The organism is Embleya sp. NPDC001921, assembly GCF_053594475.1.
Genome location: NZ_JBSFEO010000020.1, coordinates 115,344 through 171,705 on the forward strand (window position 1 = coordinate 115,344; position 56,362 = coordinate 171,705).

Here is a 56,362-nt window from a genome sequence, read left to right on the forward strand (position 1 = left end):
AAGCGGTCCACGTGCGCCAGTGCCTCGAATCGCGCGCCCGGTGCGAACCCCTGGTCGCGGGACAGCTCGACCAGGAGCCGCAGCGCCGTGCGGGTGTCCAGGTCGTCGTCGAGCGCGGCGTGGATCGACCCGATCGCCTCGGCCGGCATCGCCTGGGACGGGGATTCGGCGAACTCCGCCGTCCGGGCCCGCAACTCGGCGAGCGTGCGCTCGGCCTCGACCACGCCGTGGTAGCCCTTCGCGTCCGCGCGCAGGGGCTGGTCCGCGGCCAGCGTGAGCAGGAGCAGGCGCAGCGCGAGCGGGTCCCGGGGGTGCGGGACGGGGTGCCGATTCGCCGCCTCGACCACCGCCGACGGATGCAGCACGTGCACCCGGGCCCGCGGGCCCTGATCGCCGTTCTCCCCGATGTACAGGTCGATCGCGCCGTCCGGTTGCCCGGTGGTGGGCACCGGCATGTTGTACCGCCCGTAGCCCGCCGCGTCCGCGACCAGGGTCCGGTACGGCAGTTGATGGATCGTCACGGTCAACCGGTGTCGGCCCGCGACCCGGCGGAAGGTGTCGGCGAGGATCGCCGCGCGCAGTGAGCGGCTCGGATACGCCACGCGCACCCGTCGGCCGATCGAGGTGGTCACGGTCTCGGACTTGCCGGTCTGGGAATCGGTCAGTCGCACCATGGCGCCCACCGTAGGCGCCCATGACATCTGTCATGGCGCGATCAGGAGGTTTCCCACTTCGTCGTGTCCACGCCTTCGGCCAGGCTGAAGCCATGAAGATCACGGCTGGGGAACAGACGACCGCGCCGGCCGTCGCGCTGAGCGGCGTGCGCAAGCGCTTCGGTGACGTGCACGCGGTGGCCGGGCTCGACCTGGAGCTGCGCCAGGGCGAGACGGTCGCGCTGCTGGGGCCCAACGGGGCGGGCAAGTCGACCACGCTCGACCTGCTGCTGGGCCTGAGTCGGCCCACCGAGGGCACGGTCGCGCTGTTCGGCGCCGACCCGCGCGAGGCGATCCGCCGCGGCCGGGTCGGCGCGATGCTCCAGACCGGCGGCCTGATGCCGGACGTGACCGTCGGCGAGATGGTCGACCTGGCCCGCGACCTGCACCCGCGCCCGTTGCCGCGGGCGGAGGTGCTGCGCCGCGCGGGCATCGAGGACCTGGTCGGCAAGGACGTCGGCAAGCTCTCCGGCGGGCAGGCCCAGCGGGTGCGGTTCGCGGTCGCCATCGCGGGCGAGGTGGATCTGATCGTGCTGGACGAGCCGACCACCGGGATGGACGTGGACAGCCGGCAGCGGTTCTGGGTGAGCATGCGCGAGCAGGCCGAGCTGGGCCGCACCGTGCTGTTCGCGACGCACTATCTGGAAGAGGCGGACAACGTCGCCGACCGGGTGCTCGTGCTGCACCGGGGCAGGTTGCTCGCCGACGCGAGCGCCGCGCAGATCAAGGCCCGCGCGGGACTGCGCCGGATCGCCTTCGACCTGGACGCACCGGTCGAGCGGTACGAGCCCACGCTGCGCGCGCTGCCCGGCGTCGAGCACCTCGAACTGGGCGGCGGCACGGTGCGCATCCGCAGCGCCGACGCGGACGAGACGGTCGCCGCGATCTACGCCGCGGGCCTTCGGCCGCGCGGACTCGAAGTGGCCGGACTCGGCCTGGAGCAGGCGTTCCTGGCGATCACCCAACAGGCGGACGAGGCGGAAGGCATGGAGATCGCGTCATGAAGACCCTGATGAGGCTGGAGATCCTGCGGATGGTGCGCAACCGCCGGTACCTGATCTTCACGCTCGCCTACCCGGTCGCGATGTACCTGATCTTCGGCAGCCAATCCGGCGACGTCGACGGCACCGACGTCTCCGCCTACATCATGGTGTCGATGGCCTCCTTCGGCGCGGTCGGCGCGACGCTCAGCGCGGGCGTGCAGCGGATCGCGGCGGAACGGCAGAGCGGGTGGACCCGGCAACTGCGGCTGACCACGCTGACCGGGCGCCAGTACGTGATCTCCAAGCTCGTGTCCGCCTCGGTGGTCGGCCTGCCCGCGATCGTGCTGGTGCTGTTCACCGGTTTCCTGCGCGGTGTGCGGCTGGACCCGTGGCAGTGGGGCGTGATCGTGCTCGCGCTGTGGTTCGGCTCGTTCGTGTTCGCGGTGCTGGGGATCGGGCTGGGCTATCTGGTCGCGCCCGACTCGGCGCAGCCGATGTTCATGCTGGTCTACCTGGGCATGGCGGTGCTCGGCGGGATGTGGGTGCCGCTGACCGGGTTCCCGCGGTTCCTGCAGGACATCGGACACGTGATGCCCACCTACCGATTGGGCCAACTCGGCTGGGAGGTGCTGGGCGGACACCACCCCCGGGTGTCGGACGTCCTGGTGCTGGCCGGCTATCTGGTCGCGTTCACCGCGCTGGCGGCCTGGCGCTACCGTCGCGACGAGCAGAAGGTCGCGGCCTGATCCGGGACCGCTCGCAAAGTGAGGTCTCGTGCACGACGGGACCGTTCGTACGGAGGGCGCACGACATGGACTGGTCGGACCCGACGCGGCAGGACAGCGCGCGAGGGCGGGCGATCCGGATGTCGTGGTCGCTGCTGTGGTTGTTCTTCCTCACCCCGGTCGTGCACGACCTGGCGACCGGGGACTACGGGCCGGTACGACTCGCGGTGGGCGCGTTCGGCCTGCTGGTGGTGGTGGTCTGCTACGTGTCGCTGGTGTTCGGCGGGGTCGGCTGGTTCGGGCTGTTCGGGCGGGTGGAGGGCGCGCTGCGCAAGGCGCTGGACAGCGATCGCAGCCAACAACTGACCTGCCTGGTGTTGTGGGCGACCGCGGTCGCGCTGATCCTGACCTTCGACGACGCGTGGCTGGGCCTGATGGTCTACGTGTCGGTGTCGGTCGGCGCCGGGCTGCGCTTCCCGCGGTCGATGTGGGCGATCCTGGGCTGTGTGCTGAGCGGGCTCGTGCTCGGCCTGGTGCTGGACGCGCCCGGGAACGACATGCTCGCGCTCGCGTTCGTCACGGTGCTCACCGGCGGCCTGATGATCGGGGTGCGCCGACTGCTGGAGACGCTGGCCGAGCTGCGCGAGGCCCGGGAGATCGTGGCCCAGCTCTCGGCCAACGAGGAACGCCTGCGGATGGCCCGCGACCTGCACGACGTGCTGGGCCACTCGTTGTCCCTGATCACGCTCAAGAGCGAGCTGGCCGGCCGGTTCCTGCCGGGGCACGTCGAGCGCGCGGCCGAACAGGTCGCGGACATCGAGCGGGTCAGCCGGCAGGCGCTGGTGGACGTACGTGAGGCGGTCGGCGGGTATCGGCGGCCGACCTTCGCGGTCGAGCTGGCGGGTGCCCGGATCGCCGCCCGGGCGGTGGGCATCGAGCTGATCCAGCTCCCGGAGCAGTGGCCGGTGTGCCCGGACCCGGAGGCCGAGGCCGTGCTCTCGTGGGCGCTGCGCGAGGCGGTGACCAACACGGTGCGGCACAGCGGTGCGCGACGCTGCACGGTGGCGCTGGGCACGGGCCCGGTGTGGAGCCTGGACGTCACCGACGACGGGCGGGGTGCGGCGGGCCGCGAGGGCAACGGGCTGACCGGGCTGCGCGAGCGGTTCGCGGCGGCCGACGGCACCATCGACGTGGGCGTTCCCGAGGGCGGCAAGGGCTTTGTATTGACCGCTTCGGTCCCGGTGCTTCCCGGTAAGGACGAGGAGGGGCGGATCGATCCCGGGGCGAACCGCTAACGTTCGGCCGGTGATCAACGTTCTGCTCGCCGAGGACCAGGCCATGGTGCGCGAGGCACTCGCCGCGCTGCTGGGCCTGGAGGGGGACATCCGCGTCGTCGCCCAGGTCGCGCGCGGTGACGAGGTGGTCGAGGCGGTCCGGACGAGTGCGGCGGACGTGGCCCTGCTGGACATCGAGATGCCCGGTCAGGACGGCCTGGCCGCCGCCGCCGACCTGCGTCGGGCGCTGCCCGGGTGCCGGATCGTCATGCTGACCACGTTCGGCCGGCCCGGCTACCTGCGCCGCGCGATGGAGCTGGGCGCGGACGCGTTCCTGGTCAAGGACGCGCCCGCGGCCCAACTGGCCGACGCCATCCGGCGGGTGCTGCGCGGCGAGCGGGTGATCGACCCCACGCTCGCGGCCACCGCGCTCTCGGTCGGCGCCGATCCGCTGACCGAGCGCGAACGCGACGTGTTGCGCGCGGCGGCGGACGGTTCGACCGTGTCCGAGATCGCGTCGCGGTTGCACCTGTCCGAGGGCACCGTGCGCAATCACCTGTCCTCGTGCATCGGCAAGACGCACGCCCGCAACCGCGCGGACGCGGTCCGCATCGCGCACGAGAACGGCTGGTTGTGAGCGGCCGACCGTGAGCCTCCGGTGCCGGCGGGTCAGGCCCTGACCGCGACGAAGCGCAGTCGCACGTAGTCCGCGTACCACGTGCCCTCGCGCGACTGCCGCTCGCGCACCAGCTCGTTCACGCGGGCCAACAGCGGCTCGTGGGAGGCTTCGGGGAAGTGGGCGAGGGTGCCCGGCCCGAACATTCGCCACCAGTCGGCCGCGGTGTCGCCGGGGGCCAGTGGCGTGGGACGGTCGAAGTACCGCAGCAGGCGCACCTCGAAGCCGGCCCGCTCCAGCCGCCCGGCCTGCTCGGCCGGGCTCGGGAAGTACCACGGCAACACCGGTTCGCCCAGGCCCTGTTCGGCGGCGGCCGTGCGCAGGCCCCGGATCAGCGTGGCCACGTTGCGGCCGCCGCCCTGCTCGGCGACGAAGACGCCGCCCGGGCGCAGCGCGGCGTGCACGCGGGCGAGCACCTCGTCGGGACGGGTCATCCAGTGCAGCGCCGCGTTGGAGAAGACCTTGTCCACCGGCTCGGTCCGGGTGAAGGTGTGGCCGTCGGCGACGTCGAAGCCCACCCCGGTCCCGGCGTGCTTGGCCCGCGCGGCCCGGATCATCCGCGCGTCGGCGTCGATTCCGTGCACCCGCGCGCCCGTTCCGGCGATCTCGACGGCGAGGTCGCCGGTGCCGCAGCCCAGATCCAGGATCGACTCGTCCGGCCGGGGCGCGAGCAGATCGATCATGGAGCGTCCATGTGCCGAGACGAAGCCGAAGTTGCTGTCGTACGTTGTGGCATCCCAGTCCATGCCTTGCAATCTATGACTTGTATCCAGAGTTCGATACTCATATCTCATACTCTGAGACAAAAGATCTTTCTTGTGGATCACGCGCACGAGATCGATGGGACGCGGGCCCGAAGGCCGGTAGAGTCCTCGTGCCCGGCGGCCCGAGTGCCGCCGGAGAGGATGTCGGAGGAATGGGCATGGGGTCGCACCGGGCAAGCGGGCCCGAGCCGGGCTCCCGTCGTCCCCGTCGGGAGCGGATCCGCTGGCTCGCCGCGAGTGCCGCGCTCGCCGCACTGCCCGCCGCGTTGATCGTCGCCCTGTCCGGGGATTCCTCGACCCCCGACCACGCGCTCAGCGCCGACTACGTCCGCACCGGCTCGTGGCCCACCGGGTACAGCGGGCAGTACGTCCTGCGCAACTCCGGCTCCGACACGGTCAAGGGCTGGACGTTGCGCTTCGGCCTGCCGGCGGGCACCCGGATCGCCAACGTGTGGAACGGCCGGCTGGAGCCGGCCACCGGCAAGTACACGGTGCGCAACGAGAATTGGAACAAGGCACTGCGTCCGGGCGAGAGCATCGTGGTCGGCTTCGAGGTCCGCCGGGACGGCGCCGGAGTGCCGACCGCGAGCGAACCGGCCCGCTCCGACGGGCCGATCGCCTGCACCATCAACGACAAGCCGTGCACCGGGGCCGGTCCGACCGCCTCGGGCGAACGGTCGACGCCGGCCGGACCGATCCCGCCGGTCGGCCCCCTCGACACCGACCGGCGCACCGCCTCGACCGGTCCCACCGCCACCGGCACCGCACGCGCCGGCGGCCCGCCCACCGGCTCGAAACCGCCGCCCGCGAGCGGATCCGCCGGCGGCGCGACCCCGCGCTCGGGCACGGTCGAACACCTCGCCCCCTACCTGGACATGACGCTCCCGGGCCCGCTCGACCCCACCCACGCGGGAGCGGCCGGCGCGGTGCGCGACCGCACGCTGGCCTACGTCGTGGACGGCGGCGGTTGCCGGCCGATGTGGGGCGGGGTGACCCGGCTCGACGATCCCGCGACGACCGGTCGGATCGCCGCGCTGCGCGACGCCGGCGGGTCGATCCGGGTCGCGTTCGGCGGCGCCGGCGGCACCGACCTCGCGGCGTCCTGCGGCACGCCCGAGGAACTGGTCACCGCCTACCGGCAGGTGCTGGCCGCGACCGGGGCGACCGGCATGGACCTGGACATCGAGGGCCGCTCGCTGGTCCGCCCCGACGTGGTGCAGCGGCGCAACGCGGCGCTGCGCCTGCTCCAGGAGGGCGCCCGCGCGAACGAACAGAGCGTGGACATCGGGTACTCGCTGCCGGTGGACCCGCTCCAGGGCCTGGGCGAGGAGGCCAAGGCGCTGCTGCGGGACGCCGCCGCGCAGCGGGTCGAGGTCTCCTACGTCAACGCCAAGGCGCTCAACTACGGCGCGGCGGTGGCACCTCGGCCGGAGGGCCGGATGGGCCGGTTCGCGAGCGACGCCGCGCACGCCGTGCAGGGGCAGATCCGCGAGGTGTGGCCGAACCTGTCCGAGGAGCAGGCCTGGCGGCGGGTGTCCGTGACGGTGATGATCGGCCGCAACGACGTCGCGGGCGAGGTGTTCACGCTGGAGGACGCCCGCACCTTCGCCGAGTTCGCCCGGTCCGTGCACCTGGGACGGGTCGCGTGGTGGTCCGCCGCACGCGACCGGCCGTGCCCCGAGGGCGCGGCGGACGCGACCGGCGCCGACCCCACGTGCAGCGGGATCGCCCAGGACGCCGACGCGTTCCTGCGCGTGTTCGGCGGTGGCTGAGCCGCGCCACGCCGCCGGTTCCGAGGCCTCAGTTCAGTCGGGCTCGGGCGGCCTTGGCCTCGGCCAGCACGCCCTCGGCGACCTTCGGATCGATCCGCTCGACCAGTTCCGCGTACTCCTCCAACTGTCGGGCGCCCGCCGCGAACTGGCCGGTCCGCGCGAGCAGCGAGCCGCGCTCGTGCCGCAGCGCCGCCGGATGACGCGGCAGCAGCAGGGACAGCTCGACCGCCCACAGCCGGGTCCAGGCACCCTCGATGCCGCGCTCGGGTTGGGCGGCCCAGGCCCGGATGTTGTTCAGGACGCGGAGCAGGATCGCGGTCGGCCTGGCCGGTTGCAGCAGCGTCGGATCGCCCGCCTGGCCGCCCGCCTCCGCGGCCAGACGCCGGGCCCGGGACACCGACAGCGGCACCCCGCCGTGGAACGGGTCGGCCAACTCGAACCCGCCGTCCGGGTCCCCGATCCCGACCACGAAATGTCCCGGCAACGCGACGCCGTACACCGGCAGCCCGGCCCGTCGGCCCACCTCGATCCACACCACCGACAGCAGGATCGGCAGCCCGCGCCGGCGGCGCAGCACTTCGTGCAGCAGCGACGAGCGCAGATCGGCGTAGTCGGACTGCTGCCCGAAGAAGCGGGCCCGCCCGCCGAGCACCGAGGCCAGCGCCGCGGCGGCCCGCGCCGGGTCGTACGCGGATCCCGCCTCGGTTCGCACCGCCGCCGCGAGCCGATCCAACTCGGCGATCCCCACCGCCGGGTCGAAGGTCGGGTCGACCTCGACGCCCATCAGCAGCGCGGCCTCGGCCAGATCCACCTCGTCCGCCCGGACCACCGAGGCGAACCGGTCGCGGGGGTTGCCGGGCACGCTCACGGGCGCTCGACCGGCGACCGGCGGTAGTGGTAGCCGTGGTGGTCCGTGAAGCCCAGCGCGTCGTAGAGCTCGCGCGCGGGCCGGTTGTCCGATTCCACCTGGAGCCAGCCGGTGACCGCGCCGCTCGCCAGCGCCCGGTCGGTCAGCGCCCGCACGATCGCCCGGGCGTGGCCCCGACGGCGGTGGGCCGGGTCCACCTCCAGGGCGGCGAAGCCCGCGTACCGACCGAGCACGCAGACGCGTCCGATCGCGATCGGCTCGCCGGAGGCCGGATCCGAGACGGTCGCGAACAGGGTGCCCGGCGGCCCCTGCAGCACGTGCCGCTCGGCGCCGCCGCCCGGGCCCGCGACGTGGTGGTAGAGCGAGAGCCACGCGTCGGTGAGGGTGCTCTCCACCCGGACCGCGCTCGCGTCCACGTCGCGCAGTACGTCCGCCGCGCGCACCAGTCGCCCCGTGCGCATCAGCGCGTCGCCCTCCGCGGGCCAGCCGGCCGCGTCCAGGAAGCGGTCGAACGGGTCGTCGTGCGCGACCTGGAACAGCGTCGGCAGCCCGCGCTCGGCGTACCAGGCATTCACTCGATCGAGTGCCTCCGCGAACGGCACGCCCGGCTCGCCCAGGACCAGCACCGAATTCGCCCGCCGGGTGAATCCCTCGGCCGCGCGCAACAGCCACTCGCCGTAGGTGGCGATCTCCGGCGCGGGCCAGGACCGGCTGGCCACGTCCTGCAACCGGGCCGGGGTCAGGCGTCGGACCGGTGGCGGGACCACCTTGGCGGCCACGATGCTCGCTTCGGCCACCCGGGCGATACTGCCGTCCCTGCGGGTGATTGTCAGCACACCGTCACGCCAGTCCACGAGGTCGCCCACGACGTCTGTGTAGGTCGCTCCGGAGTCCTCCGGCGGCAGCTCGCGGCGCACCGACACGCGTCTGCCCACATCCCGTGGTGTGATCCTCTTCACCTGTCCGGCTTCCCCGATCCGGGCTGACCTCGTCCGCCCACGTCTGCTGACATGTTCCCGGCCCACAGGTAAGGGCCACCTGCTAGGAGTAGGCCCCGGCCCACCGCGATACTAGTTGCGGGCACCGACGTTGCCGCGCTCCCGCGCACCCTGTACCGCCCGCATGAGGAGGAACCCGACGTGACCTACGTCATCGCGCAGCCCTGCGTCGACCTGAAGGACAAGGCATGCATCGAGGAGTGCCCCGTCGACTGCATCTACGAGGGTGAGCGTGCGCTGTACATCCACCCCGACGAATGCGTCGACTGTGGAGCCTGCGAGCCCGTCTGCCCGGTCGAGGCAATCTTCTACGAGGACGACACCCCGGAGCAGTGGAAGGACTACTACAAGGCGAACGTGGAGTTCTTCGACGACCTCGGTTCCCCGGGTGGCGCGTCGAAGATGGGTCTGATCGCCAAGGACCACCCGCTGATCGCCGCGCTGCCGCCGCAGGCGACCGGCGAGTAGCGCCGACGTGACCGCTTCGCACAACGGTGCCGAAGCACCCGCCGACCCCGCCGCCGCGCGGGGTCGGCAGGCGCGTCGTGTCACCGACCTGCTCCCCGTCTTCCCCTGGGACCGCCTCGAACCGTTCGGCCGGCGGGCGCGGGCCCACCCGGACGGCGTGGTCGACCTCTCGGTGGGCACGCCCGTGGACCCCACCCCGGAGCTGATCCGCGACGCGCTGCGCGCGGCCGCCGACTCGCCCGGGTACCCGACCGTGTTCGGGAAGCCCGAACTGCGCGAGTCGATCGCGGCGTGGCTGCGCCGCCGGCTCGGCGTCACCGGCGCGAACCCGGACGCGGTGTTGCCGGTGATCGGCACCAAGGAACTCGTCGCGGCGCTGCCGGCCCAGCTCGGGCTCGGCCCGGGCGACACGGTCGCGCACCCGGCGCTGGCCTACCCCACCTACGACGTGGGCGCGCGCCTGGCCGGCGCCACGCCGCTCGCGGTCGTGGACGGCACGCTGCCGGACCCGGCGGGCGTGCGGATGATCTGGCTCAATTCGCCGGGCAACCCGCACGGCGCGGTGCGCTCGGTCGACGAGCTGCGCCGCATCGTCGAGTGGGCCCGCGCGCACGAGATCCTGGTGGTCTCCGACGAGTGCTACATCGAGCTGTGCTGGGACGCCCAGGCGGTGTCGGTGCTGCACCCGGACGTGTGCGGAGACTCGCACGAGGGGCTGCTCGCCGTGCACTCGCTGTCCAAGCGCAGCAACCTGGCCGGCTACCGCGCGGGCTTCGTCACCGGCGACCTCGCGGTGATCCGCGAGCTGCTCGCGGTGCGCAAGCACTCCGGACTCATCGTGCCCGGCCCGGTGCAGGCGGCGATGACCGTCGCGTTCGCCGATGACGAGCACGTCGCGGCGCAACGGGCCCGCTACGCGGCCCGGCGCACGGCACTGCGCGGCGCGCTGGAGTCGGCCGGCTTCCGGATCGAGCACTCCCAGGCGAGCCTGTACCTGTGGGCCACGCGCGACGAGGACTGCTGGGACACCGTGGCGTGGTTCGCCGAGCGCGGCGTCCTGGTCGCCCCCGGCGACTTCTACGGTCCGCTGGGCCGGCGGCACGTGCGGACCGCGTTCACCGCGACGGACGAACGGGTGGCGGCGGGCGTGGACCGGCTCAAGAACGGTTGAGCGACGAACCCCGATTCACTTGACACATCGTCAGTTGTCGTGTCCCGGGGCAGGGATAGGCTGCCGGTATGACCGTGAGGCTTGATCTGTCCCAGGACGCGGCGTCGCTTACCGCGCAACTCGTCGACATCCCCTCCGTCAGCGGCGACGAGCGTGTGCTCGCCGACGCGGTGGAGGAGGCGCTGCGCGCCTGTCCGCATCTGACCGTGTACCGCGACGGCGACTCGGTGGTCGCGCGCACCGACCTCGGTCGGGCCGAGCGGATCCTGATCGCGGGCCACCTGGACACGGTCCCGATCGCGGACAACCTGCCGTCGCGGATCGAGGGTCCGCTGATGTACGGCTGCGGCACCTCGGACATGAAGAGCGGCGTCGCGGTGCAACTGCGGCTCGCCGCGCATCTGCCCGAGCCCAATCGCGACGTCACCTACGTGTTCTACGACTGCGAGGAGGTCGACGCCGCCCGCAACGGTCTGCTGCGGCTGGCGAACACCCACCCGAAGTGGCTGGAGGCGGACTTCGCGGTGCTGATGGAGCCGACCGGCGGCGCGGTCGAGGGCGGCTGCCAGGGCACGTTGCGGGTGCGGATCACCACGCTGGGCACCCGGGCGCACTCGGCCCGCTCGTGGCTGGGCGACAACGCGATCCACGCCGCGGCGCCGATCCTGACCCGGTTGCGGGGCTACGAGGCGGCCAGGGTCGTGATCGACGGGCTCGAATACCGCGAGGGGCTCAGCGCGGTCGCGATCGAGGGCGGCGTCGCGGGGAACGTCATCCCCGACGCGTGCACGGTGACGGTCAACTTCCGATTCGCGCCCAATCGCAGCGTCGAGGAGGCGTTGGAGCACGTGCGCGAGGTGTTCGCGGGCTTCGACGTGGTGCTCACCGACTCGGCGGCGGGAGCGCTTCCGGGACTGGATCGGCCGGCCGCGGCGGCGTTCGTGGCGGCGATCGGCACCGCGCCGCGGGCCAAGTTCGGCTGGACCGACGTGGCGCGCTTCTCCGCGCTCGGCATCCCGGCGGTCAACTACGGGCCCGGCGACCCCAATCTCGCGCACAAGCGGGACGAGCACGTGGAGATCGCGCTGATCGGCGACAGCGAGAGCCGGTTGTTGCGCTGGCTCGGGTAGCGGTCGGCACGCGGCGCCCCGCCCGCCCGCGCGGGGCGGTTACCGGGTAAATCCGATCAACCGCCGCTCCGGCGTGACAGGGTGGCCGGATGGATGCGCGATTCGCTCCGTCGGAGGAGCCACCCGAGTTCGCCTCGCCCAGCGAGGTGGAGGAACAGCATCCCGGCATGGGTCACCTCGGTACCGAGGCGTGGCGCGTGCTGCGGATCCAGACCGAGTTCGTCGACGGCTTCGGCATGCTCGCCGATCTCGGCCGGGCGGTCAGCGTATTCGGCTCGGCCCGGACCAAACCGGGCTCGGCCGAGTACCGGATCGGCGAGCGGGTCGGCCGGGCCCTGGCCGAGGCCGGCTACGCGGTGATCACCGGCGGTGGTCCCGGCGCGATGGAGGCCGCGAACAAGGGCGCCCGCGACGCCGGCGGCCAATCCGTGGGCGTGGGCATCAAGCTCCCGTTCGAGTCCGGGCTCAACCCGTACGTGGACCGGGGCATCACGTTCCGGTACTTCTTCGCGCGCAAGACGATGTTCGTCAAGTACGCGCAGGGCTTCATCGTGCTGCCCGGCGGAATCGGCACGCTGGACGAGTTGTTCGAGGCGCTCACGCTGGTCCAGACCGGCAAGGTCACGCACTTCCCGGTGGTGCTGATCGGGCGCGACTACTGGACCGGGCTGATCGACTGGGTGCGCGACGTGGTGATCGCGCAGGGCAAGGCGTCGCCGGCCGACCTGGACCTGATCCGGATCACCGACGACGTGGACGAGGCGGTGCGGATCATCCGGGACGCGGATCTGGAGTGCTCGAAGATCGAGGCCGAGTCGCGCGCGGACAAGGCCGCCGCCGAACGCCGCGCCGGTGGCGGAGCAATTGCCACCTGACGGGCATTCGGGCGCCCCGTCGCGTTCACCCGGGGGACACCGACGGGCGAAAGCGTGGGGGCGTCCCGATTTTTCCCGCCTGTCACTGGAGAAACCAGATGTCGCTGTCCCGTAGGGGTTTCCTCGGTCGCACCGCCACCACCGGTGCCGGTGTCGCCCTCATCGGCAGCACCGGCATGTTGCTCGCCCCCAACGCCTCGGCCTCGTCCCGCGGCGGTCACGGCCGGCCGCCGGCCAAGCCCGGCTACGGCGAGCTGATCGACGACCCCGCCGGGCGCCTGGCGCTTCCGAAGGGCTTCTCGTACCAGATCGTCACCGAGGCGGGTGTCACCAAGCTGGAGTCGGGCGAGGCCACCCCGAGCAACCACGACGGCACGGGCGCCTTCAAGCTGCGCGGCGGCGGCACGGTCCTGGTCAACAACCACGAGCTCGGCGGTTCGTTCAAGGACACCCCGCTGCCGGTTCCGCACCTGTCCGGCCTGACCTACGACGAGGGGCTCGCGGGCGGCTGCACCGTGGTCGAGGTGAACCGTTACGGCAGGCGCATACGCGAGTACGTCGGCGTGGCCGGCACCGCGACCAACTGCGCGGGCGGGGTGACCCCCTGGGACACCTGGCTGACCTGCGAGGAGACCGAGCAGCTCGCCGGTCAGGGCAGCGCGACCAAGGACCACGGCTACGTGTTCGAGGTCGACCCCTACGACCGCCGCGCCAACCGCGACCCGAAGCCGATCAAGGCGCTCGGCCGGTTCGCGCACGAGGCCGTCGCGGTCGACCCGCGCCGCGGTCACATGTACCTGACCGAGGACGCGGGCAACCCGAACGGGCTGTTCTACCGCTGGGAGCCCCCGCGCCACTGGGACGGCGGCCGCGGCCGGCTGCGCAAGCTGGCCGACGACGCGGGCACCCTCGCGGCGATGCGCTGCGTGGACGCGAGCGGCAAGCACGTGGACGACCTCTCCCGCGCGACCGAGATCGGCACCACGTACGCGGTCGACTGGGTGACTGTGCCCGAGCGCGACGCGCGCACCGTGTCCATCCGCAAGCAGTTCCAGAACACCGACATCACCCGCGGTCGCAAGATCGAGGGTATCTGGTGGGGCGACGGCGGCGCGTACGTCGTCACCAGCTTCGCCCGCACGGAGAGCCCGGGCACGCCGCACGACGGCCAGATCTGGTTCTACGACCCGCGTCGGGGCCGGCTGGTCCTGAAGCTGCGCTTCGGCGTCAACACCACGCCGGACGTGGACGGTCCCTACGACGGTCCGGACAACATCAGCGTCTCGCCGCACGGCGGCGTGATCATCGCCGAGGACGGCGAGGGCGTCCAGCACCTGCTGGGTGCGACCGAGGACGGCAAGACCTACCCGATCGCGCGCAACGACGTCCCCGGCGGCAGCGAGCTGACCGGCCCGACCTTCTCCGAGGACGGCCGCACGCTGTTCGCGAACATGCAGACCCCGGGCACGATGTACGCGATCACGGGTCCCTGGAAGCGCTGCTGATTCGAGCGCGACGCCGCCCCGGCGGTCCGTCCGCCGCGATCGGCCCACCCACGTCGGCGCCCGCCCCCACCGTCTCGGTGGGGGCGGGCGCCGTACGCGTTCCCCGGGGCCGCGCGAGCGGCCCCGGGGGCGGTCAGGCCAGTCCGCGCCGGGCCACCGCGGGCTGCCGGGTGCCGTGGATCGAGGACACCATGTCCAGCACCTGGCGGGTCTCGGCCACCTGGTGCGCGCGGTACACCCGGGCGCCCAGCCACGCGCTCACCGCGGTGGTGGCCAGCGTGCCGAGCAGGCGCTCGTTCACCGCCTTGTCCAGCGTCTCGCCGACGAAGTCCTTGTTGGACAGCGAGACCAGCACCGGCCAGCCGGTGTCGACCATCTCGCCGAGTCGGCGGGTCGCCTCCAGCGAGTGCCGGGTGTTCTTGCCGAAGTCGTGCCCGGGGTCGATCAGGATCGCGTCCCGGCGCACCCCGAGCCGCGCGGCGCGCTCGGCCAAGCCGACCGTGACGTCCAGGATGTCCTCCATCACGTCCACGTAGCCGATCCGGTGCGGCCGGGTGCGGGGCTCCGCGCGACCGGCGTGCGTGCACACGATGCCCACGTCGTACTTGGCGGCCACCTCGGCCAGCTTGGGGTCCACCCCGCCCCACGCGTCGTTCATCAGATCCGCGCCCGCGTCGCAGACCGCCTCGGCCACCTCGTGTCGCCACGTGTCGACGCTGATCACCACGTCGGGGTGGCGGCGGCGGACCTCGGCCACGAAGGACGCCGTCCGGCGGATCTCCTCGGCGACGTCCACCTCCGCCCCCGGACCGGCCTTGACACCCCCGATGTCCACGATCCCCGCGCCCTCGGCGACCGCGCGTTCGACCGCGTCCAGGGCGGGTCGATCGTCGAACGTCGCGCCCTTGTCGAAAAACGAGTCCGGCGTCCGATTGATGATCGCCATGATCACCAACTCGTCACCGCCGAACTCCCGTCGTCCCAGCCTCAGCGTCGTCACCCCGTCGACCTCCGCTACCCACACCCTGCACGTGCCACCTGACCCCCTGATCGTGGCACGATCGTCCCGTGCGACGACCCGGGGGCTTCCCGAAGCGGCCCGGAGCGGACACCCGTCCCAGCACCTGCACCACCGTCGAAGGGGAGCCGTCCGTGTTCTGGATCCAGCTTGTCGTGGTGACCGGGGTGATCCTCGTGATCGCCGCGGTCGTGCTCGGGGCGGGTGGCTCCCTCCCCGACGCCTACCGCGAACAGCCCGAGCTGCGGATGCCCGGCGACCGCCCGCTCACGAGCGCGGACGTCGACCACATCCGGTTCCCGGTGGTCTTCCGCGGCTACCGGATGAGCGAGGTCGACGTGGTCCTGGACCGCCTCACCGGCGAACTCGCGGCGCGCGACGCGCGCATCCTGGAACTCGAGTACAAGATCACCGGCACCACCCCGGCCGGGCTCGCCGTCTCGGTCCCGGGCGCGACCGCCGCGGGCGCGAGCGCGGTCGGCGCCGGCCGGCTCGCCCCGCCCTCGCGCGGGTCGGGCACCACGCTGTCCCTGGAGAAGCCGGACCGGGCCGACGAGGTCGTCGCCGACGCGGCGCCGACCCGGCCCGCGCCGGTGGCCGTCGACGACGCGGACGGGACACGGGAGGAGAGCGCGGACGAGCAGCGGGACCACACTCCCGACGAGACGCCGGACGCGGGCAGGGCCCCGGAGGCGAGTGCCGCGGCGGCGACCGAGCCGGGCGCCGAGCCGGACGCCGAGGCGGACGCTGCGGCCGACCGGGGCGGCGACGCCGAGTCTGCCGCCGAGCCGAAGGGCGACCCGAAGCCGTGACCGTCGTCGGCGGTCCGATCGCGGGGCCGGACGGGCTGCCCCGCTGCCCGTGGGGCGCGACCGGCCCCGAGGACTACCGTGCCTACCACGACACCGAGTGGGGCGTCGCGGTGCACGGCGAGGACCGGCTGTACGAGCGGTTGTGCCTGGAGGCGTTCCAGTCCGGGTTGTCCTGGCTGACCATCCTGCGTCGGCGGGCGGGCTTTCGGGCCGCCTTCGCGGACTTCTCGATCGCCCGGGTGGCGCGGTTCGACGACGCGGATCGGGCCCGGCTGCTCGCCGACGAGGGGATCATCCGCAATCGGGCCAAGATCGACGCCGCGATCGCCAACGCGCACGCCGCGCAGGCCCTCCAGGGCGGTCTGGACGCTCTCGTATGGTCGTTCGCACCTTCCGGACGCCGGAAGGCTCCCGCGGCCCTGTCGGACGTACCGGCGGTCACCGACGAGTCCACCGCGCTGGCCAAGGAACTCAAGCGCAAGGGTTTCCGGTTCGTCGGCCCTACCACCGCCTACGCGCTGATGCAGGCCTGCGGCCTGGTCAACGATCACCTCGAGGGCTGCGTGTCCCGCTGACGGCGGCCCGCCGCGGCGTCGGGACCGTCCGCGCGTCGACACCGCGGACCGTCGTGCGCGACCCGGAGGCCCGCGCGGCGGTCCGCGGTGCCGGCACCGCGGTCAGCGGCCGACGAAGGTCGGCTTCTCCTTGGCCACGAAGGCCGCGACCGCGATCCGGTGGTCCTCGGAGCCGCCCGCGCGCAGTTGCAGCTCGTCCTCCTTGGCGAGCGTGTCCACCAGCGAGTGGGACGCGCCGAAGGCCACCGACTCCTTGAGCGCGGCCAGTGCCACGGTCGGGCCGTCGGCCAGTCGGCGGGCCAGCTCGCGGGCCACGCCGGCGACCTCGTCGGCCGGGACCACCTGGTTGGCCAGGCCCAGTTCGAGCGCCTCGGCGGCCTTGACGGTGCGCGGCAACATCAGCAGCTCGACCGCCCTGGCCTGGCCGACCAGGCGCGGCAGCGTCCAGGACGCGCCGGAGTCTGCGGTCAGCGCGACTCCGGCGAACGCGGTGTTGAACCCGGCCGTGTCCGCCATGATCCGGAAGTCGCACGCCCACGCGATCGCCGCGCCGGCCCCCGCGGCGACGCCGTTGACCGCCGCGACCACCGGCTTGGCCATCGTCGCCAGCGCGGTCACCAACGGGTTGTAGTGCTCGCGCACGGTGGCGAAGGTGGCCTCGGGGCCGGTCTCCAACTGCCGGATGTGCGCCTTGAGGTCCTGACCGGCGCAAAACGCCCGACCGCTGCCGGTCAGCAGCACGGCCCGGACGGCGGGGTCCTCGGCCGCGCGGAGCACCGCGTCGCGCAAAGCGATCTTGGTCGGCTCGTCGAGCGAGTTCATCGCGTCCGGGCGGTTCAGCGTGACGGTCGCGACCCCGTCGGCGAGTTCGTAGAGCACATTGTCGGTCTTGTCGGCCATGGCCTGCCTCCGCATCGAATCCATCTCCGCAGGTGGGATGTGCACAGCATGCCGGACCGTCGCACCGTGCCCACGCCCGGCCCTGACGGGCCGTCAGCTCATCCCCGGGGCAGGATCGAGCCGGCGCGGAGCCGGGACGGACCATCTCATTTCAGCGTTGTACGGACGTGGTTCGAGAGGCCGACGGGACCCGATGTTGCTCACCCCACCGTTCGATGCGGGATAATGGTCCCTGATCAATGCTCTCGAAGACCGGTGGCCGGTTTGAGCACCGGTGCGTCGATATGCAGGAAGGGGAACGAGCATGGCGGCCATGAAGCCGCGGACGGGCGACGGCCCGCTCGAGGTGACCAAGGAAGGGCGGGGCATCGTCATGCGCGTTCCGCTTGAGGGCGGTGGACGGCTCGTAGTCGAGCTGTCGGCCGATGAGGCCGGTGCCCTGAGCGAGGCGCTGAAGAACGCCGTGGGCTGACCCCCAGGGGCGACGCCCTCGACGAAAGTCGTGATGCGACGGCCCCGGTCCGGACATGGAGACTCATGTCCGGACCGGGGCCGTCGGCATGCGCCGGCGGCGATGATCAACTCCGGCGGGCCGCGCACAGCAGGCCGTCGCCGACCGGGAGCAGGGCGGGCACGAGCGACTCGTGCTCACGGATCACCCGCAGTACGTCGCGCACCGCGGCGGTTTCCGCGTCCCGGTGCGCCGGATCGGCCACCCGGTCGCGCAGGAGCGCGTTGTCGAAGCACACCACGCCGCCGGGCCGCAGCAGCCGCAGCGCCTCGGCCAGGTAGTCCAGGTACTCCATCTTGTCGCCGTCGCAGAACACCAGGTCGTAGCCGCCGTCGGCGAGCCGGGGCAGCACCTCCAGGGCGCGGCCGGGGATGAAGCGGGCGCGTCCGCTGGGGAAGCCCGCCTCGGTGAAGGTCTCCTTGGCGAGGCGCTGGTTCTCCGGGTCGGCGTCGACCGTGGTGAGCACGCCGTCGGAGCGCATGCCGCGCAGCAGGTAGAGCCCGGAGACCCCGGTCCCGGTCCCGATCTCGGCGACCGCCTTGGCCTCGACCGCGGCCGCGAGGAAACGCAGCGCGGCGCCGCCGCCGGGACCTATCGGGAGCACGCCGACTTCCCGGGCGCGGGCGCGGGCGCCCGCGAGGACGGCGTCCTCGCCGACGTACTCTTCCGCGAACGCCCAGCTCGCCTGGCGATTGCCGGAAATGGCTTCCTCCTCTGTCCCGGCCCCCCGTACGCGTCCCGACGAGGCGGCCACCTGAGCGCAAGCGTATTACCGAGGGCTCGGCCGCCCGGTCGGGGAGCGCCGCACGACTGCGCGCGGGGGCGGCGGCGAGATCCGTCGGGCGACCGGTGCGGGATCGGGGAACCGCGCCCGGGCGCGGTTCGTTGGCCCCCTCGGAAGACAGGTGAACACGAGGCTCGTGGTCTCGCGGCACCGAAGGTGGGTCGGATGTGGGCTCGGCGCCCTTATCCGGGCTTAACAGGCAGGGCGCTTATGGTGGTTGCGCTACTCGGAAGAGGAGGTGTGGCAGTGGTCGACCACCGCGGGGAACAATCCTGTACCCGCGACGCGTCGCCGATGCCGGATCACGTGGCCGAAGCCGCAAACGCAATCAGCAGCCCAGCCCAGGCCGAATGGGTCCCGCCGTCGTGGGAGGACATCGTCCGAACCCACTCCGCTCGGGTCTATCGGCTCGCCTACCGCCTCAGCGGCAACCCGCACGACGCGGACGACATCACCCAAGAGGTGTTCGTCCGAGTGTTCCGATCGTTGTCGAGCTACACGCCCGGCACGTTCGAGGGTTGGCTGCACCGCATCACCACGAACCTTTTCCTCGACATGGTTCGGCGCCGTCAGCGCATCCGCTTCGAGGGTCTGGGCGACGACGCGGGCGAACGCCTCGCCGGTCGTGAACTCTCACCCGCGCAGGCATACGACGACGCCCACCTGGACGCGGACGTCCAGCAGGCGCTGGACGCCCTCGCCCCGGAGTTCCGCGCCGCGGTCGTGCTGTGTGACATCGAGGGCCTGTCGTACGAGGAGATCGCCACCACGCTCGGAGTGAAACTCGGGACCGTGCGCAGCCGCATTCACCGCGGCCGGTCCCAGCTCCGTGCGGCGCTGCGGCATCGTGCTCCCCGGAACAAGGCAGGCCAGGAGACGGCTGCGGAGGTCCGGACCACGGTGCGGAGATGAGGGACCGTGACCAGTGAGCCCGGCGACCGCTTGGGCAGGGGGGTAGTGAGTGCGACACGGATGGGACGCGCCGCGACCCGACGTGGGGCATGCGAGGTGGGGACATGAGCCACCTCGAGGACAAACTCGCCGCCTATGTGGACGGTGAGCTGGGCCATGAGGCCCGGGAGAAGGTGCTGGCGCACCTCGCCGAATGCGCGGACTGTCGCGTGGAGGCCGAGGAGCAGCGCCAGGTGAAACAACTGCTCGGCAGGGTGCGACAGCCCGGTCCGTCGGACGATCTGATGGCACGGCTGTTGGCCATGGGCGAGCCCGACCGACAATCGCCTCCGCCGCCCGCGTCGGGGGATCGCTTCACCTTCCCGACCGCCGGGCGACCGGCGGTGTCGGCACGTGCGCGCTCGCGCTCGACCGGTCCACGTGCCGGTCGGCCCGGCAACATGCCCGAGCGGGTGCGCCCGCCGGTGAGCCGACGTCGGTTGACGTTCGCCGCCGCGGGCGCGTTCTCGATGATGGCCGTCGCGCTCAGCAGCGCGTTCGTGCCGGGCGGGACCAGCGGCGGCACCGAGGGGCGCCCCGCGGCCCCGGCCGTGGAGCGTTATCTCGTGGAGCAGGCCGCCACCACGACCGCGCTGCCCGCGGGCTCGTCGTCGCGGCGTCCCGCGCCGGTGCTGGCCGGGACGCGGTTGACGGTCCCGATCCAGCCGGTCGACGCCGAGCGCTGAATTCGCTCGCGCCGGGCCGGCTCGTCGGCCCGGCGGGGCGTCACGCGTGTCCGGGAGCCGGACACGCGTTCGCCACGCGTGCGTGCGCCGCGCCGGGCGGGAACGACGCGGCGTCGGCCCGGTTCGGCGCCGCGGACCGGGTGGGCCGGTACTTTCGGCGGGGCGCGCGTGCGACGCGGCGGGGCGGGTATCCACTGCCGCCGGGACGACACCGACCGGCACGCGCAAGACTGTGGCCGTGCCGTGGATGCAGCAGGTGTTCGGCACACCGGGAGCGGTAGGAAGGCACACGATGAGTGACGCATACGGCCGCGGGGGAGCGGAGCCGCCGCGAGGTGACGACGCGCCGGCCGGACCGGGACCCGATCACGACGCCGAGCCGGCGGCCTTCCCGACCGGGACACCGCCCTCGCGGCGGGAGGACGAGCCCGCGCCGGATCGATCCGCCGAGGCCGACCGGACTCCCGGGGTCCCGGCCGAGACCCCGCCCGGGCCTTCGGTCGAGCGTGGCCTCGACGCAGAGCCCGCCGCGTTCGTGACCCGCCCGTCGTTGGCCAAGGGCCGGCCGCCCGCGACCGGCGACGCCCCGGCCGGGTCTTCCGCGCCGGCGGATCCGGCCGAGCCGGTCGCCGAGCCGGTCGCCGATCCCAACACCGAGCCGGCCGCGTTCGGGCCGCCCGTCCCGGATGTCCGGGAGGCGGTCACCGCCGAGGTGCCGGTCGTGCACGGCACCGCCGAGATCCCGAGCGCGGACGACCCGGCCTACGACCCCTTCGCGCCGCCCCCGCAGCCGCCGCCCGCCGGGGCGCCGACTCGACCGTGGCCGGGGCAGACCGGCGGCTACGGCACCCACCCGGCTGCGGCACATCCGGGCTACGGGCCCTACGGGCCGTACCCCTCGTACGCCCCGCAGGCGGCCTACCCGCCCTATCAGGCCGTCCCGTACGGCTATTCGGTGCCCGGGGACATGACCGGCGCCGGCGGCCCCACGGAGGACCTCGGCAAGCGCTACGGCCGCCGGCTGATCGTGTGGGCCGCGGTCCTCGCGCTGGTGGCCGGGCTGATCGGCGGCGGCATCGGCGCCTGGATCGCGGATCGCCACGACACCAAGGTCCGCCTCGGCGACCCGCCCCCGACCGGCCCGGCCCGAGGCAAGGACACCATCGCCGGACTCGCGGGCAGCACGCTGCCGGGAGTGGTGTACATCCACACCAAGACCGGCCGCGGCGAGGCCACCGGCACCGGCTTCGTGCTGGACACGGCCGGCGACATCCTGACCAACAACCACGTGGTCGAGGCGGGCGCGTCCGGCGGCACGATCACCGTGACGTTCAACGACGGCCAGCAGACCTCGGCGACCCTGGTCGGCCGGGACACCGGCTACGACCTCGCGGTGATCCGGGTGTCCGGTGTCCAGGGGCTGCACCCGCTGCCGCTGGGCAACTCCGACGGCGTCCAGGTCGGCGACCCGGTGATCGCCATCGGCGCGCCGTTCAACCTGGAGGGCACCGTCACCTCCGGGATCATCAGCGCCAAGGACCGCGCGGTCAGCGCGGGCAGCTCGGGCAGCGACGTGTCCTACATCAGCGCGTTGCAGACCGACGCGCCGATCAACCCCGGCAACTCGGGTGGTCCGCTGATCGACGCGACGGGCGCGGTGATCGGGGTCAACTCGGCGATCCGCTCGGCCGGCGGCGGGCAGGGCAATCCGTTCGGGGCCCAGCAGGAGGCGGGCAGCATCGGTCTCGGCTTCGCCATCCCGATCAACCAGGCGCGTCGGGTCGCGCAGCAGTTGATCGACACCGGCAAGGCCACGCACCCGGTGATCGGTGTCACGTTGGACGTCGCGTACCAGGGTGACGGCGCGCGGATCGCGCCGCAGGACGTCAAGGGCGCGCCGCCGATCCGGGCGGGCGGGCCGGCCGAGCGGGCGGGGCTCAAGCCGGGCGACGTGATCAAGGCGATCGACGGCCGCAAGGTGCACGACGCCAACGAGTTGATCGTGGCGATCCGGTCCAAGGCACCCGGTGCCGTGGTCAAGCTCACCATCGAGCGGGACGGGACCGAGCGCACGGTCGACATGACGCTCGAAGCCGGATGACCCGGACATGACGTACGGATGTCCGGACGAACACATCTTCGGTGGATAGGCCGCAAACACCGGGTTCGATGCCGGCCGCCACCTTCCGCTTCGGGGGCCGACGACTACTCTGAGGGGGTTCGGTCGCCCGACCGAACCCCCTCGCGCAATCTCGTGGAGTCCAGGTGTTCGACGTCGGTGCACCCGAGATGGTCGCGCTCGTCATCCTCGCGATCGTGATCTTCGGCCCCGAGAAGTTGCCGAAGATGATCGGCGATGTGGCCCGCACCATTCGCAAGTTCCGCGAGTTCTCCTCCGGAGCCCGTGCGGACCTCAAGAAGGAACTCGGTCCGGAGTTCCAGAACATGCACCTCGAAGACCTCAACCCCAAGACCTTCGTCCGCAAGAACCTGATGGGCGACGGCGACGACCTGGGCATCAAGGAACTGCGCGACTCGCTCGGCAAGGACTTCGAGGACATCAAGGGCCTGGCGAGCGGCAGCCCGTACGACCCGGACGCGCCGGACACCTCGTACAGCCCACCCTCGCTCCGCAAGAACACCGCCGCCCCTCGGGTCGAGCCCGGCGAGCGCCCGCCGTACGACGCCGACGCGACCTGATCGTCGGCGGCGCCCGGGACACACCCCGGTCGCGGTCCCCCGACGCGGGTTCGAACGGCGCCGCGCGCCGTCGCCGATTCCCGCGCCTCCCGGCCCGACACGGTGCGGGGCCGCGCCCGCATTCGGGCAGTATGGATTCCGGAGTACACGGGCGGTGTGTGGTCGGTGACTCGGCGGATACATGTATCGGACGGAAGGTCCACCCGGAAGTCGCCGGGAGAGGTGGGCCCCGGACATGGCACACCGAGGCGGCCGGCGGCGCCGTCGCGCCGCGCGAGAGGACCTGAGGCGGAGTATGGACACAATCAGCCACGCGGGTGAGGCGTTGCCCGCCGACGAGGCCGGCAAGCCCGACCTGCTGGCGGAATACCTGGGCGCGGACTTCCCCTGGTACGGCCTGGACGAGGGCTGGAACGGGCGGCGTTGGTTGTCGTCGGTGTGCAGCGGCCGGGGCGCGATCGAGTACGGCACGCTGGGCCACGGCGATCTGCCCAGCCGGCGGCCCGGTGATCCGACACCCCGACGGTTCGTGTCCGTGGTGACCGTCCCGCGGCGGCCCAAGCGGCCGGCCGGGGACGGTACGGGGCAGATGGAGGCCACCTCGAAGTCGAGCGCGGCATCACTCGCAGGGGTGGCGTTGCTCGCGGAGAGTTGGCCGTGGCAGTTGGACCGCACGACCCGCGCGGAGTGGCTGGATCAGCAGACCAACATCGCCTGGGACCTGTCCGACAACCTGACCGGACCCGGGTGGACGGACCTGGCCATCCCGGTGGACGGGGTGCCCTCGCGGTTCCGCTACCGGGAGTCGGCCTACGGCTGGGTGCTCGCGGGCGAGAGCGCGGGTGTCTACATCGGGGTGTACGGCCGCGGCGCGAGCGCGTACGGCCTGGGCCTGTCCCGCTCGGTGGACCTGCGCACGTACGCGAGGCCGGATTCGTGAACCGCGGCGATGATCCCGGGGGCACGCGCGGGACCGGTCGGACCGGCCGCGCGTGACCCCGGGATCATCGCGGCGGAGCGCGATGCCCGGCCGGGCCGAACCCGTGCCGGGCGGCGTACGGCCGGCCCCGGGACGCGCCCTCTAGAAGTTGCGCAGCGGGGTGAGCCCGAGCTGGAGGCCGGAGAGGCCGCGCTCGCGTCCGCCGAGCTTGGCCGCGATCGCGGCGAGCGCGACGGCGGCGGGCGACTGCGGCGCGTCGATCACGACCGGCTTGCCGGTGTCGCCGCCCTCGCGCAGTCGGGTGTCGATCGGGATCGAACCCAGCAGCGGGACCTTGGTGCCGGTGGCCGCGGACAGGCCGTCGGCGACCCGCTGACCGCCGCCGGAGCCGAACACGTCGACCATCTCGCCGCAGTGCGGGCAGGGCAGGCCGGCCATGTTCTCGATCACGCCGGCGATGGTCTGGCGCGTCTCCACCGCGATGGTGCCCGCGCGCTCGGCGACCTCGGCGGCGGCCTGCTGCGGCGTGGTCACCACCAGGATCTCCGCGTTCGGCACCAACTGGGCGACCGAGATGGCGATGTCGCCGGTGCCCGGCGGCAGGTCGAGCAGCAGCACGTCCAGGTCGCCCCAGTAGACGTCGGCGAGGAACTGCTGGAGCGCGCGGTGCAACATCGGACCGCGCCACACCACCGGCGCGTTGCCCGGGGTGAACATGCCGATCGAGATGACCTTCACGCCCGAGGCGGACGGCGGCATGATCATGTTCTCGACCTGGGTGGGCTTGCCCTCCGTGCCGAGCATGCGCGGCACCGAGTGGCCGTAGATGTCCGCGTCCACGACGCCGACCTTGAGCCCCTGCGCGACCATCGAGGCGGCCAGGTTCACGGTCACCGACGACTTGCCGACGCCGCCCTTGCCGGAGGCCACCGCGTACACGCGGGTGAGCGAACCGGGTTGGGCGAACGGCACCTCGCGCTCGGCCTGACCGCCGCGCAGGTTGCTCGCGAGCTCCTTGCGCTGCGCGTCGCTCATCACGTCGAGCTCGACCCCGACCGAGGTGACGCCGGGCAGCGCGCCGACCGCCGTCTCGACCCGGCTGATGATCGTCTCGCGCATCGGGCAGCCGCTGACGGTCAGGTACACCGCGACCGCGACCCGCCCGTCGGCGTGGATCTCGACGGATTTGACCATGCCCAGTTCGGTGATGGGCCGGTGGATCTCGGGGTCCTGGACGGTCGCCAGCGCATCCTGGACGTCGTCCGCCGAGGGCAGGGTTGCAGAAGCCATACCGTGAGCTTACGACGCCCTCGGAAAAACTCTTTGAGAGCATCGACCTCCGAGCCGAATGGGAGGTGGTCGTGTGACGACGGTGGCCGAGGAGACGCGCGTGGCCGGGTTCCGCCGGGACCTGGGCCTGACGTCGCTGATCGACGTGCACACGCACTTCATGCCCGAGCGCGTGCTGAACAAGGTGTGGGCGTACTTCGACGCGGCCGGTCCGCTGCTCGGCCGGCCGTGGCCGATCACCTACCGGCTGGACGAGGACGAACGGGTCGCCACGCTGCGCCGGTTCGGCGTCTCGGCGTTCACGTCGATGCTCTATCCGCACAAGCCCGAGATGGCCGCGTGGCTGAACGGGTGGGCGCGCGAGTTCGCCGACCGTACGCCGGACTGCCTGCACACCGCGACCTTCTTCGCGGAGGCGGGTGCGGCGAAGTACGTGCGCGAGGCGATCGACGCGGGCGCGGTGGTGTTCAAGGCGCACGTCCAGGTCGGCGGGTGGGATCCGACCGATCCGCTGCTGGCGGACGTGTGGGGCACGCTCGCGGACGCCGGGGTGCCGGTGGTCGCGCACTGCGGGTCCGGGCCGGTGCCGGGCGCGCACACCGGGCCCGAGCCGATCGCCCGGGTGCTGGCCCGGCACCCCCGGCTGCGGCTGATCGTCGCGCACATGGGGATGCCGGAGTACGGCGCGTTCCTCGACCTCGCGGACCGCTACCCGGGGGTGCACCTGGACACCACGATGGCCTTCACCGACTTCGTCGAGGAGTTCACGCCCTTCCCGCCCGCCGATCGCTTCCGGCTGCGGGACGCGGGGGACCGGATCCTGTGGGGCAGCGACTTCCCGAACATCCCGTACGGCTACGCGCACGGGCTCGACGCGCTGGCCCGGCTCGACCTGGGCGACGACTGGCTGCGGGCGGTCTGCCACGACAACGCGGCCCGGCTGTTCGCCGCGCGGCTCGCCGGTCGAGCCGGACGCCGGTCGTAGGAAAACGAGTGCCGGCGCGTCGGCGCGGACGGCTACGTTGCCGCGCATGGCGACCGTCACGTATGTCCGAGGAGACGCCACCACGCCCCTGGGCAAGGGCGTCAAGGTGATCGCGCACGTGTGCAACGACCAGGGCGGCTGGGGCAAGGGCTTCGTGCTCGCACTGTCCCGGCGTTGGCCCGAGCCGGAGGCCGACTATCGGCGTTGGCATCGCGGGCGGGCCGGGAACGACTTCGGGCTGGGCGCGGTGCGTCTGGTCCGGGTCGACACCTACCTGTGGGTGGCCAACATGATCGGGCAACACGGGATCCGTACCGGCAGCAAGGGACCGCCCGTGCGCTACGACGCGATCGACCGGGCGCTGACCGAAGTCGGGCGCCGGGCCCTGGAACCGGGTGCCTCGGTCCACATGCCGCGAATTGGCTGTGGTCTGGCCGGGGGCGACTGGGGCAGGGTGGAGCCGCTCGTCCTGGAACGGTTGAGCGCGTGCGGTGTTCCGGTCACCGTCTACGACCACGACTGAACCACGAGGCGAGGCGCCCGGTGAGTACGCGAACCACGACGGACACGAGGCCGGCGCCTGTGGCGGGCAGGCCGAGCCTGTGGCGGGACGCGTCCTTCTCGGCCGTGCTCGCCGGCCTGATCGCGGTGCTGGTGTCCTACTCGGGGCCGCTGGTGATCGTGTTGTCCGCGGCCTCGGCGGGCGGGCTGACCCGGGAGCAGACCGGTTCGTGGGTCTGGGCGCTGTCCATCGGCAGCGGGCTGACCTGCCTGGGGCTGAGCCTGTACACCAGGATGCCGATCGTCACCGCGTGGTCCACGCCGGGCGCCGCGCTGCTGGTGACCAGCCTGGGGTCGTACTCCTACCCCGAGGCGATCGGCGCGTTCGTGGTCACCGGTGTGCTGATCACCGTGATCGGGGTGACCGGCGTGTTCGGCAAGCTGATGCGGCGGGTGCCGGCCGCCGTGGTGTCCGCGATGCTGGCCGGGATCCTGTTCTCGTTCGGCACCGGGGTGTTCACCTCGGTCAGGTCCGCGCCCTGGATAGCCGGCGGCGTGCTGCTCGGCTACCTGGTGGCCAAGCGCTTCCTCCCGCGCTACGCGGTGCTCGTCGCGCTCGTGGTCGGGGTGGCCTGCTCGGCGGCGACGTCGCGGCTGCACGTGCGGATCGAGGCGTTCGAGATCGCCCGCCCGGAGTGGGCCACGCCGCACCTGTCGGTGCCGGCCCTGATCGGCATCGCGGTGCCGCTCCTGGTGGCCACCCTCGCGTCCCAGAACGCGCCCGGGATGGGGGTGCTGGCCGCGTCCGGCTACACGCCGAACGACCGGCTGCTGATCGGCTCGACCGGGGCGGTGTCCACGCTGCTCGCGCCGTTCGGGTCGCACGCGATCAACCTGGCCGCGATCACCGCGGCGATCTGTACCGGCCCCGAGGCGCACCACGACCCCCGCAGACGTTACGTCGCGGGGGTCTCGTGCGGGGTCTTCTACCTGATCGTGGGCATGTTCGGGTCGACCCTGGTCGCGCTGTTCGCGGGCCTGCCCAAGGAACTGGTGGCCGCGGTCGCGGGCGTCGCGCTGTTCGGCGCGCTGGCGAGCGGCCTCACCGGCGCGATGGCCGACGACGAGCACCGCGAGGCGGCGCTGATCACCTTCCTGGCCACCGCGTCGGGGGTCACCATCGGCGGGATCGGATCCGCGTTCTGGGGGCTGATCGCGGGTGTCCTGGCCCACGTGGTGCTGTCCTCGGGCCGGTTCAGCCCGCGGCGCGGTGCCCGCCCATGAGCACGCGCATGCCCTCGGCGAGATCACGGCCGGTCGGCGCGCTCTCCGGCGCGAACATCCACTGGCTGACCACACCCACCAGCAGCGCCTGACACAGCGCCCCGACCGTGCCGGTCAGCTGCTCGTCGCCCTCCTCGGGCACGCCCAGGAACACCGAGGCCAACCCGGACCGGCCCTCGTCCTGCGCCGCGGCGAGCACCTTGTGGATCTCCGGCAGGTCGTCGAGGTGGGCCAGGATCTCGAAGTTGGCCGCCCACATCATCCGGTGCGACTCCATCAGGTCGATCACCCGCGTCCAGATCGCCTCGAAGCGCTCCAGCGGCGCGGACTCGGCGCCGACCGCGTCGACCAGCGCGGCGCTCAACTCGTTGCCCCACTCCTCCATCGACTCCAGCAGCGCCTGCTGCATCAGCGCGTCCTTGGAGCCGTAGTGGTAGCCGATCGATCCGAGGTTGGTGCCCGACGCGGCGACGATGTCGCGCGCGGTCGTGCGCATGTAGCCCTTCTCGTACAGACAACGTTTGGCTCCGGCCAGCAGGTCTTCGCGATGTCCCATGGGGCGATGGTAACCCGGGATTAGACAAATGTCTTACACGAATGACTCACACGGATGTATAAAAATCTCCCGGCCCCGCCGCCGACCCGGATCCGGCGTCCGTTCAGGGGTGCTCCGGGTCCGGCGGGTGCTGCTGCCGGGTCAGGTGCGCGTCGGTGACGTCGCGCCCCATCAGCCACCCGTCGGTCTCCCGTCGCTCGTCCAACTCCTTGAGCATGGACTGCAGTTCCGAGCGCAGGAAGTCCCGGGTGGCGACCTCGCCGAGGGCGATCCGCAGCGCCGCGACCTCGCGGGTCAGATATTCGGTGTCCGCGATGTTGCGCTCGTTGCGAGCCCGGTCCTGCTCCAGGTTGACCCGGTCCCGGTCGTCCTGCCTGTTCTGCGCGAGCAGGATCAGCGGCGCCGCGTAGGAGGCCTGGAGGGACAGCGCCAGGGTCAGGAAGATGAACGGGTACTCGTCGAAGCGCAGCGCCGGCGGCACGAAGATGTTCCAGCCGATCCACACGATCACCGTGGCGGTCATGTAGACCAAAAACCGACCGGTGCCCAGGAAGCGGGCGATCCGCTCGGAGAACCGGCCGAACGCCTCCGGGTCGTACGCGGGCAGCAGCGGACGCCGCCCCGGAGCGCGCGGTTGGTCCAGGCGCGGGCGGCGGCGCTTGTCGGCGCTCGTGCTCTCACGAGCCACGGCGGACACCCCCGTCTCCGTGTATGGCGCCCTCGCGCCAGTCCTCGGGCAGCAGATGGTCGAGCACGTCGTCGACGGTGACCGCGCCGACCAGGTGGTCGTCCTCGTCCACCACGGGCGCCGCGACCATGTTGTACGCGGCCAGGAAGCTGGTCACCTCGGCGAGCGGGGTGTCCGGGCGCAGCGGCATCAGGTCGGTGTCCAGCACCGCGCCGACCAGGGTGAACGGCGGATCGCGCAACAAGCGCTGGAAGTGCACCGTGCCCAGGTACTTCCCGGTCGGCGTCTCGGTCGGCGGCCGGCACACGTAGACCTGACTGGCCAGGGCCGGCGACAGGTCGGCGTTGCGCACGTGGGCGAGCGCCTCGGCGATCGTGGCGCCCGGTTCGAGCACGATCGGCTCGGTGGTCATCAAGCCGCCGGCGGTGTCCTCGACGTAGGTCAGCAGCCGGCGCACGTCCTCGGCCTCCTCCGGCTCCATCAGGCCGAGCAGGCGTTCCGCGGTGTCCTCGGGCAGCTCGGAGATCAGGTCCGCCGCGTCGTCCGGGTCCATCGCCTCCAGCACGTCGGCCGCGCGCTCCTCCTGGAGCTGGCCCAGGATCTCCACCTGGTCGTCCTCGGGCAGCTCCTCCAGCACGTCCGCGAGCCGGTCGTCGTCCAGCGCCGCGGCCACCTCGGCGCGGCGCTTGGCGGAGAGGTTGTGCAGCACGTTCGCCAGGTCGGCGGGCCGCAACTGCTCGAAGGTGGCGAGCAGGTTGGCCGCGCCCTGCTGGTCCTCGGGGCGCTCGAAGCCGACCACCGCGTTCCAGTCCACGGTGATCGTCTCGCCGCGCCGCCGGCGCAGGCCGGAGGTGCCGCCCTTTTGCACGAAGAGTTTGGAGATCAGCCAGTCGCGACCGCGCCCGAGCGCCATCGCGACGTCCAGCACGGTCACCGGCTCGTCGGTCTCGGCCAGGCTCACCCGGCGGTCGAGCATCTCGGCGAGCACCAGCGTCTCGCTCGGCCGTTGCTCGAAGCGGCGCATGTTGACCAGCCCGGTGGTGATCACCTCGCCGGTCTCCACGCTGGTCACCCGGGTCATCGGGACGAAGATCCGGCGGCGGGTGGCCATCTCGACGACCAGGCCGAGTACGCGCGGGGGGAGCTGGGCGGTGCGCAGCATCACCACCACGTCGCGCAGCCGGCCGACGTGGTCGCCGTTGGGGTCGAACACGGCCACGCCCGCCAGGTGCGAGATGAACACCCGCCCGGATGACGCACCCATGCCGTGGTCCCTCCGTCGCCGATGTGTACGCCCGCTCGGGCCGATCCGCGCGGTCGTTCCGCGTATGCCCCCGGACCGTCAGGCTACCGGTCGGGGTGGGCATGATCACGACACCTCGCGCCCGGCTCAGTACAGTGCCGCCCGTGCGCTTGCCTCAGACGAAGACCACGATCGCCCTCCTGGCCGCCTGCGTCCTCACCGGCACGGCGTGTTCGAAGGCGGAGACCGGGCTCGGCTCGGAATCCGCGGATTCCATCGCCGGCAAGTCCAAGGCGGCGGCCGCGACGGCCGTCGCGGTCCACGTGCAGGGCGTGTGGCGGATCCAGACCCAGGAGTTCCGGATCGATCTGCGGCTCAAGCGCGAGGGGGGAGTGGGCACCGTGGTCACCGCGGACAGCACCATCGAACTGCTGCGGATCGGCGAGGACCTGTTCGTGCGCGGCGACGCCCGGCTGTACCAGGGCCGGGACGGGCGCGGTGGGAGCGACGTCGAGGAGTCGGCCCAGACGCTGCGGGACAAGTTCGTCAAGGTGCCGCCCACCGATCCCAGCTACGCGCGGCTGTCCGGGTTCACCCGGATGCAGGACATGATCACCGATCTGATCCGGCTCAACGGCAAGCTCAAGAAGGACGGCCGGGAGAAGATACGCGGCGCCGAGTCGCTCAAGCTGGTGGCCGACCGGGGTCGCGGCGGCGAACTTCGGGTGGCGCTGAAGGGGACCCCGTTCCCCCTCAAGTACATTCCGTCGCCGAGCGGCGGATCGCTCGAACTGTTCGAGTACAACCAGGACTTCCCGCTGGTGTTGCCCAAGGCCGACGACGTGCTCGACTACGGGTCGATGACCGACGGCAAGGAACCGTCGGACAAGTCGCCGGGCAAACCCTCGGGTCAGCCGTCCGGGAAACCGTCGGGTCAGCCCTCGGGCAAGCCGTCGGGCAAGCCCACCGGGCCGGTGCCGGGCACCGACTGAGGCGGGGGATTCCGGCTCCGGGATACCGTTTCCGGCAGGACGTCGACGCGGGCGTGCGTCGATCAGGTCAGCGAACCAACGAGACATCGAACGACGAGGAACCCAACGGTGGATCACGTGCGGCGCGGCTTCGTGGTGGCGACGGCTGTATCGGTCACGGTGCTGGCCGCCGGGTGCAGTGCGGGACGGCCCGCACACCGCTCGTGGCAGGCACCGGTGGAAGAGCCGACGGCGGGTGCGCCGCTCGGCAACCAGGTGGACGGGCTGGACCCGGCGGCGATCCTGCAGCGCGCCCAGGCCGCGACGGCCGCCGCGAAGTCCGTGCACGTCAAGGGCGAACTGGCGGTCCCGGGCGCGTCCGGCAGGCCGGCCAAGCCGTTCAGCGTGGACATGCGCTTCACCAGCACCGGCAGCGAGGGCCAGATCGTCGAGGACAACACGACCGCGTACATCACCCGGGTGCAGAACCAGGTCTGGTTCCGGGGGGACGCGAAGTTCTGGTCCAAGGTCGAGGGCAACGGCAGCGAGACGGCCAACCACGACAAGTACGTACAGGTCCCCTCCGGGGACAAGAAGTACGGCGGCATCGTGGAGAACACCTACGTCGAGCGGCTGACCAACAAGCTGATGGGCAAGCCGGGCAAGCTGGAGAAGGGCGCGGTCAAGCAGGTCAACGGCCACAAGGCGATCGCCCTGGAGAACCGGACACCGGGCGCGGGCGGCACCATCTGGGTGGCCACCGAGGGCGCCCCGTACCTGCTGCGGATGGAGTCGGCCCAGGACGCGAAGCAGACCGGCGCGTTCGACTTCCTCGGCTACGGCGAACGGGTCGACGTGCACGCGCCGGAGCCCAAGGACGTGGTGGACAAGGACCTGACCACCCAGAGCCGCCCGACCGGCGGCGGCAACGGCACCTCGACCGGCGGCTCGAGCACGCGGCCCCCGACGACCGGCGCGCCCACGAACTCGACCACGCGTCGCCCCGACATCGGCCGGACCGGCAAGCCGCCGGTCCCCGCCGGCCTCAAGCACGACCCGGTGTTGTTCTTCTGATCGGGCACGGGCCCACCCGGGGCGGTCTCATCCGGTGCGGGCCCACCCGGGGCGGCTTCGTCGCCGCTCGGCGTCGCGCGTAAGGGGCGCCCGGGTCCGGCCCGGGCGCCGACCGTCAGCCGCGCCGGCGCAGGCGGCCGATCGACAGGTTGAACGGGGACGCCCCGCGCGTCACGGCCGGCGACCCGACCGGAACGGTGCGTCCGGCGTCTTGGGGCAGGTCCCGGGCCGGGCCGGTCGGGGTCAACCGGATCAGGTCGCACTCGCGCTTCCAGCGGGCCGGCTGCTCCTCGCCGTCGGGCGCGTTCAACCGGGCCGCGTGCAGGGCCAGCACGGCCGGCTCCCAGTCCGGGTCGTCCGGTGCCACCACGGCGACCCGGGCGGTCCAGCCGGGCAGCCGGCCGCCCTTGTCCTTGCTGCGCAGGTCCACGAGCGCCTCGGCGGCCTCGGCCAGGCCGGGCACGAACTGCTCGACCTCGCCGTCCGCGCGGGCGGCCACCAGCCACGACGCGCCGTCCAGCCACACGTGCCAGACCGGGCGGGCGGGTGCGGTGCCGACCGTGAGCCAGAGCAGGCCGGACTTCTTCGCGCCTTCCTCGCGCAGCGCGTCCGCTTCCGGGAGTGCGTCGGTGTCCGTCATGCGCCACAGCGTCCCACAACGCGCGGGCGCGGAAGGTACGCCGGCCTCGGCGACGCGCGAGGCCGAACGTGCGCCACCTCATAGTCCGCCGCGGGTGACCCGTCGGTAACCTGACCGCACGATCCGCAGCACTGGGAGGACCAGAGACATGGCCGCCACATCGCGTAGCTTGCGTTCCCGCCGTTCCTGTATGGCTGTGCCCGGCAGCAACCCGCGCTTCATCGAGAAGGCGCAGGGGCTTCCGGTCGACCAGGTGTTCCTCGACCTCGAGGACGCCTGCGCCCCGCTCGCGAAGGAGGGCGCGCGGCACACCATCGTCGACGCGCTCAACAACGGCGACTGGGGGAACCGGATCCGCGTCGTGCGGGTCAACGACTGGACCACCCACTGGACCTACCGCGACGTGGTCACCGTCGTGGAGGGCGCGGGGGCCAACCTCGACGCCATCATGCTGCCGAAGGTCCAGGACGCCGGCCAGGTCAAGGCCCTGGACCTGCTGCTGACCCAGATCGAGAAGACGGTCGGCCTGGAGGTCGGCCGGATCGGCATCGAGGCGCAGATCGAGAACGCCCGAGGCCTGGTCAACGTCGACGAGATCGCCGCCGCGTCGCCGCGCGTGGAGACCATCATCTTCGGCCCGGCCGACTTCATGGCGTCGATCAACATGAAGTCGCTCGTGGTCGGCGAGCAGCCCCCGGGCTACGACACCGGCGACGCCTACCACTACATCCTGATGCGGATCCTGATGGCCGCGCGGGCCAACGACCTCCAGGCGATCGACGGCCCCTACCTCCAGATCAAGGAGGTCGACGGCTTCCGCCGGGTGGCCGGCCGCTCGGCCGCGCTGGGCTTCGACGGCAAGTGGGTGCTGCACCCCGGCCAGATCGACGCGGCGAACGAGCTGTACTCGCCGACCCAGGCCGACTACGACCACGCCGAGATGATCCTCGACGCCTACGACTGGTGCACCTCGGCCGCGGGCGGAATGAAGGGCGCCGCGATGCTCGGCGACGAGATGATCGACGAGGCGTCGCGCAAGATGGCCCTGGTGATCTCGGCCAAGGGGCGCGCGGCGGGCATGCGGCGTACGCAGAAGTTCGAGGCCCCCGAGGGCTGAGCCCGGCCCCGATGAGCCGGGCCGGTGGTCCGGCGCCCGGGCGACGACGCGACGAGGGGCGGGACCCGATCGGTGATCGGGTCCCGCCCCTTCGTGTCGCGTCGGCGCGGCGGCTCCCGGGGGCGCGCCGCGGCTCGGCTCAGCTCTCGGCGAGCAGGCCCGCGCGCAGTGTGCCGAGCGTGCGTGACAGCAGCCGGGAGACATGCATCTGGGAGATGCCCAGTTGCTCGCCGATCTCGGACTGGGTCTTGCCGCCGAAGAACCGCAACATCAGGATGTGCTTCTCGCGCGGCGGGAGCGCGGCGATCAGCGGCTTGAGCGACTCCCGGTTCTCCACCAGTTCGAGCGCGTCGTCGTGCGCGCCGAGCCGGTCCATCGGAACCGCCGCGTCGTCGCCGCCGGCGCCCGCGGGGGTGTCCAGCGACGAGGCGCTGTAGCCGTTCGAGGCGATCATGCCCTCGACGACCTCCTCGCGGGAGACGTCCAGGAAGTTCGCCAACTCGGCGACGGTGGGCGCCCGTTCCAGCCGCCGGCCGAGCTCGTCGCTCGCCTTGGCCAGCCGCAGCCGCAACTCCTGGAGCCGGCGCGGCACCCGGACGGACCACGAGGTGTCCCGGAAGAAGCGCTTGATCTCGCCGAGGATGGTCGGCATCGCGAAGGTCGGGAACTCCACCTCGCGCTCGGTGTCGAATCGGTCGATCGCCTTGATCAGCCCGATCGTGCCGACCTGGACGATGTCCTCCAGCGGCTCGCTGCGGGTACGAAAGCGACCCGCCGCGAAGCGCACCAGCGGCAGGTTGAGTTCGATCAGGGTGTTGCGTACGTACTGGTATTCGTGGGTGCCCTCTTCCAGCCGGTTCAGTCGCCGGAAGAGTGTCTTCGAGAGAGCGCGCGCGTCGGCGGCGCCCATCGATCCGATCTCGGCGTCGTCGAATTCACGCGCGAGTTCGCACAGATCCAGCTCTTCTGCCCCGGTGTCCGTTGCCGGTGGCCGCTGTGACCCCCGGACCTGCATCTCGGCTTCGAGCTGTACTGCCATGCCTCCCCCTCGTGACGCCATTTTGAGGTCTCTCCCGTGCGCCTAACCCGTATGGGGGAGAGCAAACACCGTCCACTCGAAAAACTTGTGCCGGCACGCCGACCCCCCGCACCCGCGGGCGGTCGTCTATCGTGTGCCCGGGCCGGAGTACTCGGTGGGCAAAGGGCAGCAGGAGGCTGGCATGCAGGGCGGCTTGACGGTGTCGGTGAGCACCAATGGCACCTCTGCGATCGTTACGGTCGCCGGTGAGATCGACGTGGACAGTGCCGCCGCGGTGCGGGACCGCCTGTTCGAGTGTGTCGAGCAGGGCAGTACACGTCTGGTGATCGACTGCTCGGACCTCGATTTCTGCGATTCGACCGGGCTGAACGCGTTTCTCGCAGCCCGGCTGCGTGCGCAGGCCGCGGGAGGAGCCGTCCATCTCGTGGGCGTTCAACCTGCCGTTGCGCGGGTATTCGAGATCACCGGTGCGGTACAGGGGTTCACTTTCCACGAGACCCTGGCAGAGGCGGTCGGAGAGTAGCCCGTGACTTCTGGTGTCCTCCAGCGGGATGCGGGCAACTATCACCGCGTAGCAGCGTGAGCGAGGTGAGCCAGTAGATGTGCGCCATGCGATCGCAGGCGCCCGGCGACGGGGGTGCCTGCTTCTCCACACCACCGCTTCGTCAGGTGCGGAGATTGCCGTTCGAGGGCGCGACGGGGGCGGTGGCGCGGTCGAGGACGTTCATCCGCAACACACTCCACGCGTACGGATGGTCGGGTTCCCAGGACGAGCAGGTGATGCTGACCGCCGACGACGTCCTGCTCGTCGCCGTCGAGCTGGTCACCAACGCATGCCTGCACGCGGGCGGTCCGGTGGAGCTGCGCGTCGTGCGGACGAGCGATCTGATCCGGATCGAGGTGGACGACCGCAGCGAGGAGTCGCCGCAGGCGCGTGCTCCGCATTCGGGAACACGACCGGGCGGACACGGACTGCACATCATCCGGCGGCTGACGCTGGACTGGGGGGTGGTCGTGCACCAGGGCGACGGGAAGACCGTGTGGGTGGACATGCCCGTCCCCGACGCGATGCGCTGAGCCGCAGGTCGGCTCACCGGGCGCGGCGCCGAGCCGGATACCGGCCCGAACCCGGCCCGCTCGGCGGATACCCTGGAGCACATGTCTGCCTCTTCGGTTCGTGTTCGCTTCGCTCCCTCTCCCACCGGCATGTTCCACGTCGGTGGCGCTCGTTCCGCGCTGTACAACTGGGCCGTCGCGCACAAGGCCGGCGGCACCTTCGTACTGCGCGTCGAGGACACCGACGAGGCGCGGAACCGGCCCGAGTGGACCGAGGGCATCATCGGCGCGCTCGCGGCGATCGGTATCAACGCGTCCGACCCGGCCTTCGAGGGCCCGTACTTCCAGTCGCAGAACACCGCGCTGCACCGCGAGAAGGCGGTCGAGCTCTTCGACGCGGGCCGCGCGTACTACTGCGACTGCGCGCGTGAGGACCTGGAGGCCCGGACCGGCTCCAAGCACCTGGGCTACGACGGCTTCTGCCGCGACCGCGGGCTGCCCGCGGGCGAGGGGCGCGCACTGCGCTTCCGTACCCCGGACGAGGGCGTCACGGTGGTGGCCGACCTGGTCCGCGGCGACACCGAGTTCCCGAACGCCTCGCTGGAGGACTTCGTGGTGGCCCGGGGCAACGGCTCGGCGGTGTTCCTGCTGGCGAACGTGGTCGACGACGTCGACCAGCGGATCACCATCGTCATCCGCGGCGAGGAGCACCTGTCCAACGCGGCCAAGCAGCAGTTGTTGTGGGAGGCGCTGGGCGCGACCCCGCCGCAGTGGGCGCACCTGCCGGTGATCGTCAACGAGAAGCGGCAGAAGTTGTCCAAGCGCCGGGACAAGGTGGCGCTGGAGTCCTACCTGGACGAGGGCTACCTGCCCGAGGCATTGGTGAACTACCTCTTCCTGCTCGGCTGGGGCCCGAAGGACGACGTCGAGATCCGGCCGTACGCGGAGCTGGAGCAGCTCTTCGACCTGCGGGACGTGAACAAGTCGTCGGCGTTCTTCGACGTGAAGAAGCTGTCCTCGTTCAACGCCGACTACATCCGCGCGCTGGACGCGGACGCGTTCGTGAAGGCGTGCGAGCCGTGGGTGCTCGGGGAGAAGGCGCCGTGGGCGAAGGAGGCGTACGACCCGGCGGTGTTCGCCGAGGTCGCGCCGCTCGTGCAGACCCGGATCACGGTGCTCGACGAGGTCCCGATGTACGTGGACTTCCTGTTCCTGGACGCGCCCGCCGAGGACGAGGCGGCCTGGGCCAAGGCGATGAAGCCGGGCGCCGCGGACGTGCTGGCCAGTGCGCGCGAGGAGCTCGCGGGGGCCGAGTGGAACGTGGACGCGCTCAAGGCCGCGGTCGAGGCCGCGGGCGCCGCGCACGGCCTGAAGTTGTCCAAGTCGCAGGCCCCGGTCCGGGTCGCGGTGACCGGCCGCACGATCGGCCTGCCCCTGTTCGAGTCGCTCCAGGTACTCGGCCGCGACCGGGTCCTGGCCCGCGTCGACGCGGCGCTGGCCAGGTTGGCGACCGCGCGGTAGCCGTCGCCCCCGGACAGTGCGGGCCCGCACCCGACAAACGGGTGCGCGGGCCCGCACTGTCGCCGGGTCAGCTCAGGGACAGGGTCAGCGTGGTGTCGTAGACACCGGGCTGCTGCATCGCGGGTACGTCGAGCGAGATCGATGCCCCGGCGACGAACGCGCCGCCGGTTCGCGGGGCGTTCGGCGTCGACGCCAGCACGGATCCGCCGGCGATCCGGCCGGGTGTGCCGGGCACCGCGACGCTCAGGCCGCCCGGCGCGGTCTCCACCGCCGGTACCCAGGTGAAGTGATCGGCCGGAATCCGGCCGCCGTCCGGCGAGGTGAAGTCGCCGATGTCGGCGGTGAGCGTCCAGCCGAGCGAGCCGCCGCGCACGTCGGTGACGGTGATCGGGTTCAGCGGGCCGGTCATGGTCTGCGCGCGGGTGCTCACCGCGCCGCCCACGAGCCGGATGCCGTCACCCTGCTGGGAGATGGTCAGCCCGCCGGTGCCGATCACGCCGGTGACGTGCTGGGACACCGTGCCGCCGCCGGAGTCGCCGCCGATCGTCAGGGTGCGCGAGACGGCCGGTCGCACGACCGGGGCGCAGGTGATCAGCGTCCCCCCGATGCCCTCCGCGGTCACGGTGTAGGCGCCGGGGGTGAGCGTGACCGGGCCGCTTCCGGGGATCGTGAACGTGCCGGTGAGATCGGTGAGTCCGAGGGAGCCGGAGGGGTTCTCCGGCGCCGGGCGGGCCTGGCCGCGCACCCCGAAGGTGCTCTGTTGCGAGCCGCCCACGTCCACGCCGGCCTCGGCGCGGAACGACAGCGTGCTGACGGGCGGTACTCCCGGAAACTTCGGCTGTGTACCCCAGTGCCAGGTGACGGTGACCGTTTCGCCCGGAGTGTAGGTCGGCTTGTCCGGGCTGACGACCAGGTCCACGTCGAACGCGTCGTCCGGGAACTGTATGCCCAGGACAGAGGAGGAGCATCGTTCCTGGTACGTGACGGTGTCCGCCTGTGCGGGGGTCGCCGACGCCAGACCGACGGCCGCGACGACGATCGCCGTCGCGCAACCCGCCAGGACGCGGCGGGCCGAAAGCTTTCGCTGGTTTCTCTGGCTTGTCTTGAACACGGATTTCCTTGCCGGAGTCGGGAATCGGTCGGTGCCGAGGCGCGGTGGGGACCGGTTGGTTTCGAGCGGGTCCCGACCGACGCAATGTTTGGCACGATCAATGATCACCGACGGCGATCCGCGCCGCATGCGGAATCGCACGGCAACTCGCCTCGGCGGCAAGGAAATTGACGGTCGTCGGGTCGGTCCGACCGGGAACGCCGGACGGCCCCCGCGACTGTCGTCGCGAGGGCCGCCCGGGCTGTCGGTGGTGCTTGCGCTACCGCGTCAGCTGATCGAGAGGGTCAGCGTGGCGGTGTAGGTGCCGACCGCCTGGTACGCCGGGACGGCGAGGGAGAGGTCGGCGTCGGCGGCGAAGGTACCGCCGGTGACGGGCGCCGCCGGAGCGGACGCCAGCGTGGCGCCGGTGCCGATCGGGCCGGCACTACCGGGCACCGCGACACTGGGCGAGCCCGGGCCCGCGGCGACCTTCGGGGTCCAGGTGAACTTGTCGGCGCCGATCTTGCCGCCGGTGCCGTTGGTGAAGTCGGACACCGAGCCGGTGAGGGTCCACCCGGTGTTGCCGCTGCGGAAGTCCTTCACGGTCACGGTGTTCAGCGCGCCGGTCATGTTCTGCGCCTGGCCGTTGATCGTGATGTCCGACAGCTTGATCGCGCCGGCTTCCTGGGAGATGGTCAGACCGCCGGCCACCACGTTGCCGGTCACCGTCTGGTCCAGGCTCGCGCCGGGGACGGTGATGCGGAACGGAGTGGTGATCGCGGTGGTGTCGTCGGTGCCCTCGGTCACGTAGATCGAGGCGATCGACGGGTCGCTCGCGACGAAGTCCGGGATGGTGAAGGTGCCGTCGGCGGCCGAGTCGGCGTAGGCGGCCGTCTCGTCCAGCACGTAGCCCGACGCGGTCTGGCCGCGCGCGATGATGGTCAGGTTCGGGGTGAAGTTCTTCCCGGTGACCTTGACCGTGGTGCCCACCGGGCCACTGGCCGGGTCGAGGCTGATCTGCCGCGCGGTGGCGGTGATCTTGATCGGGGCGAGCGCCTCCGAGGCGCCGACCTTGACCTTGATCTTGTAGTCGCCCGCGGCCACGGTGGCGATCGTGGCGACGTTGCCGGTGAGCGCGCCGTCGGCCACCGCGAGGGTGTTGCCGGGAGCGATCTTGGCCGCGTCGCACGCCGCGCCCGCGGCGTCGCACAGCTCGACCGACGGGGTGCCGGCCGGCCAGTGCGCACCGGTCAGTGCGATCGGCGCGCCGGCGGCGGCCTCGGCCGGACCGGACAGCGTGGCCGGCTCCTGCGAGGTGCCTTCGACCTTGAGGGTGCGCGAGACCGCGACCGGGGTCACCGGCGTGCAGTCGGTCGGCACCTTCAGGCCCAGGGCCGTGGTGAAGGTCGAGTAGATGTCCGGCGTCAGGGCGACGTCACCGGGCGTGGTCAGGGTGAACTTGCCGGTGCCGTCACTGACCTTGAGGTCCTGGCCGGGCAGGGCCTCCGGGTTGTCCTGCGGCCCGATCACCTTGAAGTTGCCGCTCTGGGCACCGGAGAGCTTCACCGTGCCGTCGAGGTAGGTCGAGTTCGCGGGCACCTTGCCGATCACCGGAATGGTCGGCGGGGCCTTCGGGAACACCGTCCAGTGCCACTTGACCGTGACCTCTTCACCCACGGCGTACGTGGGCTTGTCCGGGGTGACCTGCAGGTCCATCTGGACCTGACCGTTGGGCAGGTTCGGCGAGTACTTGTTGACACAGTGCGTCGTGTAGTCGACCGGGGCCGCCTGGGCGGACGGTGCGAGGACCACGAGACCGCCGGCGGTCGCGACGGCGACGACGGCTGTCGAGGCGAGCAGCCTGCGTGGAGCGATTCTTCGCATTCGGGACACTATTCTCCTCGCGGGGATGGGAATATGCCTACTGCCACGGTGGAGCGGCATCGCGCGATCCCGGAATTCTGCGGCCTCCGCCCTCTCGGAGCGTGGCGGGCCGCCGGTCGGAATGCGACGGATGCGGTAGCGGTCGGCAATAGATGGTCCGACACCGTATTCATCCGTTAATTGCTGACGAAGTCAATGACTATTTCGAGGCGATCCAGGTGTCACGTGTCAACATGATCGACTTGCCGCGCGGCAAGGGAAGCGGAATGCGATCGTCCCCTCCCGGACCCCGGTATCGGGCACGGCGAAGGCCGCCGTCCACAGGGACGGCGGCCTCCGGTCGAGCCCTTGCGATGTACGTCAGCCCGTCACGGTGAACGGGGTCGACGCGTTGCGGTCGGAGTGGAAGGTCTCCGACGCGATGATGCCGGTGGTGTTCGACTTCGTGATCAGGATCCAGATACTGAAGTCGCCGTTGGCATTCGCCCAGGCGCCGGCCCAGTCACTGGTCTTGGAGTTGCCCGCCAGACCGTTGACGTTGACCCACGCGAGCGAGCCGTAGCCGTGTCCGGTGACCAGGACGAACGTGCACGGGTCGCCGGACGTCTTGTTCAGCTCCAGCCAGCGGCGCTGCACGGTGACCGAGGCCAGCGCGCTGTTGCTGCCGTCGCTCAGCTTGAGCTTGTAGGTGCCCTCGCCCACGTTGCCGGCGATCGTCACGTTGCCGGCGAGCGTGCCGTCGGCGGCGATGGCGAGCGGGCCCGAGCTGATCCGGGCGGTGCTGCACGCGGAGCCGTCGGCCGCGCACAGCGACGCGGTGGCGGAGCCGTTCGGGGTCCAGTTGTTGCCGGACACCGCGACCGAACCACCGGCGTGCGTGGTCGCGGGCGACGCCGACAGGGTGGCGGGCAGGGCCGCGCCGATGGTGAACGGCACGGCGAAGCCGGTCGTCTCGTCGACGCCCTCGGTGATCCAGACCGCGGTGATGCTCGGGTCGCTCACCACGAAGTCCGGGATGGTGATCGTGCCGTCGGCGGCCGAGTCGGCGTACGCGGCCGTCTCGTCCAGCACGTAGCCCGTCGCGGTCTGGCCGCGCGCGATGACGGTGAGGTTCGGGTTGAAGTTCTTGCCGGTCACCGAGACGACGGTGCCCACGGGGCCGCGGTTCGGGCTGAGCGTGGCCTGCCGGGCGACCGCGTTGATCTTGACCGCGGCGACCGCCTCGCCTGCGCCGACCTTGACCTTGAGCTTGTAGTTGCCGGTCGGCACGGTGGCGACGGTGTTGATGTTGCCGGACAGCGCGCCGTTGGCCACCACCAGGCTGTTCGCCGCGATCTTGCTCGCGTCGCACGCGGCGCCGTTGGCGTCGCACAACTGCACCGACGGGGTGCCCGCGGCCCAGTTGTTGCCGGACAGCGCGACCTGGGCGCCGGCGTTGAACTCACCGGGGTTCGCGCTCAGTGTGGGCGCCCCCTGCGAGGGGCCGTCCACGGTGAGGGTGCGCGAGACCGAGATGGGGTTGATCGGCGAGCACTTGGTCTCGACCGTCTGCCCGACCGCCGTGGTCCACGTCGAGTAGATGTCCGGGGTCAGGTTGACCTGGCCGGCCTGGGTCAGCGTGAGGTTGCCGACCGGGTTGCTCAGGATCAGGTCCTGGCCGGGCAGCGCCTCGGGGTTGATCTTCGGTCCCTGGATGGCGAAGTTGCCGGTCTGCGCGCCCGTCAACTTCACCGTACCGACCGGGTAGGTCGAGTCCTTCGGCACCTTGCCGACGACCGGGATCGAAGTGGGGGCCTTGGGGTACAGCTTCCACTGCCACTCGACCGAGACGACGTCGCCCACCTGGTAGCTGCTCTTGGCAGGGGTGACCACCAGGTCGATCTTGACCTGGCCGTCCGGCGGCGTCGAGTACGGGTTGGTGCAGTGCGTCGCGTAGTCGACGGTGTCGGCTTGCGCGGCGGGGGCGAGGACGAGGGCGCCGGTGCTCGCGATGGCGCCGACGGCCGCGGCCGCGATCAGCCTGCGCGGAGCAATTCTTCGCATTCGGGACACGTTTCTCCTAGCCGGGTGGGAGGTGCCTGGTGGTGCGGGAGAGTCCGCTTCCCCCGCGTACGCCCGGAGGGCGACATTTCGTCGCCCACTGCGGCCGTCGCCCGTCGGCGACGGGTGTCGGGAGCGTTGGCCGAGTGGCTGGGTGAAAAGGCCGGGATGGCGAACTCCGAACGTTGCTGGTCCGCCCGAACATCTAGCGAATAAAGGCGCAGGAAGCAATGCGTAAAACGTGGCGATCTTGGTGTCACGTGTCACCATGATCAACTTTGATAAACCTGCTCCGACCTTCTGTTTCTGAGCTTGACCGAGTCAATAGGAACCGCGATCGATTCATGATCGCTGCCCGATGACTTCATCTACAAAACCGTATTGACTTCTTCCGCTTGCGCAGTTTCACTTTGGCTGTGCCGGAGGGCCCCGACGTGGGGAAGAAGCGGGCCCGCCCCGGATCCCGATAACACCGTCGTGCCGTCCGGTTCGTACCGCGTCGGCCGACCCTTCGGGATGCCCGCCGGTTGCTCCACCGTTTTCGCCTGCGGCGTGCAGGCCGGGAAGAACGTGCGCCATCACCAGGTCCTCGGAAGCGATGAAAAGGAGCTCCACCATGTCTCGTACCAAGCTCGCCAGTGCCGGTATCGCCTGCTCGGCCGCAGCCTTCGCCGCGGTCATGGCGCTGTCCGGCACCGCGAACGCGGTTCCCGATTCGCGCAGCGTGAACCTCACCTGCAAGGACAGCACGGGCACCACGTGGGTCACCGGCGGCACTGGAACCCTCACCTCCAGCGACCCGGGCGGCACGGCGGCGCAGAAGATGAAGCTCGTCTCGCCGATGACCGCGCCGATCGCGATCCCGGCGAACTCGCTGACCACCACCATCCGCACCATTCAGACCGGCGCGGGTGCGGGCACCGTTCGTGACTTCACCGGCACCGTCAACCTGCCGATGAACATCGGGAACCAGATCAACCTGGGCCCGGTTTCCGGGACTTCGCGGCTTGCTGCGGGCACCACCGTGCGCCTGCAGGACACTTCGGCCGCCGCGCCGAGCGCCACGAACTGGTCGGTGAAGATCAACACGAGCATCTCCGGCTCGCCGGTGGAGATCTGGTGTGCCGGCAAGCAGGACGCGGCTTCGGGCGACTACACGTTCTGATCGATCCAGGGCCGGACCCTGTCCGTGCAGGAGGGTCCGATCAGGAATCGGTGATCGGGATTCGATGACGTCTCGCGCCTGCCCGGGCGGCCTCGTGCCGCCCGGGCAGGCGTACGCATGTCCGGGTTTCGGTGACGCGAGCCGGTGGGGGCACAAGGGCGTGGCCCGGCGAGCGGCCTTTCCACCGTTCGAGGTATTCCCGATGATTCGGGCCGGAGGGCCGGGCGGCATTCTTTATCGGTGTCACGTGTCACCAAGATCGAATTCGATAAAGCCGGCCCGGTAATCGCCTTTCGATTCTTTCCCGGATTCCCGGGAGCGGAAACCGCTTTACTTCGCCGGCCGTACGGTTCGCGTCGAGTCGGCCGAAAGGGCCCGTGGCGGGTGGTGGAGCGGGCCGGTCATCGGTCTCGGCGCGGTCGGTGACAATGGCCGTATCGGCCGCATTCCCCGCGTACGCGGGCCGAAGCCGTGGTGCGGGCCGGGTCTTCGAAACCCATCCGCAGGAAGCCTCTCCAGGGATCCCACCGCCGCTCGGTACAGCGGGTGTGACCACCGCGTTCGCGTATCCGCAGCAGACCGGCCACCGTGCCGGGCGCATCGAACCGGCCGGTGTGGATCGCATCGCGCCCGAACGGCCACGGCCCTGTCCCACGGCGCGGGTGGATCGGACTCCGGGACGGACGACCTTCGCCCGCCGAGCGGCTCGGGCCCGGGAAATAGCACCGGAACCATGGATTTCGCTTTCCTTCGCGGATTGGTTTCCGCTCGCCTCTCCGGGCGCGTCGTGTCCCGGGGGGCGTTTGTTTTACCGGGAATTCGAGCGGGATACTCACGTTACGTAATCACGCCTGTATAGTGACGCGTGTCACCATGATCAAAGATATGCATTTGGTGATCATGAGGATTGAGGGCACTCTGTCGGTCGATATGGTTGGAAGCTTCTCGAAGATCACTCGGCTTTGTAAACGTGGACATTAGGCATTGACTTCTTTTCTTTCTCCCGCTTCACTCTCCCTGTGCCGGAAGGCCCGATGCAGAAGCAATCCGGGCCCTTCGCGGTTTGGCTTGCGTCGCCGTTCCCGTCGATGTCGAGATACCGGCCGGCAGTACCAGCGTCTTGCCTGCTTCAGGGCACTCGGGCAAGCACGTCTTCATTCGGAAAGCCGTGAAAGGAGCACCACCCCTCATGTCTCGTTCCAAAGCTGCAACGGTCGGCATCGCCTGTACGGCGGGTGCCTTCGCGGCCGTGATGGCCATGTCCGGTACTGCCAACGCCGCTCCGCCGGAGTCGCGCGGGGTGCACCTGACCTGTGTCGACATCAACTCGGGTATCACGTACTCGACGAACGGCGCGGGCACCCTCTCCTCGAGCGACCCGGGTTCGCCGAACCCGCAGAAGATGAAGCTCACTTCGTCGATCACGGCGCCGCTCAACATCCCGGCGAACTCGCTGACCACCACGATCCGGATGACGGGCGGCGTCACGTTCTCCGGTACGGCCAACCTGCCGATGAACGCGGGCAACCCGATCACGCTCGGCCCGGTTCCCGCCGCCGCGCGTATCGCGGGCGGGACCAGCATCATCCTGCTGGACACCTCCGCCGCCGCCCCCAGCGCGACGAACTACTCGGTGCGCATCCAGGCGACCTTCGCCGGGACCGCGGCCGACATTCGTTGCGCCGGCAAGCAGGACACCGTTCCGCCCGCCACCGGCCCGACCCCCTTCACCTTCTGATCCGCCCGGCTCTCGACCAGGGAGCCGGAGCGCTCGGATCCTTGCGCCACGCGCCCGTCGCGGCGACCTTCGGGTCGCCGCGACGGGCGTTTCCTCATCCTGTCCGCGGACAATTCCGAACGATCGGCCGATCCCCAGCCTCGGCCGGTCCGGTGAAAGGGCCCGTCGTGAAACGCACCAAGCTCGCCACCGTCACCGTCACGTGCGCCGCAGGCACCCTGGCCGCCGTGGCCGCGCTGTCCACCTCCGCCTACGCGATTCCGCCGGAAGCGCGGTCCATCACGATCGCTTGCCAGGACTCGACCGGCGCGGTCTTTCCCGGCGTCACATCGATCACCGGGGCGCTGACGTCGAGTCAGTCCAGCCCCACACTGCCGCAGAAGATGAAGGCGAACCTGCCCGTCGGCAACCCCGTGCCCGTGCCGCCCAATTCGGCCGCGATCGTGATTCGCATCGTGCAGACCAGCGGCGGGGGTTCGGGGGTGGGGACGGTGTTCGACTTCGCGGGGACGACCCATCCGTTCTGGGGGCCCGTGCCGATGGTCCTGGGGCCGCTCGCGGTTCCCGCGGTGATTCCGGCCGGTACGACGGCTCGGTTCAAGGACACCAGCGGCGCTCCGCCGAGCGCCACGAATTGGTCGATCAAGATCCGGAACCCGGTCCCCGGGACCGGAAACGACATCTACTGCAACGGCAGGCAGGCCCCCGGGTCGCCGGATTACAGCTTCTGAGTCGAGCGCCGTCCGGCCTCGCGTCGAGCGTCGTCCGGGATCCGCACGCGTCGGCCCCGGTACCCGAATCGGGTACCGGGGCCGACGCGTGCGTGCCGTGGGCTACTTCACGGTGATGCCCGCCATGCCGAGCTTGTCGAACTTGAAGCTCGTGTCGATCTCGACCGCCGTGATTCCGGTGGTCTTCTTGCTGGTGACCAGGATCCACGAGGAGAACCTGCCGTTGCGGTCGGTCCACGCGACGCCGAAGTTGAAGGTCGGCTTCGCGCCCTCGACGCCGGCGAGGGCGATCAGCGTGTTCGGGGTGAAGTTCTCCCCGGAGACCTTCACGAACGTCCACGGGCGGACCGTGCTCTTGCTCAGCGTCACCTTGCGCTGGACGACCGGGACGTCGGCCTTCTTGACGGTCAGCGGTGTGGTCGCGCTGCGGGCGCCGTCGGTGACCCGCACGCTGTACGCGCCGTCCGCGGTGCCGGGGGCGACCGTCACGCCACCGGAGAGCACGCCGTCGGCGCCGATCCGCAGGCTGTTCGCGGAGATGCCCGCCGGGTCGCAGGCGGCGCCGTCCGCGGCGCACAGCGACGGCGTGGCGGTGCCGCCCTTGGTCCAGTTGGTACCGGAGAGCACGGTCTCCTTGCCGGCCTCCACGGTGCCCGGGGACGCGCTCAGGGTGGCCGTCTCGGGCGTGCTCAGCACGGTGACGCTCTGCGCGACGCCGGAGCCGCCGGTGACCGCGCACGGCGTGGTGAAGTTGCCGTACGGCGTCACCGTGGCGGTGGTGGTCCTGGTCGGGGTCAGGTCGACCGTGCCGGACGCGGTGGCCGGGACCTGGAGCTTGACCGTGAACGGCGGGCTCTGGATCGGCGTGTTCGCCGGGATGTCGATCGTGGTCTGGGCCCCGGTCAGGGTGACCGAGCCGGTGGCTCCGCCGGAGAGGGCGAAGTCGATCGACGGCGTCATCTTGATGCCGTTGAGCGCGGCCGGACTGGTGGCCGGGCTCGGGCCGAGGGTGATCTTCAGGTCGATCGTCTCGCCGGGCTTGGCGGTGGTCGGGCCGTCCACGGTCACCGACATCGGCCCGGTCTTCTCGCCCTGGCCGAGCGGCAGCGAACACGTGACGGTCGGTGTCGCGGTGCCGGCGAGGGCGGCGGGGGCGCCGGCGAGGAGTCCGGTGATCGCCAGGGTGCCGACGCCGAGCCCGGCGGCCAGGCGCATGGTGCGTTGCTTCATCCGGTGCTGCTCCCTGTCCTGCGTTCCTTGCCGTCGGCGGGCGTTGACGTCGCGTCGGCGGCATGGGGGCGGATACGCGCGTGCTAAGTGGAACGTGTTACAGAAGTGGGGCGGGTCACATTGATGCGCCTTCGTCCGACGAAGTCAAGAGGCGTGATCGGCCCATATGACCGGCGAGTAGGTCTTCGCCGGGGTGCTGACCTGCACTGACACGTGTCGTCTCGAAGCGGTGGAACAAGTTCCACTTTGTGGCGGCGTGCGGCCGGTTCGTTGCCACGTGCGGCCGGCACGCGGGAATGCGAACGGGGCGCCCACCGCCACCTCGGAAGGTGTCGGTGAGCGCCCCGAGCAGGGCTGAGGCGCCGTCAGGAGACGGTGAGCGTCAGGGTTCCCGTGTAGGTGCCGGCCGCCTGGTACGCCGGGATCGCGAGCGACAGGCCCGCGTCCGCGGTGAACACGCCACCGGTCTTGTGCGCCGGGTCCGAGGACGCCGCCGCGCTGCACAGCAGGCCGCCGTTGACCGTACCCGCGGACCCGGTCACGACCGGGCTCGCCGAGTTCGGGTCCAGTACGGCGCACCGCGGCGTCCAGGACAGCGCCGAGGCGGGCAGCGAGAAGCCGCCGTCCGCCTTGAGGTCCGAGACGGAGCCGGTGAGTTGCCAGCCCAGCGTGCCCTTGCGGGCGTCGGTGACGGTGACCGTGTTCAGCGTGCCCGTCATCGTCTGGTCCCGGTTCGCGAACGGAACGTCCGCGAGCACGACACCGCTTCCGGCCTGGGCCATCGACAGCGTGCCCGGCTGCTCACCGGGACCGCCGCCACCCTCGAAGGTGAACGCGGCGAGCGCCATCTTGTTGCGGTCGCTCTTCTCGGACGCCCGGATCTGGGTGGTTCCGGGCTTGGTCACCGTCAGATCGACGGTGAACGCACCGTCCGCGCCCGCGGTGGTCTCGACCGTGTCGCCGGTCGCCGCGAGGTTGGCGTCCAGGGTCTCCAGCAGGACGGGCGCGCCGGGGGTGAAGTTCTTCCCCGTCACGTGCGCCTTGGTGCCGGAGGGGCCCTTGTCCGGTGTCGCGGTGATCGCGCGTGGCAGCACGACCGCCGAGGTGACCGTGATCGGCGCGGTCAGCGAGGTGATCCCGACGGTGACCTTGACCAGGTAGTTGCCCGGCGCCACGTTCGCGCCGAGGGTGGCCTGGACGGTGAGTGCTCCGCCCTGCGCCACCGAGCCGGACCCCGCGCCGAACCCGGAGCCGGTGCAGTTCGAACCGTCCTGCGCGCACAACTGGATCTGCGGATTGCCCTGGCCGGTAGGCCAGTTCGCCCCGGAGAGCTTGGCCACGTCGCCCGGCTTCAGCAGGTTCTGATCCACGATCAGGGTCGCCTGGGCCGGGGCACCCACCGCGATCGAGTGCGAGACCGCCGGAGTACCGGTGGGCGCGCCGCTCGACGAGATGGTGATGACCTTCAGGCCGTATCCGGCGGGCGCCAGATCGATCCGACCCGCCTTGGTGATCTTCAGGCCGCCCTTCATGTCGCCGACCTCGAGCACCTTGCCGCCCGGCGACGCCGGATTGCCCTTGGGGCCGGTGACCTGCACGTCGCCGGTCTGGGCGCCGGAGACCTTGACGGTGCCGCTGGGCGTCACCGTGTCCTTGAGCGCGACGACCCAGCTCGAGGGGTTGCGGGGGTGGCCGATCCACTTCCACTCGACGGTGACCTCGTCACCGATCTCGTACCACGGCTTGGCCGGGGTCACCGAGAGCGCGACCTCGGGCTCCCAGTCGAAGACCGGGCCGTTGCCCCAGGCCGGGGTGTAGCGCACGCCGTACTTGACCGGCTCGGAGTGCCGCAGCGCGTCCTTGGCGACCGAGATCGGGACCAGGACGGACGCCGTGCCCGAGCCGATCCTGACCTGACGAACGGCATCCGGCACATTGGCCGCCACCTTGACCTTGCCGGCCAGCTTTCCGGAGGCGTCGACGGTGAGGGTGGATCCCGACGCCCCTTCCGCCGCACAGGCGTTGCCTTCTCGATCGCACAGTTCCACCGTGACGCCGCCGGCGCCGATCGGCCAGTTCTCGCCGGTCACGTCGATGGTCGAGCCGGGACGGGCGATGTTTCGATCGAACGTCGCCGTCGGTGCCTTGACCGCGCCGTCGACCTTGAGCGTGGCGCCCACGCCCGGTGTGCCGTTGGGCGTACACGGCGTGTCCCAACTGCCGAACATGTTCGCGGTGCTCGTGTAGCCGCCGGGGGAGAGGTTGAGCTCGCCCGGCTTGGCGATCTTGAGCTTGCCGGTCATGGTCGACAGCCACAACTTCTCGCCGCCGGGGGTCTGCGCGTTCTTCTGCGGACCCTCCATGGCGATCTCGCCGCCCTGCGCGCCGGAGACCAGGACCTTGCCGCGGGGCTTGACCGCGTCCGCGTTCACGGTCACCGAGGACGGGTTCCTCGCCGCGTCCTTCCAGGTCCAGGAGACGGTGACCTCGTCGCCCACGTTGTATCTCGGCTTCACCGGATCGACGGTGAGGTCGACCTGGGCGTCGAAGTCGAACGGACCGCCACCGATGCTCGGCGGTACGCAGTGCACGTTGTACGTCACAGGAGCCGCGTTCGCGGACTGTGCCCCCGCGCCCACGCCCAGGGCACCGGCCACGAGGGCGGTACCGAGTACGCCGGCCATGCGCTTGCTGCGGAATCCGGACCCAGTACTTTCCCTGGTTCTTGGTCTGAGCATGTGGTGCTGTCCCTCCTCGGGATGCCTGCCTGGCCCGCCGGGGGAGCGGGCAGTCGAACACCACACCGGGACCGGTCCGCCGCCGTCGGTGACCCGCGCGGAGCGGGGCGGTCGATTCGGTGCCGTGCGCCGATTCGACGTCGGCGGGGTGACACCCGACCCCGCTGTTGTCACCCGGTCGTTCCTACTGATGAAACCTGTTCCAGAAATCAGCGCCTCCCATTGAGCCCGGGGGCGTTGGCGAAGTCAACAGCGGAACGCGATCCGGCGGCAACGATTTGTATGCGGATGCGACGGGCCGGAAAGGGTGCCGGGACGGCCGGCGCGCGGTGCGCGAATGCGGCGGGCGGCCCGTGCCGACCCATCGATCCGCCGTCGCGGGATCCGCCCCCCGGCGGACGCGCGGACGCCCTCCTCGCGCGCGGCGAGGAGGGCGTCCGGTCCGGTGCGGTGACTCAGCTCAGGCTGAGCGTCAGATTCCCGGTATAGGTGTCGGAGCGCGCGCCGTTCGGGAGCGACAGACTCAGCAGCGCGTTGGCCTCGAACGCGCCGCCGGTGACGGCGCCGGTGCTCGGGTTCTGCCGGCACAACACCTCGGCGCTGCCGCCGACCGTGCCGGGGATGCCGGTGCCGACGGTGGCGGGCGGACCCTCGACGGTCGTGCAGGCCGGGATCCAGGCCAGTCGCTGGGCGGGCACGATCTCGCCGCCCTGCCCGACGAAGTCGCTGACCTGGGCGGTCAGCGTCCAGCCGAGCGTGCTGCCGCGTCGATCCTCGATGGACACCGGGTTCAGCCGGCCCTCCAATCGCTGCGCGTCGCCGGTGGGTTGGAACTGCGGCATGGTCACACCGGCCTGGTCCTGGCGCATGAACAGCGGTCCGGCCACGGCGTTCACCGGCGTCCGGGGCACCTGGGCGGCGGCCGGCGGGAGCGCGGGGACGCTCGGCGGCGGGGGTGGCACGGTCCCGCCGGTGGTGGGACCGGGCGTCGTGCCCGCTCCGCCGAGCGTGGGATCGCCGACGGTGCCCGCGGTCGGGGCGGCGGTGCCGCCGGTCGGCGGCGCGGTGGTGGGCGTGCCGCCGGGATTCGTACCGGTGTTGCCGCCCGAACCGGTACCGGAGGAGCCGCCGTTGCCCGAACCGCCGCCGGTCGATGGGCCCGGCGTCTGCGACAGGCCGACCTGGATGCTCGCCGACACGGGCAGGCGGTCCGGGTGCACCGGCGTGCAGGGGGAGTCCCGGATCGCGAACTGCTTGAGTACGTACGCGCCGGGGGCGAGGTCGATCCGCCCCTCGGTCGCGATGGTGAACCGTCCGGTCAGGTCCGCGACCGGGAGCGGCTGGGAGCCCCCGGCGCCCGGGTGCTTCGCGGGGCCGGTGAGCGCGATGTCCCCGACCTGGGCGTTGGAGAGCTTGACCGTGGCGGTCGGCGTCTCGACGTCCGGGAGCACGCCGGTCCACGTCCACGGGTTGCGCGGCGGCGTGGCCCAGTGCCAGGTGACGGTCACCTCCTCGCCGACCTTGTACGTGCCCTGCTTCGGCGGTGACACCGACAACTCGATCCTCGGCTTCCAGGTGAAGTCGGGACCGCCCAGGAGCGGAGGTCGGCAACTCACCTCGTGCTCCACGGGCGCCGCCCGGGCCGCGGGCGCGACCGCCGTGAGACCCGCCGCGCCGGCGACGAGCACGCCCGTCCCCAGCATCGCGAACAGCCTCCTGCGGGGTGGAACCATGCGCGGGACGCTCCCTTCCTGTCGGACCCCGGTCCGTCGGGACCTCGGGGTGGCCTGAAACGTGTTCCATAAATGGGCCAAATGCCCATTGATTCCGCTCGCCTGACGTGGTGTCAAGGGATCCCGTCCGGCTGTGACCGGGTTCGCGGGGCGTCGGTACGCAGCGTCGCCGTCGCCACCGCCGAGTGTCACGGTCGCGGCGACGGGCCGATCGCCCGCGTCCCATACGGATCCCGACAAGGCAAGGCCCATTCGGGCGGAGCGGATCGTTCCGCTCGAACGAGACCGAAAACCGTCCGGTTCGGCGACGTCGTGCGGGAACCTTTCGCCGGGAAACGGGACATGCCACCGCGACACACGGTGATAGCGCGCCAACTTTCGGTTGCACACGTGTCACCCGGGCGGTGCGCCGGCTTGCGATCCGACGTTGTGTCAGCCTGGTCGCGCTCCAGCAGACCCGTACGTGCCGTTCCACCCGGCGCGCCCTCTCGCGCGCCGTGACACCCACCCCGGGAAAGAGGAAACAGCATGCGTGCTTCGGTCCAGGCAAAGGCGCTCGTGGCGGCGGGAATGCTGGCCGCCACCGTCGGATTCGCCGCTCCCGCGTCCGCGGGTACGGCCGGTGTCAACGACAACTGGCAGACGTGTGACGGGCCCAGGACGTTCGCGCCCGACGGCGGCACGCTCGGTACGGCGTGTCTGGCCAAGGTCGGCGGCACGCTCCAGGCGTCGACCTACATCGACTTCAACAGTGCGACGCCGACCGGCTGGACGCAGTGCGGTGTCCTCTACAGCCTGTCCAAGCGCGCGGCCGGCGGCGGTTGGGTGTCCATCGGTGGGGAGTACGTCGACTGCCTCACCGCCGCCACGGCGGGCACGGCCGTCCTGAGGTCCGACACCGAGCCGCTCGCGCCCGGGGAGTACCGGGTGTCCATGGGCATCCTCGGTGTGTACAACGGCCAGGTGCTCCAGGCGCAGATCCCGCTGGCCGAGACGGCGGCGGTGACCGTCTCGTAGTCGACATCGACGCGGGCGGAACGGAACTCCGGGCGAATCCGCCCGGAGTTTCCGCTTTTGTGGGCCCCTTCGGGAATCACTTGTACTTGACACGTGTCGAGTTTGTGGGGACCTGTCAACCGTCTTGTCGACACAGTGATTTCGCAGGTCCGCGCGATATGGAACCGTGTCCGACGGATGCAGATTTTCTGCTTTTCGCTGTTGTCCGCTCATGCCACTTGTCGTACCGTCACCCGAAGATCTGACGTGACATCAAGTACTGGAACAGTCTCGATGTCTCCCGGACGCGCCAAGGGAAGCCCCCTCCAGGGAACGCGAGGCGTGTCCCACCGGTGCTTGCGCGGTCCGGTTTCCCGCCCGGTCCGCGCCTCGAAAGGGGGAAGTCGGGTGTGGCGACCGCGTGTACCCGATGGGTCGGGGCGCGTGCCGGGTCGGTGCAGGCCGACACGCCGGACCGGCCCTGCTGAGCGCGTGTCGCTCCGGCCGTTCCGATCAGGACTTCTCGACGAGCAAGAAATCCCCCCGAAGGGAGAACCACCGTATGGGCAGGCCCATTAGGCGAACCGCAGGCGGCTTGGCGGCGTTCGCCGTCATGGCGGGCGGCATGCTCGCGTTCGCGCCGCAGGCAGGCGCGGCCCCCGTCAACACGACGGTGAAGTGCGACTTCAGCGACCCCACGGTCAGAGCGGCCATGGGTGAGGACAAGACGGGCCCCCAGCCGTTCACGGTCACCGGTCCGGCCACCGGCGAGGCGGGCAAGTCGATCAAGCTGACCATCGACCCGGGAGTGAGCCCGGCATCCTCGCCGCTGGGCACCAAGGTCAAGATCACGCCGACGGTCACGTTCACGGCGAAGTACGAAGGCGGGTCCGCCACGGTGACCGCCGTGGGCGCGACCGCCACCCTGGACCTCGTGGCCAACGTCGGCATCGACGTGCCCTCGTTCCAGGCCAACGTCTCGGTGCCGCAGAAGGCGACCGGGAAGGTGGACCTGCTCCCCAAGGGCTTCGCCCTGAAGATCGAGGTCCTCAACCCGGAACTGACCCTGAACGTCCCCTGCGCCATCACCGACACCAGTCCTCCGGTGGCCTACTCGGTGACCGTGCCGGCCGCGAGCACGACCGGGGGGAGCACCAGCTCGGGCTCCACCACGTCGGGTTCGACGACATCGGGCTCCACCACCTCGGGTTCCACGACGTCGGGCTCCACCACCACCACGTCGGGGACCACCACGTCGGGTACGACGACCGGCTCGGGCACGCTGCCCAAGACCGGTCCGCTGGACGACGCGCTTTCCATGGGCCTGCTCGGCGGCACCGTCGGTCTGCTCGGCATCGGCGGCGTACTGCTCGCGACCCGTCGGGTCCGGGCCTCGCGCAACGCCTGATCGATCGCTGGGGACGGTCGGCCTTCGCGGTTCGGAAGGCCGACCGCGCCGCTTCCCGGCGGCTATTGACTATGCGGCGCGATCGCGCGTGAATGGCACGCCAGAATCTGTAACAGGTTTCAATTCGCAGCACACGATCCGTGTCCCGCTCGGGCTCGACGGACAGTGAGACGGCCGCCTCGGCCGCGTGCAACGGATCTCGAGCGAGGCGACCGCCCCAGGCAAGGCACCGGAGCGCCGGGCCCACGGTAGTGCGACGCTCCTCGGCACTCGCTCCGGTGTGGTGTTCGACCGCCCCGCCCCCCGGCGACCGGTGGTAACCCCCTGAAGGGAGCAGCACCACAATGTTCAAACCCAGCAAGAAGGTTGTCGCGTCGCTTGGCGTCGCGATGATCGCGGGTACCGCAGGGCTGGTCGCGGGCGCGCCGATGGCGTCCGCCGCCTCGGTCAATCCGGACCTGACCTGCACCGAGCCGATTCTGAACTGGAACAAGTCCGGTAAGCAGACGTTCGATGTCGCGCTCACGCCGAGCACCGGCAACGCGCCGGCCACCGTGCAGGCCAAGATCGACGCGGGCGAGAACCCGCTGCGGCCGGACGACCCGTTCACCAACATCGGCTTCGTCGGCAAGTACACCTTCACGTTGAGCACCGGCGGCGAAGTAACGCTGACCGCACCGCAGTTCCAGGCGGACATCGGTCCCACCCAGGGGATCAACCCGCCCGAGTTCACCGCCGACCTGGCCATTCCCCAGGCCGCGCCGGGAACCACGATCGAGCTGACGCTCAAGACGTTCGCACTCGACGTCTACCTGGAAGGCATGCCGGACCCGATCACCACGGCCACCTGCCAGGTGACCGGCAGCAACGGGGTCGCCGCGTCCTACAAGGTCGCCGAGGCCCCGCCGCTCGACCCGACCCTGACCACCACTCCCGGACAGGTAAAGCCCGGCGGCGCCCTCACCGTCGCCGGTACGAACTGGCCGGCCGGTACGCCCACCGTCGAACTGTGCGACGCGACCGGCAACGCGTGCGACGCGACCAAGGTCACCGGGGCGCTCACCGTCACCGGTGGTGCGCTCGCCGGTACCGCGACGATCGGCGCGACCGTCGCGGACGGCTCGTACCAGCTCAAGGTCACCGTCGGCGACAAGTCCAAGACCTCGAACGTGACGGTCAAGGCGGACGTGCCGAGCAACCCGCGCAAGCTCACCCTGAACCCGACGCACGGGCCGGTCGGCACCGAGGTCACGGTCAACGGTGAGGGCTACACGCCCGGTGCCGACGTGTTCGTGATCCCGACCAACGCCGCACAGCAGCCGGACGTTCCCGGCCTGGTGATGGCCAAGGCGGGCGCCGACGGCAAGTTCACCGCGAAGGTGAAGGTCAACAAGGCCGACACCACGCTGATCGCGGCGTCCGAGGACACCAGCGGCACGCTGTCCGCGGGCGCCCCGTTCACGGTCGACGGCGCACCGCCGGTCGGCTCGCTCAAGCAGGACCTCACCGGCACGATCGCCGGTGGTGCCCTGACGATCTCCCAGGAGAACGGCGGGATCAAGCTCTCCGACGTGACCCTGAACGGCACCCAGCAGAACATGACCGGCGCGCTGAACACGGTGACGGTCAAGGACTACCGGGGCGGCGCCACGGGCTGGACGCTGACCGGCGCGGTGACCGACTTCAGCAACAACGCGGGCGGCACCATCCCGGCGGAGAAGTTCTCCTGGACGCCGAAGGTCACCCCGGGCGAGGGGTCGCCGAGCCAGGCGGTGGCCGGTAGCGCGGGCCCGATCGGCAAGACCGGCGCCACGCTGGCATCCGCGCCCAACGCGGACGTCACCG

52 protein-coding genes (2 of these 52 only partly in view) are annotated in these 56,362 nt (G+C 71.3%); 33 read left to right on the forward strand and 19 right to left on the reverse strand.

All coding sequences use genetic code 11. The features are described from left to right. Window positions 1-674 carry the 5' portion of a hypothetical protein gene (locus ACWCPW_RS23720; protein ID WP_449763608.1) on the reverse strand. It extends 46 nt beyond the left edge of the window, so only the first 674 of its 720 coding nucleotides appear in the window; its start codon is at window positions 672-674; its stop codon lies off the left edge, out of view. A gap of 92 nt (window positions 675-766) precedes the next feature. Here ACWCPW_RS23720 and ACWCPW_RS23725 point away from each other — a divergent pair, with 92 nt between their 5' ends. The 4 genes from ACWCPW_RS23725 (at window position 767) to ACWCPW_RS23740 (ending at window position 4,332) form a co-directional block, all read left to right on the forward strand. Next, complete coding sequence (locus tag ACWCPW_RS23725; protein WP_449763609.1) at window positions 767-1,717, forward strand: ABC transporter ATP-binding protein; 951 nt, start codon at window positions 767-769, stop codon at window positions 1,715-1,717. Beyond that, on the forward strand, window positions 1,714-2,442 hold the full coding sequence (locus tag ACWCPW_RS23730) for an ABC transporter permease (protein WP_449763610.1): 729 nt from the start codon (window positions 1,714-1,716) through the stop codon (window positions 2,440-2,442). Before ACWCPW_RS23725 ends, ACWCPW_RS23730 begins: the two co-directional genes overlap by 4 nt. A gap of 65 nt (window positions 2,443-2,507) precedes the next feature. Then, on the forward strand, window positions 2,508-3,716 hold the full coding sequence (locus ACWCPW_RS23735; RefSeq protein ID WP_449763611.1) for a sensor histidine kinase: 1,209 nt from the start codon (window positions 2,508-2,510) through the stop codon (window positions 3,714-3,716). Window positions 3,717-3,726: 10 nt separating this feature from the next. Further along, window positions 3,727-4,332, forward strand: coding sequence for a response regulator transcription factor (locus ACWCPW_RS23740; protein ID WP_406296884.1), 606 nt, complete (start codon window positions 3,727-3,729; stop codon window positions 4,330-4,332). 32 nt (window positions 4,333-4,364) lie between these two features. Here the strand turns inward: ACWCPW_RS23740 and ACWCPW_RS23745 are convergent, their stop codons facing one another. Then, a complete protein-coding gene (locus tag ACWCPW_RS23745) occupies window positions 4,365-5,117 on the reverse strand; it encodes a class I SAM-dependent methyltransferase (protein WP_449763612.1) in 753 nt (250 codons plus the stop codon). A gap of 176 nt (window positions 5,118-5,293) precedes the next feature. Between ACWCPW_RS23745 and ACWCPW_RS23750 the strand changes: the two genes are divergently transcribed. Then, a complete protein-coding gene (locus ACWCPW_RS23750; RefSeq protein WP_449763613.1) occupies window positions 5,294-6,907 on the forward strand; it encodes a cellulose binding domain-containing protein in 1,614 nt (537 codons plus the stop codon). A gap of 28 nt (window positions 6,908-6,935) precedes the next feature. On the opposite strand, the gene ACWCPW_RS23755 is transcribed toward ACWCPW_RS23750, so the two are convergent. Both ACWCPW_RS23755 and ACWCPW_RS23760 read right to left on the reverse strand, forming a co-directional pair. After that, complete coding sequence (locus ACWCPW_RS23755; protein WP_449763614.1) at window positions 6,936-7,775, reverse strand: SirB1 family protein; 840 nt, start codon at window positions 7,773-7,775, stop codon at window positions 6,936-6,938. Beyond that, a complete protein-coding gene (locus ACWCPW_RS23760) occupies window positions 7,772-8,710 on the reverse strand; it encodes a GNAT family N-acetyltransferase (RefSeq protein WP_449763615.1) in 939 nt (312 codons plus the stop codon). Before ACWCPW_RS23760 ends, ACWCPW_RS23755 begins: the two co-directional genes overlap by 4 nt. A 204-nt stretch (window positions 8,711-8,914) precedes the next feature. Here ACWCPW_RS23760 and fdxA point away from each other — a divergent pair, with 204 nt between their 5' ends. From fdxA to ACWCPW_RS23785, 5 genes are all read left to right on the forward strand, one after another. Then, window positions 8,915-9,241 carry a ferredoxin gene (fdxA, locus tag ACWCPW_RS23765; RefSeq protein ID WP_020556628.1) on the forward strand — a complete coding sequence of 109 codons (327 nt, stop codon included), beginning with the start codon at window positions 8,915-8,917 and terminating at the stop codon, window positions 9,239-9,241. Between the two features lie 88 nt (window positions 9,242-9,329). After that, window positions 9,330-10,412, forward strand: coding sequence for a succinyldiaminopimelate transaminase (dapC, locus tag ACWCPW_RS23770; RefSeq protein WP_449763663.1), 1,083 nt, complete (start codon window positions 9,330-9,332; stop codon window positions 10,410-10,412). Window positions 10,413-10,480: 68 nt separating this feature from the next. Then, window positions 10,481-11,542 (forward strand): succinyl-diaminopimelate desuccinylase, encoded by a 1,062-nt coding sequence (gene dapE / locus ACWCPW_RS23775; RefSeq protein ID WP_449763616.1) that lies wholly within the window; start codon window positions 10,481-10,483, stop codon window positions 11,540-11,542. Window positions 11,543-11,631: 89 nt separating this feature from the next. Beyond that, entirely contained in the window at window positions 11,632-12,417 is a 786-nt protein-coding gene (locus ACWCPW_RS23780) for an LOG family protein (RefSeq protein WP_395870508.1), read from the forward strand. Window positions 12,418-12,515: 98 nt separating this feature from the next. Then, window positions 12,516-13,922: an alkaline phosphatase PhoX gene (locus tag ACWCPW_RS23785; protein WP_449763617.1), complete on the forward strand. Its 1,407-nt coding sequence runs from the start codon at window positions 12,516-12,518 to the stop codon at window positions 13,920-13,922. Window positions 13,923-14,055: 133 nt separating this feature from the next. On the opposite strand, the gene folP is transcribed toward ACWCPW_RS23785, so the two are convergent. Beyond that, window positions 14,056-14,868 (reverse strand): dihydropteroate synthase, encoded by an 813-nt coding sequence (gene folP, locus ACWCPW_RS23790; protein ID WP_449763664.1) that lies wholly within the window; start codon window positions 14,866-14,868, stop codon window positions 14,056-14,058. A gap of 122 nt (window positions 14,869-14,990) precedes the next feature. Here folP and ACWCPW_RS23795 point away from each other — a divergent pair, with 122 nt between their 5' ends. Both ACWCPW_RS23795 and ACWCPW_RS23800 read left to right on the forward strand, forming a co-directional pair. Continuing rightward, window positions 14,991-15,752, forward strand: coding sequence for a DivIVA domain-containing protein (locus tag ACWCPW_RS23795; protein ID WP_449763618.1), 762 nt, complete (start codon window positions 14,991-14,993; stop codon window positions 15,750-15,752). Continuing rightward, complete coding sequence (locus ACWCPW_RS23800; RefSeq protein ID WP_449763619.1) at window positions 15,749-16,327, forward strand: DNA-3-methyladenine glycosylase I; 579 nt, start codon at window positions 15,749-15,751, stop codon at window positions 16,325-16,327. Before ACWCPW_RS23795 ends, ACWCPW_RS23800 begins: the two co-directional genes overlap by 4 nt. Window positions 16,328-16,429: 102 nt before the next feature. On the opposite strand, the gene ACWCPW_RS23805 is transcribed toward ACWCPW_RS23800, so the two are convergent. Beyond that, window positions 16,430-17,227: an enoyl-CoA hydratase/isomerase family protein gene (locus tag ACWCPW_RS23805; protein ID WP_449763620.1), complete on the reverse strand. Its 798-nt coding sequence runs from the start codon at window positions 17,225-17,227 to the stop codon at window positions 16,430-16,432. Between the two features lie 304 nt (window positions 17,228-17,531). Between ACWCPW_RS23805 and ACWCPW_RS23810 the strand changes: the two genes are divergently transcribed. Beyond that, on the forward strand, window positions 17,532-17,699 hold the full coding sequence (locus ACWCPW_RS23810) for a DUF3117 domain-containing protein (protein WP_078976897.1): 168 nt from the start codon (window positions 17,532-17,534) through the stop codon (window positions 17,697-17,699). 106 nt (window positions 17,700-17,805) lie between these two features. Here ACWCPW_RS23810 and ACWCPW_RS23815 read toward each other — a convergent pair whose 3' ends face one another. Next, window positions 17,806-18,492 (reverse strand): O-methyltransferase, encoded by a 687-nt coding sequence (locus ACWCPW_RS23815; protein ID WP_449763621.1) that lies wholly within the window; start codon window positions 18,490-18,492, stop codon window positions 17,806-17,808. 324 nt (window positions 18,493-18,816) lie between these two features. Here ACWCPW_RS23815 and sigE point away from each other — a divergent pair, with 324 nt between their 5' ends. The 5 genes from sigE (at window position 18,817) to ACWCPW_RS23840 (ending at window position 23,799) form a co-directional block, all read left to right on the forward strand. Then, window positions 18,817-19,434 (forward strand): RNA polymerase sigma factor SigE, encoded by a 618-nt coding sequence (sigE, locus tag ACWCPW_RS23820; RefSeq protein WP_052174094.1) that lies wholly within the window; start codon window positions 18,817-18,819, stop codon window positions 19,432-19,434. 104 nt (window positions 19,435-19,538) lie between these two features. Then, window positions 19,539-20,159: an anti-sigma factor family protein gene (locus ACWCPW_RS23825; protein ID WP_449763622.1), complete on the forward strand. Its 621-nt coding sequence runs from the start codon at window positions 19,539-19,541 to the stop codon at window positions 20,157-20,159. 292 nt (window positions 20,160-20,451) lie between these two features. Further along, window positions 20,452-22,260: a trypsin-like peptidase domain-containing protein gene (locus tag ACWCPW_RS23830; RefSeq protein ID WP_449763623.1), complete on the forward strand. Its 1,809-nt coding sequence runs from the start codon at window positions 20,452-20,454 to the stop codon at window positions 22,258-22,260. 164 nt (window positions 22,261-22,424) lie between these two features. Then, window positions 22,425-22,859 (forward strand): sec-independent translocase, encoded by a 435-nt coding sequence (locus ACWCPW_RS23835; protein ID WP_449763624.1) that lies wholly within the window; start codon window positions 22,425-22,427, stop codon window positions 22,857-22,859. A gap of 295 nt (window positions 22,860-23,154) precedes the next feature. After that, on the forward strand, window positions 23,155-23,799 hold the full coding sequence (locus ACWCPW_RS23840; protein WP_449763625.1) for a hypothetical protein: 645 nt from the start codon (window positions 23,155-23,157) through the stop codon (window positions 23,797-23,799). A gap of 141 nt (window positions 23,800-23,940) precedes the next feature. Here the strand turns inward: ACWCPW_RS23840 and ACWCPW_RS23845 are convergent, their stop codons facing one another. Next, the gene (locus ACWCPW_RS23845) at window positions 23,941-25,089 is read right to left on the reverse strand and encodes an Mrp/NBP35 family ATP-binding protein (RefSeq protein WP_449763626.1); all 1,149 of its coding nucleotides are present in this window, start codon (window positions 25,087-25,089) and stop codon (window positions 23,941-23,943) included. 73 nt (window positions 25,090-25,162) lie between these two features. Between ACWCPW_RS23845 and ACWCPW_RS23850 the strand changes: the two genes are divergently transcribed. Genes ACWCPW_RS23850 through ACWCPW_RS23860 form a run of 3 tightly spaced genes read left to right on the forward strand, consistent with a single transcriptional unit; the run spans window position 25,163 to window position 27,859 of the window. Continuing rightward, window positions 25,163-26,074 (forward strand): amidohydrolase family protein, encoded by a 912-nt coding sequence (locus ACWCPW_RS23850; RefSeq protein ID WP_449763627.1) that lies wholly within the window; start codon window positions 25,163-25,165, stop codon window positions 26,072-26,074. A gap of 46 nt (window positions 26,075-26,120) precedes the next feature. Continuing rightward, the gene (locus ACWCPW_RS23855) at window positions 26,121-26,597 is read left to right on the forward strand and encodes a macro domain-containing protein (RefSeq protein WP_449763628.1); all 477 of its coding nucleotides are present in this window, start codon (window positions 26,121-26,123) and stop codon (window positions 26,595-26,597) included. Window positions 26,598-26,656: 59 nt separating this feature from the next. Then, the gene (locus ACWCPW_RS23860) at window positions 26,657-27,859 is read left to right on the forward strand and encodes a benzoate/H(+) symporter BenE family transporter (RefSeq protein ID WP_449763629.1); all 1,203 of its coding nucleotides are present in this window, start codon (window positions 26,657-26,659) and stop codon (window positions 27,857-27,859) included. Here ACWCPW_RS23860 and ACWCPW_RS23865 read toward each other — a convergent pair. The 3 genes from ACWCPW_RS23865 to ACWCPW_RS23875 all read right to left on the reverse strand — a co-directional run bounded on the left by ACWCPW_RS23865 (window position 27,831) and on the right by ACWCPW_RS23875 (window position 30,367). Beyond that, a complete protein-coding gene (locus ACWCPW_RS23865; RefSeq protein WP_449763630.1) occupies window positions 27,831-28,415 on the reverse strand; it encodes a TetR/AcrR family transcriptional regulator in 585 nt (194 codons plus the stop codon). The genes ACWCPW_RS23860 and ACWCPW_RS23865 overlap by 29 nt on opposite strands. A gap of 103 nt (window positions 28,416-28,518) precedes the next feature. Beyond that, a complete protein-coding gene (locus ACWCPW_RS23870; protein WP_449763631.1) occupies window positions 28,519-29,103 on the reverse strand; it encodes a DUF1003 domain-containing protein in 585 nt (194 codons plus the stop codon). Then, complete coding sequence (locus ACWCPW_RS23875) at window positions 29,093-30,367, reverse strand: magnesium transporter MgtE N-terminal domain-containing protein (RefSeq protein ID WP_449763632.1); 1,275 nt, start codon at window positions 30,365-30,367, stop codon at window positions 29,093-29,095. The genes ACWCPW_RS23870 and ACWCPW_RS23875 overlap by 11 nt, the downstream gene beginning before the upstream one ends. A 143-nt stretch (window positions 30,368-30,510) precedes the next feature. Between ACWCPW_RS23875 and ACWCPW_RS23880 the strand changes: the two genes are divergently transcribed. Both ACWCPW_RS23880 and ACWCPW_RS23885 read left to right on the forward strand, forming a co-directional pair. Next, a complete protein-coding gene (locus tag ACWCPW_RS23880) occupies window positions 30,511-31,338 on the forward strand; it encodes a PT domain-containing protein (protein WP_449763633.1) in 828 nt (275 codons plus the stop codon). A 108-nt stretch (window positions 31,339-31,446) separates the two neighbouring features. Beyond that, window positions 31,447-32,391, forward strand: coding sequence for a hypothetical protein (locus ACWCPW_RS23885; RefSeq protein WP_449763634.1), 945 nt, complete (start codon window positions 31,447-31,449; stop codon window positions 32,389-32,391). Window positions 32,392-32,506: 115 nt separating this feature from the next. On the opposite strand, the gene ACWCPW_RS23890 is transcribed toward ACWCPW_RS23885, so the two are convergent. Then, window positions 32,507-33,031: a hypothetical protein gene (locus tag ACWCPW_RS23890; RefSeq protein WP_449763635.1), complete on the reverse strand. Its 525-nt coding sequence runs from the start codon at window positions 33,029-33,031 to the stop codon at window positions 32,507-32,509. Between the two features lie 148 nt (window positions 33,032-33,179). On the opposite strand from ACWCPW_RS23890, the gene ACWCPW_RS23895 reads away from it, so the two are divergent. Then, entirely contained in the window at window positions 33,180-34,148 is a 969-nt protein-coding gene (locus tag ACWCPW_RS23895; protein ID WP_449763636.1) for an HpcH/HpaI aldolase/citrate lyase family protein, read from the forward strand. Window positions 34,149-34,287: 139 nt separating this feature from the next. Here the strand turns inward: ACWCPW_RS23895 and ACWCPW_RS23900 are convergent, their stop codons facing one another. Then, window positions 34,288-35,187 (reverse strand): RNA polymerase sigma factor SigF, encoded by a 900-nt coding sequence (locus ACWCPW_RS23900; protein ID WP_449763637.1) that lies wholly within the window; start codon window positions 35,185-35,187, stop codon window positions 34,288-34,290. Window positions 35,188-35,368: 181 nt separating this feature from the next. On the opposite strand from ACWCPW_RS23900, the gene ACWCPW_RS23905 reads away from it, so the two are divergent. The 3 genes from ACWCPW_RS23905 (at window position 35,369) to gltX (ending at window position 37,764) form a co-directional block, all read left to right on the forward strand. Further along, window positions 35,369-35,710 carry an STAS domain-containing protein gene (locus ACWCPW_RS23905; RefSeq protein WP_449763638.1) on the forward strand — a complete coding sequence of 114 codons (342 nt, stop codon included), beginning with the start codon at window positions 35,369-35,371 and terminating at the stop codon, window positions 35,708-35,710. An 86-nt stretch (window positions 35,711-35,796) separates the two neighbouring features. Further along, on the forward strand, window positions 35,797-36,264 hold the full coding sequence (locus ACWCPW_RS23910; RefSeq protein ID WP_449763639.1) for an ATP-binding protein: 468 nt from the start codon (window positions 35,797-35,799) through the stop codon (window positions 36,262-36,264). A gap of 129 nt (window positions 36,265-36,393) precedes the next feature. Then, entirely contained in the window at window positions 36,394-37,764 is a 1,371-nt protein-coding gene (gene gltX, locus ACWCPW_RS23915) for a glutamate--tRNA ligase (RefSeq protein WP_449763665.1), read from the forward strand. 67 nt (window positions 37,765-37,831) lie between these two features. On the opposite strand, the gene ACWCPW_RS23920 is transcribed toward gltX, so the two are convergent. The 3 genes from ACWCPW_RS23920 to ACWCPW_RS23930 form a co-directional block, all read right to left on the reverse strand. Beyond that, the gene (locus ACWCPW_RS23920; RefSeq protein ID WP_449763640.1) at window positions 37,832-38,875 is read right to left on the reverse strand and encodes a hypothetical protein; all 1,044 of its coding nucleotides are present in this window, start codon (window positions 38,873-38,875) and stop codon (window positions 37,832-37,834) included. Window positions 38,876-39,142: 267 nt separating this feature from the next. After that, window positions 39,143-40,738, reverse strand: a complete 1,596-nt coding sequence (locus ACWCPW_RS23925; RefSeq protein ID WP_449763641.1) for a hypothetical protein — start codon at window positions 40,736-40,738, stop codon at window positions 39,143-39,145. 360 nt (window positions 40,739-41,098) lie between these two features. Continuing rightward, on the reverse strand, window positions 41,099-42,781 hold the full coding sequence (locus ACWCPW_RS23930; protein ID WP_449763642.1) for a hypothetical protein: 1,683 nt from the start codon (window positions 42,779-42,781) through the stop codon (window positions 41,099-41,101). A gap of 613 nt (window positions 42,782-43,394) precedes the next feature. Here ACWCPW_RS23930 and ACWCPW_RS23935 point away from each other — a divergent pair. The 3 genes from ACWCPW_RS23935 (at window position 43,395) to ACWCPW_RS23945 (ending at window position 46,412) form a co-directional block, all read left to right on the forward strand. Next, window positions 43,395-43,943: a hypothetical protein gene (locus tag ACWCPW_RS23935; RefSeq protein ID WP_395870558.1), complete on the forward strand. Its 549-nt coding sequence runs from the start codon at window positions 43,395-43,397 to the stop codon at window positions 43,941-43,943. A gap of 1,189 nt (window positions 43,944-45,132) precedes the next feature. Next, window positions 45,133-45,681: a hypothetical protein gene (locus tag ACWCPW_RS23940; RefSeq protein WP_402234000.1), complete on the forward strand. Its 549-nt coding sequence runs from the start codon at window positions 45,133-45,135 to the stop codon at window positions 45,679-45,681. 167 nt (window positions 45,682-45,848) lie between these two features. Beyond that, window positions 45,849-46,412, forward strand: coding sequence for a hypothetical protein (locus ACWCPW_RS23945; protein ID WP_449763643.1), 564 nt, complete (start codon window positions 45,849-45,851; stop codon window positions 46,410-46,412). Window positions 46,413-46,514: 102 nt separating this feature from the next. On the opposite strand, the gene ACWCPW_RS23950 is transcribed toward ACWCPW_RS23945, so the two are convergent. From ACWCPW_RS23950 to ACWCPW_RS23960, 3 genes are all read right to left on the reverse strand, one after another. Continuing rightward, window positions 46,515-47,642: a hypothetical protein gene (locus ACWCPW_RS23950; RefSeq protein ID WP_449763644.1), complete on the reverse strand. Its 1,128-nt coding sequence runs from the start codon at window positions 47,640-47,642 to the stop codon at window positions 46,515-46,517. A 365-nt stretch (window positions 47,643-48,007) separates the two neighbouring features. Then, entirely contained in the window at window positions 48,008-50,380 is a 2,373-nt protein-coding gene (locus tag ACWCPW_RS23955; protein ID WP_449763645.1) for a hypothetical protein, read from the reverse strand. A gap of 455 nt (window positions 50,381-50,835) precedes the next feature. After that, window positions 50,836-52,113, reverse strand: a complete 1,278-nt coding sequence (locus ACWCPW_RS23960; RefSeq protein ID WP_449763646.1) for a hypothetical protein — start codon at window positions 52,111-52,113, stop codon at window positions 50,836-50,838. Window positions 52,114-52,641: 528 nt separating this feature from the next. On the opposite strand from ACWCPW_RS23960, the gene ACWCPW_RS23965 reads away from it, so the two are divergent. The 3 genes from ACWCPW_RS23965 to ACWCPW_RS23975 all read left to right on the forward strand — a co-directional run. Continuing rightward, window positions 52,642-53,130 (forward strand): hypothetical protein, encoded by a 489-nt coding sequence (locus ACWCPW_RS23965; RefSeq protein ID WP_449763647.1) that lies wholly within the window; start codon window positions 52,642-52,644, stop codon window positions 53,128-53,130. Between the two features lie 541 nt (window positions 53,131-53,671). Then, a complete protein-coding gene (locus ACWCPW_RS23970) occupies window positions 53,672-54,517 on the forward strand; it encodes a hypothetical protein (protein WP_449763648.1) in 846 nt (281 codons plus the stop codon). A 344-nt stretch (window positions 54,518-54,861) separates the two neighbouring features. Next, on the forward strand, window positions 54,862-56,362 hold the 5' portion of the coding sequence (locus ACWCPW_RS23975; RefSeq protein ID WP_449763649.1) for a hypothetical protein. Its footprint extends 98 nt past the window's final position; only the first 1,501 of its 1,599 coding nucleotides appear in the window; the start codon lies at window positions 54,862-54,864; its stop codon lies beyond the right edge, outside the window.

What these genes read in the sequence shown, in the direction of transcription:
- ACWCPW_RS23750 (WP_449763613.1), top strand. Translation starts at nt 5,294, where the DNA reads ATGGGGTCGCACCGGGCAAGCGGGCCCGAGCCGGGCTCCCGTCGTCCC.
- ACWCPW_RS23845 (WP_449763626.1), bottom strand. Translation starts at nt 25,089, where the DNA reads ATGGCTTCTGCAACCCTGCCCTCGGCGGACGACGTCCAGGATGCGCTG.
- ACWCPW_RS23840 (WP_449763625.1), top strand. Translation starts at nt 23,155, where the DNA reads ATGGACACAATCAGCCACGCGGGTGAGGCGTTGCCCGCCGACGAGGCC.
- ACWCPW_RS23965 (WP_449763647.1), top strand. Translation starts at nt 52,642, where the DNA reads ATGCGTGCTTCGGTCCAGGCAAAGGCGCTCGTGGCGGCGGGAATGCTG.
- ACWCPW_RS23865 (WP_449763630.1), bottom strand. Translation starts at nt 28,415, where the DNA reads ATGGGACATCGCGAAGACCTGCTGGCCGGAGCCAAACGTTGTCTGTAC.
- ACWCPW_RS23970 (WP_449763648.1), top strand. Translation starts at nt 53,672, where the DNA reads ATGGGCAGGCCCATTAGGCGAACCGCAGGCGGCTTGGCGGCGTTCGCC.
- ACWCPW_RS23910 (WP_449763639.1), top strand. Translation starts at nt 35,797, where the DNA reads ATGCGATCGCAGGCGCCCGGCGACGGGGGTGCCTGCTTCTCCACACCA.
- ACWCPW_RS23935 (WP_395870558.1), top strand. Translation starts at nt 43,395, where the DNA reads ATGTCTCGTACCAAGCTCGCCAGTGCCGGTATCGCCTGCTCGGCCGCA.
- ACWCPW_RS23960 (WP_449763646.1), bottom strand. Translation starts at nt 52,113, where the DNA reads ATGGTTCCACCCCGCAGGAGGCTGTTCGCGATGCTGGGGACGGGCGTG.
- ACWCPW_RS23955 (WP_449763645.1), bottom strand. Translation starts at nt 50,380, where the DNA reads ATGCTCAGACCAAGAACCAGGGAAAGTACTGGGTCCGGATTCCGCAGC.
- ACWCPW_RS23900 (WP_449763637.1), bottom strand. Translation starts at nt 35,187, where the DNA reads ATGGCAGTACAGCTCGAAGCCGAGATGCAGGTCCGGGGGTCACAGCGG.
- ACWCPW_RS23810 (WP_078976897.1), top strand. Translation starts at nt 17,532, where the DNA reads ATGGCGGCCATGAAGCCGCGGACGGGCGACGGCCCGCTCGAGGTGACC.
- dapE (WP_449763616.1), top strand. Translation starts at nt 10,481, where the DNA reads ATGACCGTGAGGCTTGATCTGTCCCAGGACGCGGCGTCGCTTACCGCG.
- ACWCPW_RS23830 (WP_449763623.1), top strand. Translation starts at nt 20,452, where the DNA reads ATGAGTGACGCATACGGCCGCGGGGGAGCGGAGCCGCCGCGAGGTGAC.
- folP (WP_449763664.1), bottom strand. Translation starts at nt 14,868, where the DNA reads ATGGCGATCATCAATCGGACGCCGGACTCGTTTTTCGACAAGGGCGCG.
- ACWCPW_RS23735 (WP_449763611.1), top strand. Translation starts at nt 2,508, where the DNA reads ATGGACTGGTCGGACCCGACGCGGCAGGACAGCGCGCGAGGGCGGGCG.
- ACWCPW_RS23745 (WP_449763612.1), bottom strand. Translation starts at nt 5,117, where the DNA reads ATGGACTGGGATGCCACAACGTACGACAGCAACTTCGGCTTCGTCTCG.
- ACWCPW_RS23780 (WP_395870508.1), top strand. Translation starts at nt 11,632, where the DNA reads ATGGATGCGCGATTCGCTCCGTCGGAGGAGCCACCCGAGTTCGCCTCG.
- ACWCPW_RS23825 (WP_449763622.1), top strand. Translation starts at nt 19,539, where the DNA reads ATGAGCCACCTCGAGGACAAACTCGCCGCCTATGTGGACGGTGAGCTG.
- ACWCPW_RS23855 (WP_449763628.1), top strand. Translation starts at nt 26,121, where the DNA reads ATGGCGACCGTCACGTATGTCCGAGGAGACGCCACCACGCCCCTGGGC.
- ACWCPW_RS23895 (WP_449763636.1), top strand. Translation starts at nt 33,180, where the DNA reads ATGGCCGCCACATCGCGTAGCTTGCGTTCCCGCCGTTCCTGTATGGCT.
- ACWCPW_RS23730 (WP_449763610.1), top strand. Translation starts at nt 1,714, where the DNA reads ATGAAGACCCTGATGAGGCTGGAGATCCTGCGGATGGTGCGCAACCGC.
- ACWCPW_RS23890 (WP_449763635.1), bottom strand. Translation starts at nt 33,031, where the DNA reads ATGACGGACACCGACGCACTCCCGGAAGCGGACGCGCTGCGCGAGGAA.
- ACWCPW_RS23930 (WP_449763642.1), bottom strand. Translation starts at nt 42,781, where the DNA reads ATGCGAAGAATTGCTCCGCGCAGGCTGATCGCGGCCGCGGCCGTCGGC.
- ACWCPW_RS23940 (WP_402234000.1), top strand. Translation starts at nt 45,133, where the DNA reads ATGTCTCGTTCCAAAGCTGCAACGGTCGGCATCGCCTGTACGGCGGGT.
- ACWCPW_RS23875 (WP_449763632.1), bottom strand. Translation starts at nt 30,367, where the DNA reads ATGGGTGCGTCATCCGGGCGGGTGTTCATCTCGCACCTGGCGGGCGTG.
- ACWCPW_RS23805 (WP_449763620.1), bottom strand. Translation starts at nt 17,227, where the DNA reads ATGGCCGACAAGACCGACAATGTGCTCTACGAACTCGCCGACGGGGTC.
- sigE (WP_052174094.1), top strand. Translation starts at nt 18,817, where the DNA reads ATGCCGGATCACGTGGCCGAAGCCGCAAACGCAATCAGCAGCCCAGCC.
- ACWCPW_RS23905 (WP_449763638.1), top strand. Translation starts at nt 35,369, where the DNA reads ATGCAGGGCGGCTTGACGGTGTCGGTGAGCACCAATGGCACCTCTGCG.
- ACWCPW_RS23925 (WP_449763641.1), bottom strand. Translation starts at nt 40,738, where the DNA reads ATGCGAAGAATCGCTCCACGCAGGCTGCTCGCCTCGACAGCCGTCGTC.
- ACWCPW_RS23785 (WP_449763617.1), top strand. Translation starts at nt 12,516, where the DNA reads ATGTCGCTGTCCCGTAGGGGTTTCCTCGGTCGCACCGCCACCACCGGT.
- ACWCPW_RS23725 (WP_449763609.1), top strand. Translation starts at nt 767, where the DNA reads ATGAAGATCACGGCTGGGGAACAGACGACCGCGCCGGCCGTCGCGCTG.
- ACWCPW_RS23950 (WP_449763644.1), bottom strand. Translation starts at nt 47,642, where the DNA reads ATGAAGCAACGCACCATGCGCCTGGCCGCCGGGCTCGGCGTCGGCACC.
- gltX (WP_449763665.1), top strand. Translation starts at nt 36,394, where the DNA reads ATGTTCCACGTCGGTGGCGCTCGTTCCGCGCTGTACAACTGGGCCGTC.